Below are 57,671 nucleotides of genomic sequence, written 5' to 3'. Positions count from 1 at the left end.
TGTGATGTATACCCTTTGTTTCAAGTGCTGCCATTGTAGCAATTGTTGCATATACATCTTCATTAATCTTAATTTTACCCGACTCTAGTTCAGTATTTTTTTTCGTCATACTGGCCTCTTTCAAAAAAAGCACTTGTCCCTATATATAATTACATAGACGACAAGTGCTTACAGTGCAAATGTTACGATATATGGGAATAAGATTCCATGAAAAGATCTAGTCCCAATACATATCAATGAGTATTAGGCACGTTCGATGTATTGACCTGTACGAGTATCAATACGAAGTACATCGTCAACTTCAATGAAGAGAGGTACTTTTACAGTGTAGCCTGTTTCTAATACAGCTGGTTTGTTGCCACCAGTTGCAGTATCGCCACGGATACCAGGATCTGTTTCAACTACGCGAAGCTCTACAGCTACAGGCAAGTCAAGACCGATTACGATACCTTGGAAGAACATAATGGATACTTCCATATTTTCAAGAAGGAAGTTTTTAGCTTCGCCTAATTGTTCAAGGGTAAGTTCAACTTGATCATAAGTTTCGTTGTCCATGAATGTATAAGCGCCATCAGACTCATATAAGTATTGCATACGACGACGATCAACATGTGCTTTAGGCACTTTTTCACCTGCATTGAATGTACGCTCTACTACAGAACCAGTTTGCAAGTTTTTCATTTTAGTACGTACGAATGCAGCACCTTTACCTGGTTTAACGTGTTGGAAATCTACTACTTGCCATACATTACCGTCGATTTCAACGGTTACACCTGGGCGAAAATCATTACTGGAAATCATCTAACTCTTCTCCTTCTAAATACTTATTTCAATTAACTCTTTTGGACTATGTGTCAACACCTCATAGCCGTCAGATTTGACGATGACACTATCCTCTATTCTCAATCCGATAGTACCGGTAATATAAATACCTGGTTCCACCGTGATGATCATATTTTCTGTAAATACCGTATCGGATTTAGTATTGGCTACTGGTTCTTCGTGAATTTCAAGGCCTAACCCATGACCAGTACCGTGATTAAATTCCTTGGTATATCCATGCTCTTTAATATAATCACGACAAATTGCGTCTAATTCTTTACCAGTAATACCAGCTCGAACAGCAGCAACGCCGCGCTTTTGTGCTTCTAAAACTATACTATACAATTTCTTTTGTAAGTCAGAGGCAGGGCCCATTACAATGGTTCTTGTCATATCAGAATGATAACCTTTGTAAACAGAACCAAAATCGATGGTTACAAAATCGCCTGCTTCGATAACCTTATCACTAGCCACACCATGAGGCATACTAGAACGACTACCTGAAGCAATAATTGTGGCAAAGGAAGGCTCCTCAGAACCACGTTTTAACATTTCTGTTTCTAAAATAATACGGACTTCATTTTCCGTCATTCCCACTTTAAGTTGTGGTAACAATGCAGCAAAAGATTCATCACCAATATTAGCCGCGATGCGTAATAACTCTAATTCATCCTCTCGCTTTACTGCTCGAAGTTTGGCGAAATTAACAGATGTAAAGTCAAAGTTTTCATCTAATGTATCACATAAAGATTCATACGTATCTACAGGCATTTGTTTGCCCTCTATAGCGAATAAACCTTCGTGAATATGATGTTCATTGAATATATCTACAAGAGTATCCATAACAGTTGTTTCATATTGAATAACCGTATACCCTTCACATTGTTTTGTAGCTTGTTCAGTATATCTGAAGTCGGTAATCATAAAAGCTTTATCTTCTGTAATAATAGCAAAGCCTGTAGTACCAGTAAAACCAGCAAAATAATGTAAATTTATAGGGCTTAACAAAATAACGCCTGTTAATTCTTGCTCTTTAATATACTGTTGTAGCAGATTTAATCCATTCATAATCGTGCTCCTAGTCTATAAATTACAATTAATCTTACCATAAAATGCCTATATTGAATAGAATTTTATGCTATTTTTTAAAGCCCTCTACGTCATCAATAGTCAAGTCCATTACAGAGCCAACTTCTTCGATACCATTTAAATCTACATGGCCTATAGTAAGACGCTTTAAATACGATACGGTACCACCAGCAGCACCTATCATACGTTTTACCTGATGATATTTGCCTTCTTCAATAGTAATGGTGGCCGATTGATCTGATAATAATTCAATTAAAGCCGGTTTACATTGAGTTCCATCACCTAATACAATACCCTCTTTAATGCGCTGGATGCCCTCCTCAGAGAGTTCTCCTTCAAATTCTACGTAGTAAACTTTAGGTACATGTTTATGACCGTTGATGATTGAGTGTCCCCATACGCCATCATTCGTAAGCAGTAAAAGGCCTTCTGTATCTTTATCTAATCGCCCAACGGGAACTACGCCCATTTTTAAATACTCAGGCGGCAATAAATCCATAACGACGGGATGAGTAGAATCTTCTACAGCCGTAACATAGCCCTTAGGTTTGTGAAATTTAACGTAATATAGTTGTGTGGTATTAACAGTTTGACCATCTACGGCTACTGTATCAATGTCGATATCGATATGAATATCTTTTTTTGTAGTAATCTCATCGTTAATAGTAACTCTTCTATCCTTTATAATTTGATGAACTTCTTTCCGACTACCAAATGCTTTATTAGCTAATAATTTATCGAGTCGCATTATTCATGTCCTTGTAATACATCTACATGAGCAGTATCATTAAGCAAATTCAAAACATTATGATCAAATTCGCCCATTCCATTGTAGAAAATACGATTGATAGCCGTGTTGCCTTGACTAAAGTTCCAACAGTGACTAATAGAGATATCTAATAATTTACATAGTAATGTTCGTATTGTACCACCATGACAAGCAATGAGAAGTGTTTCTTCCTCATCATTAGCATTAATAAATTCCTCTAGGCCTGCCCACGCACGGTCTTGCAAATCTTTAAAGCTTTCACCATTAGGCACCTTAACTAGATGAGGCCTCAAATACATTTCATCGATTAAACCAGGCCAACGAGCTTCAATATCGGAGAATAGCATAGCCTCCCAATCACCAAAATTTAACTCTCGTAAACGTTCATCTACAGTAATCGGTGTTGTACGATCACCACGAATAGCTTCGGCAGTAACTAAAGCACGACTTAAATCACTAGATAATATACGATCAAACTTTACATCTTTAAGGGCTTGACCACATGCTTTTGCTTGGTTTAAACCATTTTCATTGAGTGGAACATCGGTAATACCTTGGTATTTCCCCATTTTATTCCAATCTGTTTCACCGTGGCGCACAATATATAATGTCTTCATGATCTACCTATACTTTCAAAATTTCTGTTAGTGTATCAACTAATCTAACATTATTATCATGGTCTTTAATAGCAATGCGAACCCATTGATTACTTAAGCCCATATAAGAATCACAATTGCGAACAATTATGTTATGTTTTTTTAGAGCTTCATTAATTGTATCTGCCGTCACTCCCTCTTGTTCGATATGGAACAAAATAAAGTTAGCTGAAGGCGGATAAACAGTAATACCTGCTATAGCATCTAATGCGTTATACATGTAGTGTTGTTCTTCGCACAATACTTGTTTTGTACGCTTTACATACTCTATATCGTTTAAAGCAGATTCTGTATATGCTTGGGCCAATGTATTAACAGACCATGTCGGGATAAATTTATTTAATTGGTCAATGATTTGAGGATTGCTGAAGGCAGCTCCAATTCGTAGACCTGGAACAGCATAAAATTTTGTAAAGGAATGAACGACGATGATATTATTGAATTCATTTATTAAGGAACGCATAGAGTATTCATTATCTTGTAATGTATCATTTCCCACAAAGTCGATAAAGGACTCATCAATAACAAGTAAGCTATTAGCATCTTTAAGCATACTTGCAACGGTGCGGATGTGATTTTTATCAAGTAATGTACCATCCGGATTATTTGGATTCCCTAAAAATACGATGATACGACCATCTTGCCCTTTTAGTTCAGCAGCAAAGGTTTCGAGCGCTAAATAAGGAACCTCAAAATATGGTTTTCCATTGTCATCCTCTCGTGGTCGATAATAAATATCGCGCACAGCAATTCGACTAGCCTCTAATGCCTCTTTATATTCGGAGAAGCCTGGCGCTGGTACAAAAGCACCTGTATACCCAGGTAAACGGCATATAGCATATAATAGCTCTGCCGCCCCATTACCAACTGTAATTTGATGTTTATTCATACCATAGGTATCTGCAATGGCATTTAACACATCATCATTGGTAGCATCTGGATAATGTGAAATATAACGTAATTGAGCCTCTAATGAAGACAAACCTTGTTGACTAGGACCTAGTGGATTGATATTAGCACTAAAATCAATAACCTCGTACGGTTCAATTCGTTGTTCATGGGCAAATTGAAAAATATTGCCCCCATGTATGTTAGACATTCTATTCTCTTTCTATAAAATACGTTACCGTTTAATATAAGTTAATCCTTCATTTGTAGTTTCTACTGTGTCTACGTAGGATAATTGTGGCAACTTACGTATAATTTCATTTTTACAATCATCAATTCGTCCATAATCAACAGGAAATAATAATCCCATTATGGTACCGCTATGAGCGATGATTGTACCAACACTGTTATAGTAATTACCTATATCGTGAAAGTCATATAAATTCGGTTTATACAAGATCCTTTGATTACCAAAGGCACTTAATGTAGCCGCTTGGCCTATGAGCTTAATATCATGAGTAATAAGACCATGTTTAAATAACTCTAGAGACTCTCGTATAATCGATTCTTTTTCTAATATTTTATTTTGTAAATCCACTTGTTTATTAAAGCTTACAGTATCAATACTGCCACCTTCATCAAATACGAGTATTTTTAATGGAGGGCACATACCTAGCGGTTGAGATATGGTTCCCTTAATATAATCGAACTGCGTAACACCTTGATAAAAAGAAGCATCTGTAGGCTCTACAGACAAACAGATTTGTTCTAGCTCTTTAAATGATAATTCGTAATCCATTGCTAAAGCGGTAGCCATAGCCGTTACAGAAATATCAGCTGAACTAGATGCCATGCCCTTCCCCTGTATAATATCAGACCGAACATATACAGGAGGACATATACTAGTATTTTTTTTAGAATTTACTAATTGTTTGACTAGCTTTCTAGCTTGAGCTGACTTAGGTTGTAGCGCACAATAAGTTTGTGAAAAGGGATGCACTACATTACTTAATGCGTAGGAGTATCGATTGATCGGACATGTGACTAAAAATGATTGTCCATCAATAGAACCTTGTAGAAATTCCCCACATGTTCCTGGGGCTCTTACATAATAGGTCACATTAAACTCCTTTCACATTAAACTAAATGAAGTATTAAATAACTCTTATTGGTAAATAACTAGATAAAATTATGAGTCAATTAGAACATAGTTGGATTTGCCACAACTGTAGCAGATAATATGGATAGAATAATAAGGTATACTAAAATCAATAATACTTCGGTTACCTCTACAACAAATCCATATGTATCACCAGTAGTGCCACCTAATTCTTTTACAATATAACGGTTTAAGAAACGGTTGATAATATAAGTAATTATCATACTAATAATATTAATTTGGAAAACTCCTATTGTGGCATATACTAATACGCCTAAACCTACAACATACCCTACATCAGGAACCGCAAAAATTGCAAAAGCACCGTATAACAAGGTGTATAATAAAATGCCAATTAATAGTAATACAAAAGGCATAAAGAATGTAGAAATGGTATTGTAGGATATAACATGTTTAGGTGCTAAATTAGCAAATGCTGCCCCCATTCCTTGCTCTCTAGCGTAAGGATAGGAACGAATGCTAAATACCATAGACCAACGACTCATTAAAGGCATCATAATAAGTGCCATAGGAATAAATTCAGCAGTAGGAATAGCAGCTAATAATTGCCATTTTAAAAGCGTAACAAATACGAAAGCTACAACCCCAAAAGAACCTATACGGCTATCTTTCATGATTTCTAGTTTTCGTTCTCTTTCACGACCAGAAAACAAACCATCACTAGTATCCATTAGCCCATCCGCATGAAGACCACCGGTCAGTAAAAACTCGGACACAACGATGATTAACATCAACGGCATGATAGGAATAAATGGAGATAATACGCCATAGAGTAATGCTAAAATGAGGCCGATAATAAGGCCTACATAAGGAAAGGCTACTACAGATTTACCAAAGTCTTCTACGGTCCACTCTGTTTGGTTTACAAGTTTTAAACGTGTTAAAAATTGTAAGGCTATAAAAAAAGGTGTCATTATACATTCATCCCATAGGTAATAACTGTACTAATGATAACCATTAGTATAGTCGTAAAATACATCATATAAATTGTTCGCGTAATATGATTACGATTTAGTTTTTCAATAGGATCTCCCATATATTCACGGAAGGTCATTTTTTTGAAATACTGATTGTAACCACCTAAACGAATATGCAAAGCTCCTGCAACAGGTGCTTCAGCATAGCCCCCATTTGGACTAGGATGTTTTTTTGCATCACGCAAGCCAATTTGTACTGCTTTTTTAGCATCAAAGCGTAAAAAGAACGCAGAAATAACAAATAATATAAAGGTAATGCGTGCAGGAATCCAGTTTAATGCATCGTCAAAGCGAGCTGCGACACGGCCAAAATATAAGTACTTTTGATTTTTATAGCCTAACATAGAGTCCATAGTATTGGCAGTCCTATATAGAATAGCTCCCATAGGACCACCTAAGATAAAGAAAAATAAAGGTGCAATAATACCATCCACAGTATTTTCAGCAATCGTTTCTACTGTAGCACGAGTAATTTCACTTTCATCTAAATCTTCTGTATCACGGCCTACAATCCAAGATAATTTTTGACGAGCTTCTATAATGTTATCTTGTTTGATGAGTTGGCTAATAGTAAAACCTGCTCCAGCCAATGATCTTGGAGAAATTGCAATGTACAGTATGATGACCTCTAGAGCATACGCCACCCACTCATTAACAACGGCACCAAGCCATAATATTAGAGATACTATAATATATACTGATACAAGTATTAAACCAACAGCAATACCACCGTACCATAATTTTTTTGTATCATTGTCAGTATCCTTATAAAGAACAGCTTCAAAAAAGGATATAATGCGACCAATTATGGCAACTGGATGATACTTACTATTGGGATCACCAATAATTAAATCCAGTAATAATGCTAAAACTGGAATACATACAAAGCTATACTTTGAAAACCAGTGCAAAATATCTAAATGTTCCATATATCTCCCCTACTAACCCAAGGTAGACATAATATAATCCATATCTAAATGTTCCTCCACAATGTCAGCTAAACGATCATATGCTGCATTTTTATGGTCAAAATAATGGAATACTACATCTAATGGTTCTAACCCCTTACGTTCACGCAATTGATTGATAATAAAGCGTCTAAACTCATCATTATCAAATACACCATGAATATATGTGCCCATTACTTGATGATTGCCATCGATAAAACCATCGATAACATTAACAGCCTCTTCGCTACGGCTTGTAATAGTAAAGCAACGCGTTACTGTATCCACTAATGGTGTAGTATCGCCCATATGGATTTCATAGCCTACTAAATTTTCACCTGTGAAAGTACCATTTAAGAATTTCAAATTAGACACATTAAATTGTACTTGATGCGTCGTTTTTTGATCCTTCATAGTCGTTGAAGATTCTACAAGACCAAGTCCTTCTATCTCTTCAATATCCCCTTCCATATGATGCGGATCATAAATGGTTTTACCCAACATTTGGTTGCCTCCACAAACACCAATAACTGGAGTTCCTTGAGCAGCCAATTTTTTTATTTCCTCAGCAAAACCTGTCTCGCGTAAATATGTTAAATCTGCCAATGTATTTTTTGAACCTGGTAGAATAATTAAATCTGGTTTACCAATAACATCGCCAGGGCCTACAAAGCGAACAGATACATCTGGCTCGTAATTAAGAGCATCAAAGTCGGTAAAATTGGAAATTTTAGGTGTTTGCATTACTACAACTTGAATTTCTTTAGAACCACTATTGCGTTTATTTTCTAATGCCACAGAATCTTCTTCATCAATATCAAGATTTTCAATAGCAGGAATAACGCCTACCACTTTTTTACCTGTTTTTTCTTCAATGAAAGTAAGGGCTGGTTCTAATAATTTAATATCTCCACGGAATTTATTGATAACAATACCTTTAATGAGGTCACGTTCTTCTGGCTCTAGTAGTTCTAATGTACCTACGATAGACGCAATGGCACCACCACGATCGATGTCAGCAATTAAATATACAGGAGCTTTCGTCATTTTAGCAATGCGCATGTTAACAATATCATTAGCTTTAAGGTTAACTTCTGCAGGGCTACCTGCACCTTCGATAACCATAACATCAAAATTAGAATCTAAGAAATCGATAGATTCTTTTACTTTATCAAGAGCAGTTAAAGAGTATTTTGTATGGTATTCTTTCGCGCTATAGACACCAACAGGTTTACCCATTAAAACAACTTGAGATGATTGATTCCCTGTTGGTTTTAATAAAACAGGATTCATTTGTACAATTGGATCAATGCCAGCTGCTTCCGCTTGTGCTACTTGAGCACGACCAATTTCATCACCCCATTTTGTAACGTATGAATTGAGGGCCATATTCTGCGCTTTGAAAGGAACCGTTTTAAACCCTTTTCTGTAAAAGATACGGCATAATGCAGTACAAAGGATACTTTTACCTACATTAGAACTTGTTCCTTGGAACATGATTTTCTTAGCCATTTATATGAACCTCCTGTGATTTTAATTCAATGGTAACACCGCTAATTGTTAAGTATAGTTTATCTGCAGCCGTTGCTACAGTACGATTTACTCGACCAGCAATGTCTCTAAAATATCTAGCAAGTTTATTGTCAGGCACAATGCCTAAACCAATTTCGTTAGTTACAAATATAACTGTTTTACCTTCACATGATTTTATAGCAGCCAGCAATGTTTCTAATTCAGTAAGAACAGTTGCCTCTAATTGATTGGCATCTTGTTGTCCTTGTATAGAACCATGGGCCATCATGTGATTAGTAGTAAACATAGTCAAACAATCTATAAGAATTACATCAGCAGTTTGGCTAATATTTTGCCATTCTTTAGCTAAATGTAATGGTACTTCAAAATTATTCCATATCTCACCACGTCGCTCTTGATGTTTTTTAATGCGATCAATCATTTCTTCATCAAAAGCTTGCCCTGTTGCTACATACGCTTTTCGGCCTGCTGTAGCAAGTGCTAAACGTTCAGCAAATTCACTTTTTCCACTACGTGCTCCACCGGAACACAATATAATTTGGGATTTCATAATGCACCTATACAAGAATTTATAATTTCAGTATCATTATAAGTATAACAAAGGAGCGATACTATGGAAATTATGAATATGAAACTAAAAATGATGGCTACGTTATGGGATAATACATATCGTGTTGCCATTGATGATGGACAAGGAAAATATATTGGTACTGCACGCGTAGTAGTGAATGTTCCACTACCCCCTGAAGCATTACCTGAAAATGCACCACAAGTAGAACCTCAACTATTAGTACTAGTAGAAGATTTTGATTTTGGTGCTGATAAAATTATAAACTTCGAAGCTACACTAGCCGATTTATTAAGAGAAAAATTTCGCTACGTAATTCCTCATATCTTCTTCTACTATCCAAGCCCTCAAGATGTGTTAAATCAAACGATTTCACAATAAGGTCTATAACGAGCAAAAAGCTATGTAAAATACATAGCTTTTTTTTATTTTATTCAGCTCCAAGTTCCTCTTCTACACGACACATGATGAAGCATAGGTCGGATAGACGATTTAAGTATTTTAAATTAGATTCGTGAACACTTTCACCGGCATCTAATACACGCCACAAATCGCGTTCAGCACGTCTAGTAATCGTTCTAGCTACGTGCAAATAAGAAGAAGATTGTTTTTCACCTGGTATAACAAAACTAGATAATGGTTCTAGCTTTTCATCGAAGCGATCGATGACTTTTTCCAAATGTTTTACATGTTGCTCGGTAATTACTGGAGCCGCATTTAGACTAGCAATATCGGCCATTAATGTCCATAAATTGCGCTCAATATCATATAATTCCGCTGCAACACGAGGGTTTTCAGCATAGGAGCGAGCCAAGCCTAAGAAAGCTTGTAATTCATCGATTGTACCATAAGCTTCTACGCGTAAAGATGACTTCTGTACACGTTCACCTGTGTATAAACCAGTTGTACCAGCATCACCTGTTTTTGTATAAACACTACTTGCCATATTATTACCTCCTATAGATATACATGGATGTAGAAATAAAAGCTAAATGATCTCAACCTAGAGATTATTTGTATTCTGGAAACCAAAGGCTAACTTCACGAGCAGCAGCTTCTGGAGAATCAGAAGCATGTACTACGTTAGCATCCATTGTTAAGGCATAGTCACCACGAATACTACCAGGGGCAGCATCTACAGGATTTGTTGCCCCGTTTAAAGCACGTACGGATACAATTGCATTCTCACCAGCTAATACAAAAGCAAGAACTGGACCAGATGTAATAAAGTCAACTAATTCACCAAAGAACGGTTTTTCTTTGTGCTCAGCATAGTGCTCTTCAGCGAGTTCACGAGGTACTTGTAATAATTTTAGTGCTTTAATAACAAGACCTTTGCGTTCATAGCGACTAAGAATTTCACCACTTAATTGACGCTTAACAGCATCTGGTTTAATTAAAACTAATGTTTCTTGCATGATATCCTCCTGTAGATATTAATTAGAATTTTGCCTTTTCTTTATATTTAGGATTCATGGCTTGTTTTTTTAGCTTTTCAATACGTTCTTCTGTACGAGGATGTGTACTAAAAAGATTACTCAAGCTTTCACCAATCCCCATCATAGGGTTAATAATAAACATATGGGCAGTTGCATTACTAGCATTAGGCAATGCACCATGTTTAGAATAGTAATCGATCTTAGCAAGAGCAGAAGCCAAGGCTAGTGGATTACGACACATGTCTCCACCACCTTCATCAGCTAAGAATTCTCTGGCACGAGAAATGCTCATCTGAATAAGACCTGCTGCGATAGGAGCAATAATTATGGCACCTATTAATGCTAAAGGATTAGAACCTTCTCGATCATCGGAGCGACCAAAGATTGCAGAAAATTGAAGGACGTGAGCAATCATAGAAATAGCCCCCGCCATCATCGCAGCAATGGTACTAATTAAAGTATCTCGATTCTTAACATGTGTTAATTCGTGTCCTAATACACCTTCTAATTCATCATCAGTTAATAACCGTTGAATACCTTCAGTAACTGCAACCGCAGCATTACTTGGATTTCTACCTGTTGCAAATGCATTAGGTACTTCACTAGGAATGATATATACCTTTGGCATCGGTAAATTACCATTTTTAGCCAATTGTTCTACCATACCATATAGTTTTGGATTAGATTGTGCAGTAACTTGTTGAGCATTATATTGAGCTAATACGATTTTATCGCTAAACCAATAGGACATAAAATTCATGCCCATAGATACAACGAACATAGCCATCATGCCTGTTCTACCGCCAATCATATCACCTAAGACCACTAAAATGGCCGTTAGAGTCGCTAATAAAAGCGTTGTTTTCATACTGTTCATAGTTTCCTCCAATTATAGTTATGGACTATGCCTAACACTATAATTATATCATAAACTATATAATGGACGCTCCTATTGTATCCGCTTCTAAACAATAGGTTCTATTATCAATGCCATTAGCAGTAAATACGGCCCCCATTGCATCTGCGACATCTTGTACATGTGCTTTATCTACATAAGCAATTAGTGTAGAACCAGAACCACTAATAGTGGCACCATAAGCACCAGCAGTTTTTGCAGCCTCAAATACTTTATCACAATGTGGAATCAAGGTCTTACGGTAAGGTACATGTAAATTATCATCTAATGCGACAGATAAATTACCTAATTGATGCGTAATAAGGCTTGTAACAAATAAAGATGCATGACTTACGTTTTGTGCGGCCTCTTTAAATGGCACATGATTAGGTAAAACAGAACGAGCATATTCAGTAGATACCATGACTTCAGGTACTACAACAGCAAAATGTAACTCAGAGGGTACAGAAATAACTGTGTTAAGTACTTTTGTTTTTAACCCAGTTGCACAGCATAAATTGCCATAAATAGCAGGTGCTACATTATCTGGATGCCCTTCCATGCGATTTGCAATAACAAGTAACTCTTCCTTTGAAAGAGGATGTTTTACTAATGCATTCGCTAGTAAAAGCCCCCCTACAATAGCCGTACTACTACTACCTAAACCACGAGATGGTGGAATTAAGGTTTCAGACGTAATCTGACCGTATTGAATTGGTTCTTGAGCTGTAGCAAAAACTTGATCCATTGCAAAACCAATAAGGTTCTTTTTTGGATCTTCGGCGCGTAAAATATCTGCACCGAAGCCCTCAAAAGTATATGTATATTCTGTAGCATTAACATCGGGTGTAAAGCTAAAAATATTATAAAGGTTTAAGGCTAAACCTAAGCAATCAAAACCAGGGCCACAGTTTGCACTAGTGGCAGGTACTTGTACGCGAACAGTGTTCATAGTTTAAACTTCCATAATACGAATTACACTATTAACAGACTTAACAGAACGCAAGCTATTAAAGGAATCGATAAGATTTGAAATATAAGAACTAGGACATTTAGATGTTACAATAGCCAGTACTGCAGTTTCTGGATCCATATTACGTTGAACGATAGATAGAACAGAAATCTTTTGTTCTGCTAATTTTGCAGAAATTTTTGCCAATACACCTGTTTTATTATCCACAGCTAAACGTAAATAGTAGCTAGATTGAATTTTACCTGGAGAGTAAATATCTTTTTGATCGTAATAGAATGGTTTCAAACGACCTGTTTCATTATAAGAAACATTTTTAGATACTTCCATAATGTCAGATACTACTGAGCTACCTGTTGGTAAGCTACCTGCACCACGACCATAAAGCATTACATCGTCAATACCATTACCTTTAACATAAATAGCGTTATAGGAGCCACGTACAGATGCCAATGGATGTGTGGTAGGAATAAATGCAGGATACACATTTAGGGACAAACCTTGAGAAGTTTCTTTAGCAATACCTAATAATTTGATATTGTAACCAAACTCTTTACCGAATTTAATATCCTCTGTATCAATACTTGTAATGCCTTCTACCGTTACATCCTCAAAGAAAATGCGACGGTTAAAACTAATAGATGCAAGAATAGCTAACTTACGAGCTGCATCAAGACCTTCTACGTCAGCAGTAGGATCAGCTTCAGCATAACCTAAATCTTGTGCTTCTTTTAAAACATCTTGATAACTTAAACCTTCTTCGGACATTTTAGTCAAAATAAAGTTTGTCGTACCATTCATAATACCGATAAGTTCAGTAATACGGTTACCTGCTAAAGACTCATACAATGTACGAATAATAGGAATACCGCCCAATACAGAAGCTTCAAAACGTAAATCTACTCCATTCTTACTAGCTAAATCTAATAAATATGGACCAGATTCAGCCAATAAATCTTTATTAGCTGTCACAACATTTTTCTTTGCTTTTAGAGCTCCCTCAACACATTCCTTAGCAAAGGTTGTACCGCCCATTAGTTCGACAACCATTTGAATATTTTCATCTTGTAATACATCATCAATATTTGTTACATATTGAGCTGTTTCAGGCAAAGTAATATGGCTATATTTTTCTGGATTACGCACATAAATTTTAGAAATTTCAACATTTACTCCAGTACGATTTTTAATAAGTTCAGCATTATCTTGCAATAAATTGAAAGTGCCTTGTGCAACAGTACCGAAACCTAATAAAGCAATTTTTATAGTGGTCATAATAGTCCTACTCTCTTAACTAGCCTATGCTTGGCCTAAAATCTCTACTTTAATAATGCCCTTCATGGAGCGAATATCCAATAATAAGTCTTCTAATGAGCCTTGTAAGTCCTTTGTTTCAAAAGAAATACTGCTGTTTGCAATACCTTGTAAGGGAATATCTTGATTGATTGTCAAAATACTGCCATTACGCTCAGCTATAGCTTTTAAAACACTGGATAACATGCCCGATTCGTTAGACATAGAAACATAAATACTAACTATTTTCCCTTGAGCAATTTCAAAGAATGGAAATACATAGTCTTTGTATTTGTAATACGCAGAGCGACTTAAATCCATTTTTTCAACAGCTTCATTGATTGTTTTAACTTCACCTAATTTAAGAATTTCTTTTACTTTGATTGTCTTTTTAATCGCTTCTGGCAAAATATCTTCTTGCACCAGATAAAACTTATCTTTTTTTGGTTTAGACATAGAGTACACTCCCTTATTGTTCTCTTGAAGTTTCTTGGGCCACAAATTGACGCCCATATAATGTTAATACTGCGTACATACCGATAAAGAATGGCAAATATTCAGCCACAACACGCCATGCTACAGCAACAATACCAACTGTTCCATTTGGGACAAAGGCACTAAACAATACTACAAATAGTCCTTCTGCAATCCCTGTTCCCCCTGGAGTTGGTGCAAAATACAAAATAAGATTTAATAAAATCATGCGATCTAGTATGTCGATGATCGGAATATGTGGTGTAAAAGCATACATTAATGCTGGTGCAATACAATACAAGCATAATAAGCTTAAACCAGATTCAATAAATACTATGAAAGATTGAAATGGCTCTTTATAGAGTAAACCAAGGCCTTGATTTAATGTTTCTAACTTAGAAAGCCAATCCTTTGTTTTATGAGCCTTAAAACGCTGAGCTAGATTATAGACAAACTGTCTCATATATTTAGTCTGTAATATATATGTTCCCAGTAGTGTAGCTATAACGGCAAGCACCGCAAACAACAACAACATATCTCGTGAAATATAGGGAATCTCAATAGCATCACGTAAAAATACTAAAGGCAACATAATGACTAAAAACATAATGGAAAATACAGTTCGTATTAATACGATTGGTGTACCTTTAGATATGGGTACACCATAACTTTTTAGTACTAGTACTTGTGCTACGGCCCCCCCACTAGCACCAGGTGTTAACATGGCCATAAAATAGTTACTAAAGATAACACGCAGTACTGCTTGGATAGATAGCTTGTAGCCACCGATTTTAACAAGACGTTGCAAGCGGAGTCCATCAAAATACATACCAGCCGCTAGTGCTACGATTGCCAACAATAAAGATACACTATTAAAAGACGATATAGTTTTTAATGATTCTAAATCGATGGTATAGTAAATGATTCCTATAGATACGGCTAATAACAAGAGAAACATAAAAATGCCTCTCTTCATCATTTTGCTCATATCAAGTCTCCATAATTAATTAGCTCTATACCATGTTGTCTTATATACAATCGGGTATGACTAGAACATAGTGCATGCAACTCATCTTCCCAGTGATATCCCCAATTATAACGCTTACCTAGAATTGTATTATTAATACCAGGATGAACCATCAATTCATGGGTACCAGAATTATTATTTACCTTTTTCAAAATACCCATTAATGATTTTTGATCTATATTTCCGCCATTCACCATTCCCCAGAAGTATTGGGTGGTCAACATATTGTTATTGCGTACTATTGGCCTTGCATTAGCAGCAACAGTTGATAAACCAACTTTACCTAAAAAACGAGTTGGAGAATATATGTAGTTCATAAAGCTTGTAGGTTCATCAGGTACTCTAATAGCATTTATACCAAAGGATTTTGCCTGTTCCATGACAATAGGTAAAACCGTAGGTAACACATGCATATGTTGATGACCGTCAATATGAGTAACCTTTAATCCAGTGTCTGCAATTTGTGTGATCTGTGCATTAATCTCTTTACGTAGTTCACTATAATTGATTTTGCCAGAGTAAATGAGTTTTATAAAATCAACATAACTTTCTGGAAAAACACCTTCTGCTGTTACGAGTGAAGGAACTTCAGCTGGATCACATACTGGTTTTAGTCCACCAACTAAAGCAATATGAATACCAATGCCCAACTTAGGGTTTTCTTTTGCCATGCTTACGGCTTCTGTAAAAGCATCTCCTCCTGCTAATAAAGAGGTACTAGTAATAATACCTGTACGATGACCATCAATAATACCAGCATTAACCGCACTATGAAGGCCAAAATCGTCTGCATTTACTATTAATTTGGACATAGTTATCTTCCTTTTCATTAAAAAAAGGGAGAACTTTGTTCTCCCACAAAGGATATATGTTATTGTATCAAATACACAACTAATAAATCAATACAAAAGCCCTCTACTTGTATACTAGTAGAGGACTTTTTATAATGTTATAAATTTTTATCATAAATATAAAATTAAATACATTTTACGAAGCATAAATTATAGGTGTTATGTTCTATATAAATTAATACTACATAAAAAATACAGTAGTATTTATTAGTATGAATTTAACTCATCAATTGCTCTTGAACCTTATACATACATAATGCAGCTGCTACACTTACATTTAATGATTCCATATCTCCATACATAGGAATCATGATGCGATTAGTGCAAAGATTCATCACCTCTGGTGTCACACCATTACCTTCGTTACCTAATACTAACATAGTTCGTTTAGCATACGTCACAGAATGATAAGGCTCTGAATCTTCTAAAGCTGTAACATAAGTAGTCATAGTTGATTCAGACACAATATCATGTAACATAGATAAAGTAACATCCTCGTATAAAGGTATTTTATGTAAAGCACTCATTGTACTGCGTACCGTTTTATCATTAAAAGGATCTACAGTACCTTTCATTAAGAAAACACCTTTTACACCTGCTGCAACTGCGGTACGAATAATAGTACCTAGGTTACCAGGATCTTGAACACCATCTAATGTAATATATAACCCATCCTCGATAGAAATACTTTCAATATTGTGTTTAGGTTTTGATACTATGGCCACAACACCTTGGCCATTTACAGTATTATCTATTTTATCAAACACAGGATCTTGAACTATATACGTATGTGCAGATTGAACAGAATCTAATGCTAATAAATCTAATACATTTTTATCTTGTCCTTTAGACTCACGAATAACAACTGTTTTGACTGCACCCATAGCTGCAATATCACGTATAGATCGGATGCCTTCAACAATATACTCCCCACTTTTTTGACGATTCTTACGCTGACCTAAAGCGATAATGTGCTTTATAGTTTTATTATCTTTCGATTGGATAAATTCCATACTAACTCCCGCTTTGTTGATTACTCCAGAGATTATAAAAGGCACCTTTTGAACTGATAAGTTCTTCAAAAGATCCTTTTTCTATTATTTTACCATATTCCATATACACTATTTTATTAGCATCCTGTACCGTAGAAAGTCGATGAGCAATGCTTACAATAGTTTTGCTACCACGAATATTTTCAATACTAGCTTGAATTTGCTTCTCCGTATGACTATCAATATTGGCTGTAGCCTCATCTAGCAATAAAATAGGTGTTTTTCTAATTAGAGTGCGCCCAAATGCCAATAATTGCTTTTGTCCATCAGATAACAAGGAACCTAAATAACCTACAGGTGTATGATAACCCTCTGGCAATTGTTCAATCATACTATCCAAATTTACTTGTTTTGCTGCATCTACCATATCATCATATGAAATAGACGTATCAAAAAGTGTTAAGTTATCCTTTATAGAACCTTTAAATAGATACGCTTGCTGGAAAACATACCCCATCAAATGACGCAGTACGGAACTATCGTAATTTGCAATATCAATGCCATTAATATAGATTGATCCCTTAGTAGGCTTATAAAGACCCATTAACAAGGATAATAGCGTTGATTTACCACTACCTGAAGGGCCTACGATGCCTACAAATTCACCTGCCTTAATGCTTAACGTAAAGTCCTCCAATGCGTATACATCGTTATTGTCATAAGAAAACCATACATGTTCAAAGTCAATAGATTCTATATGTTTAAATTCACTAGGAACTTCATTGGCGATTTGACGATCCTTTTCCTCTAATAAAGGAACTAATCTTTCAGCCCCAGCTAATGCACTTTGTAGAGAATTATATTTATCAGCAATTTCTTTTAATGGTTGGAAGAATCGATCCATATATTGAATGAAAGCAAAAACAGTACCAGCATCGGCCACCGAATCTATTACGTTTGTAGTAGTAAAAATAACGATTAGTGCCACAAAGAATAAACCATCTACGAGAGGTCTAAAAATAGAAAACGTAGTAACTTCAAAAAGGCCTGCTTCTAAGAAACCTTTATTAACCGTATTGTAACGTTCTTCGATGTCTTTTTCACCGCCATAAGATTTGACAATGACTATGTAGTTTAATAGCTCTTTAATGCTCGCATTAGAGGCCGCTACAGATCGGCGAACTTGACGGAATGCTTTACGAGAAAACTTTTGGAATACCCAAATAATTACGCCCATTATTGGTAATAAAATCGTCATGATAATTGCTAAAGGTACATTAATAGCATACATGAATCCTAAAATACCGATGATCATTAAACCGCTACTCGCTAAATTCAGTAATACATCTGTATATAAAGTGCGCAATGACTCTACATCATTTGTGATACGAGTCACCCAATTACCAATGGGTAATTTATAAAACTCATCATGGGACTTATGAAGTATCTTTTGAAATATAATGGCACGTATATTATAAATAATTTTTTGTCCAAAGCTTTTCAAAAAATAATTTTCTACAAATATACATAACACACTACCAATAATAGTAAGACCGTATATTACAGCATAATATTCGATAACATTAATATCATTAGTAGCAAAGCCGAGATCAATAACTTGCTTAGTTAAATAAGGTCTTAAAAGCAAAAGTACTAAATTGCCAGCTAGCGCAATGGTTGCTAACAATAATATACCCAAATAAGGCTTAATATACGCACTTATGTAGGAGAATAAAGCCCAATCATTTTTTAAATTACGCTTTTTCATGATGAGCCCCTCCTTTCTGTGCTTCATATAAGGTGAAATATAAGCCTTTATTAGCTAATAATTCTTCATGAGTACCTTCTTCTACAATACGACCCTCATCAAATACAAGGATTTTATCTGCTTTCTCTATAACCTCTAAACGTTGAGAAATACACAGAATAGTCTGTTCTTTTACATTATTTAAAGTATCTAATATGGTTGTAACTGTTACAGCATCTAAAGCAGAGAAACAGTCATCTAGTAATAAATATGGTGCATTTTTGTAGAAACCACGTGCCATATTAATACGTTGCTTTTGTCCACCTGATAAATCTTGACCTTCTTCAGCTAACCTATGTAAATCATTGTTTAGCAAATCGCCCAAATCTCTGTATAAATCGGCCTTTTTCGCTGCTAATTCCACAGTTTCATGCATGGGTAACTCTTTACCGAATTTTATATTATCAGATATGGTAGTACTTAATAAGTAAGATTGAGTTGGTACATAGGCAATGGAATTCCGAAGTTTTGCTAAGGGTATATTCGTCAAATCTTGATTGCCAAAATAGATAGATTTTTCAGGACATTCTTGTAATCCAATCAACAATTTAAATAAAGTACTTTTACCAGAACCAGGCTTACCCACAAGGCCGATAAAAGATCCTTTAGGTATAGTGGTGGTCACTTGAGATAATGCATGACCTTTAGAGTTTTCATAATTAAAATCTAAATAACGAACGTGAATATCTTCAAGGGATAATACGTCTACACTATCCTCTATTGTTTCAGTGGGCAACTGCATAAAATCAATAATGCGATCTAAGGAGGCTAAACCTTTTTGAACAATTGAAATAAGACCACCAAAACCAATCAAAGGGCCTACAATCAACATGATAAACGAATTGATGGTTACAAACTCACCTATAGTCATTTTGCCTTCTACAGCTAAGTGCCCACAAATAAAGATGCTTATACTAATACAAATGAACGGAGCGATTCTTGTTAATGGTGTTAATATAGCATCTAACAAGGCAACATCCATATTTTTCTTATAGTTAAGTTTATTGATTTTTTCAAAGGACTTTGAAATGATGCTTTCACGATTAAATGCGCGAATTACATCCATTCCCTGAAATAGTTCTTGCCCAAACTCTGTCATATCACTATATGTAGCTTGAGCACTGCGTTGTTTAGCTCTTAATTTTCTACCTAATACAAATATTGCGACGATAATAAAAAATATAGGTGTCATGATTTTAAACGCTAACACCCCATTTATCTTTTGAATTAAAATTATGGATCCTACAATGGAATAGAAAATAATATCTACTATTATCATTACACCTAAACCAAGTGCAACGCGTAATGATGTAACATCATTGGTCATAAGCGCCATAACCTTACCTGGCCCATTAGATTCATAATAAGTTGTTTTTACTTGTAATGCTTGGCTACATAGAATTTCACGAAAAAGATATTCCATACGTCGAATAGAACCCAATAAGGTTCTACGAGAGATTACCTTTAAAATAGTAATAATGATCAATAACAAAATAAAATAAAAAATATAATTCACTAAACCTTCTTTATTATTGCTCAATGTATCTATGGCATTGCCGATAAATTGAGGTACAAATAAAAAAGCTACATCTATAGCCATCAGCATTATTAAACCAATGACATATATCCACCCCTCACGGCGGAAAAATTGCATAAATAAATCTATAGGTTTCATAGGCCCTCTCAAATACACTATGTTTTTATAAATATTAGATACATTAAAACTAATAGAATATAATGAAAAACCGATTTCTAAATCAGTTCATATAAATTAAAGTAATATTGATGTAAATGTACTCTTTATAGTATACACATTTTTCTGCTATTCATTAATACACCTATACGTATAATTACACTATATCGAATTTTTTAGTTTACTTATAGTAATGTAAGTGTTATACTATGCATAGATACAAAACGTATCTTTAATAAATTGGAATTAAAACTCTTAGGAGGAATACAACATGGAAAAACGTACTGGCGTAGTAACATTTGCAGGTGGCCCTATCACATTGGTTGGTCCAGAAGTTAAAGTAGGTCAACAAGCTCCAGACTTCACAGTAATTGGCAATGACTTACAACCTAAAACATTAAAAGATTTCGAAGGTAAAGTAAAAGTTATCTCCGTTGTTCCTTCCCTTGATACAGGCGTTTGTGACGCTCAAACTCGTTGGTTCAACCAAGATGCAACTTCTCTTTCCGAAGACGTTGTAGTATTGACAGTATCTATGGACTTACCATTCGCTCAAAAACGTTGGTGTGGTGCTGCTGGCGTAGATAAAGTTATTACTTTATCCGACCACAGAGATGCTTCTTTCGGTGAAAACTATGGTTTCTTGATCGAAGAACTTCGTCTTTTAACTCGTGGTGTTGTAGTAATCAACAAAGATAACAAAGTAACTTATGTTGAATACGTACCAGAAGTAACTCAAGCAGTTAACTTCGACGCTGCATTAGAAGCTATTAAAGCTGATATCTAATCGTTAGATAATCAATTCGTATTATATAGACGTTAAAAAGACCGTACGGTGTACGGTCTTTTTTATGTGTTGTGTTGTTATTATATTTTAATTGGAGTATTTATGTGGATTCGTATTTCTCGTCTTTTATTAACCATTAAAAATATTGCTCTTATAGGTGTTGGCATTGGTCTATGCATTGCAATGATTAATAGTTTAATAAACTTTGGTTTCATTGCGTGGGCTAATATTCAAGGCTATAGCACATATGATTTATTGATTGAAGAATTAATTACCTTCTTCCTCTACTTTGAGTTTATTGCACTCATCGTAAAGTATTTTAAGAACAACTTCCATTTCCCTCTTGATTTCTTCTTATATATTGGCATTACTGCATTAGTTCGGTTACTCATTATAGATCATGAATCGGCTTTAGATATGTTATTATGGTCTATTTCTATTTTTGTATTAGTATGTTGTTTAGTATTAGTAGAAAGATTCCTTAATAATAAAGAATAATATTATATATTTGTTCATCTATATATAAAGACCATATTATAGTACTAATGAAATAGAGACTTTACCTATTGGTAGAGTCTCTTTTTCATTTTCATGTTATGTGATTGAAATATGTCCTACTATCTTAGAATATATTTTTAGCGTAATTAGCGTATTTAGCCTCTAGTTCTTCCATTTTATCATTCATTTCAATTTGTAATTTAGATGCTAAATCATATTCACCAGCATTTAAAGCTTCTGTTAAACGAGTGAATAAAGATTTGCGATCATCACTATCTTTAGCAAGGTAGAAACGTAAATCGTTAACTTCAGCAAAACGTTTATCATCTACGCTATTACGACTATCTGTGTGAATAGCAACCATATTACGAACTGCATCGAGATTATTTGGGATCAAACGATTAGCTAGAACAAGTTCCCAACGTTTTAAAATAGATGCGATGAAGGATTCCATTAAATCTTTAGCAAAAGCATCACCTTGAGATAATGTTTCTACTAATTCAGGATTGTTATAATAACCTTGTACATTTTCCCATACAGTAGCAGGTGCTACGCCGAACATTTGATTACGTTCTTCTTGTGTGAAATCATCAAATACATCTTTTTCTGTACGGTAAGCGCGATTAGTATCAAGATAATCTGCTGATTCGCCAACTTCTTTAGAAATTTCTGCTAATAATTGAGCTTGAGTTTTACCACAAGTAATAGCATATTTCATACCATCAAAAGCAGAAACGAAAATCAATGATAATGCAGTATATGTATTAGTGTATGGATTTGGAGAACGCAATTCAAAACGTGTAGCCATTGGATTGTCGATATCACGAATTAAACCGCAAAGAATTGTACGGTTACGATTTGGTTCGGATGGATCGGTACCAAAGGATGTTACAATACATACTGGTGCTTCGAAACCTGGTTTTAAGCGGTTTAAAGCATCTGTTGTGGAGCTAATGAATGGATTAATAGCCTCATAATGTTTTAAGAGACCCATAATTGCACCAATACCCAAAGAGCTACAAGCCTCTTTACGCATATCTTCTGGGCTGAATAAGTTAACTAATTTACCAGATTTAAGTTTTGCCATTACACCAAAGTGAGTATGTTCACCAGAACCAGCAACGCCGATAATTGGTTTAGCATTAAAGGTTACATCAAGACCATTTTCACGGAACACTTCACGCACGATAATTCTGGCTTGCAATTCATTGTCTGCAGTTTGTAATGGATTATTACAGAATTTCCAGTCAATTTCTAATTGTTCAAGTACAACAGCTTCATGGCCGAACTCGTCAAGTTTAGCTTTAACGCCGCCTACCTCTTTATGGCCCATTTCAGCAACCATGCCATATTTATCAAGACGTTCAACAGCTTGTTCTAAAGCAGTACGAACGGTGCCATGTGTACGTTGCCAATATTGTTCTTGTAATTTTTGAGATACAGATAATTCTTTCTTAGTAACTGTTCTAGCAGGCGTTTTAACCCAGAACTCTAACTCTGTGGCGGATGTAAAAATAATATCTACTACATCATCAGATTTAACATGTGGCATACCTGGCAAGCCATGTTCTTTAATTAAATTTAATAATTCAGTTTTTACATAGTCACAGCTGCGTTTCAAAATAGAACGAGAATCTACGTAACGGTAATTGTGCATCAAGAAGGCAGGAATACGTAGTGTACCAGTTGGTAAGCCTGTTGCAGGATCAATATTTTCATAGTTGTAATCTACGAACCAGTTTACACTTGGGTCACCCCACATATCAACACGAGCATTATTCAATGTAGCAATATTTGTTAATACTACAGAAGAACCATCTGTTTGAACTGCACGACCTTCAAAGAAGGATTCATAGTCATCAAAGAAGGCAGACATAGGAATTTTTTCATCTGTATCATTACCTGCTAAATCAATACCTACTAGAGATACGAATTTAATTTCTGGATGCTGTTCTAATAATGCGAGTACACCTTCTTTACCGTATTGGCCGGCAGGAATATAATACAATAATTCATGATTAGTAGTAGCCATATCTGTTCCTCCTAAAATAAAAAGACTCCAACAAATAGATATACGATTACATATATCTAAAGTGGAGTCATCGTTGACTAATTATTTTGTTGAGTTCATATTATCATATGTTGAAAATATATGTCAATAAACTTCTATAGAATTTTTATCTTTTAAAAGCTATATTAGAATCAATGTATTTTCAATACAATTAGTTAGTCATATAAAGTTTAACAATATCATTAACCAAGCAATTCTTTAACAATATTATTAACTACTTTACCATCTGCACGGCCTTTAGTTTTAGGCATAACATGTTTCATAACATTACCCATATTTACGATATCACCACACGCAGCTATTGCTTCTTTTACAACTGTGCGAATTTCATCTTCAGAAAGCTGTTCTGGTAAGTATTTTTGTAATACTGCCATTTCTTCTTTAACATGACTAATTAAATCTTCACGGCCAGCTTTTTCAAACTCAGCTAAAGAGTCTTGGCGAGTCTTCATTTCTTTAGCTAAAATACCAAGAATGCCATTATCATCAAGTTCTACTTTGTCGTTAATTTCTGTATTTTTAATAGCACTGTTAACCATACGAATTACAGATAAAGCAGTTTTTCCTTCTTCGCGAGCTTTCATAGCCGCTTTCATATCTTCTTTTAATTGATCTTTTAAGCTCATAGTTCCTCCTTGTTTATAAAATAAAGAAACCCCAATTCTGGATTTCATGAAGCCATGAAAAGGCAGAATTAGGGTAATCATCTTATGCTCTGAATTTGCGTTTTCTTGCTGCTTCAGATTTTTTCTTTCTTTTTACGCTTGGTTTTTCGTAGTGTTCACGTTTTCTTACTTCAGACAAAACACCCGCTTTTTGGCAGGAGCGTTTGAATCGACGAAGAGCACTTTCAAGCGTTTCGTTTTTACCGACTTTGATTTCAGACATCTATATCCCTCCCTCCAAAATAATCTCGGGAAGTGCTGATAATTTACATACGCACATATAATATTATATGTATAGGTATATATGTTGTCAATATTTTCCAGTATATTTTATAGGAATTTTAATAAGTATTATAAAAATAATACATTATACACAATATTAAGCTTCTGGCCAGCCCATTTCCTCGCCACCTAATAGATGGGCATGCATATGGAATACAGTTTGACCAGCTTTACCGCCAGTGTTAAAAATCAAGCGATAACCATCTTTAGAAATACCTAATTCTTTAGCTACATCACGAACAAATGGTAGCAAACCTTCTACATAGTCAGCATTCTTTTCTGTAAGATGTGCAATATTAGATACATGGTTTTTAGGCACGATTAAAACATGGACCTTTTTCACCGGTTGAATATCATGGAATGCATAGAATTTATCGTTTTCTAATACTTTATTGGAAGGAATTTCACCATTAATAATTTTACAGAAAATGCAATCGCTCATAATTAGACTCCTTATTCAATAATTAAATAATTATCTTCTAAACCTATAACAGTACCTCCGATTAGATCACCAATCTTATGTAATCCATCAGACTTTACTTTACCATTTACATACTCATTTGTTAAGCCCATATAGTATCCATTCTCTTCCTTTTCGATGAGAATCTCACCAGGCTTACCAATGCGAGATTTAGCGTATGCTTCATAACCTGCTTGACTAAGACCATTTAACAGTGCAACACGAGTCTTTTTAACGGCTTCAGGTACTTGATCAGGCATAGTTGCAGCCGGTGTACCTTCACGAATAGAATATGGGAAAGCATGAATATGGGTAAACCCAATTTCACGTACTGTATTCAATGTTTCTTCAAAATCTTCATCTGTTTCTTGTGGAAAACCTGCAATGATATCAGTCGTAATAGATAAATCTTTAATGCGAGAACGCAACTTGGCAATGAGATCTTTATACTCTTGTAATGTATAATGACGTCTCATCAATTGTAATACATGGTCTGAACCCGCTTGTAATGGTAAGTGAAGATTTGGACATACTCGTTTATCTGTAGCCATTAATTCTACTAGCTCATCAGAAACCTCAACAGATTCAATAGATCCAAAACGAATACGATATAACTCAGGTATTTCTAATAAGGCTTTTACTACATCAGCCAAGGTAGGTCTACCCGGTAATTCCACACCGTAATTACCTAAATGAATACCTGTTAGTACGATTTCGTGGAAGCCATGGTCTACTAAACGCTTAGCTTCTTCTACGATATCTTCAATCTTACGAGATTTCAATTTACCACGAGTATATGGAATGATGCAGAAAGAGCAATAGTTATTACAGCCTTCTTGAATTTTCATGAAAGCTCGAGCCTTATCTGATTCATTACCAAATAATGGCATTTCCTCAAAATTGGACTCTTTCATAATATCTCTAACAGCATTGATTTGACGTTCTGTAGATTCTAGTTGCTCTACTAGCTCAACGATTTTTGATCGATTGTTTGTACCTATCACAAGGTTAACACCATCAATAGCAGCAATCGCATCTGGATCAAGCTGAGCATAACAACCGGTAACGATTACATAAGCATCTTCATTTTGACGTTTTGCTTTCCTTATCAATTGACGGGATTTCTTTTCCCCCATATTGGTTACAGAACATGTATTAATTACATATATATCAGCTTTTTCATCGAAGTCTACAGCTTCGTAATTATTTTGTAAAAATAAACCTTTCATAGCATCTGTGTCATACTGATTGACACGACAGCCTAAGGTTGTGAAAGCAACGGTTTTCATTGCACCTCTCTATTCTTATTTAATTTATAGTTCTAATTCATATTGAATCATCGCTAATGATCCAATGGCAGCAGTTTCTGCTCGTAAAATAGTATTACCAAGAGAAACTGATTTTCCACCACTCTCTATAATAGCATTGATTTCCTTCTCTTGATAGCCCCCTTCAGGACCAATACAGATAAGAATGTCAGTTATATTTTGATTGCTATGTATTGATTCAAGTGCAGTCTTAATAGTATGACCCTCTTCATTTTCATAGGCTACTAGTTTTAATGCGTCATCCTCTATTTCAAGCACTTGTGAAAGCTTTTCGCCTACTACAAGTGTGGGCAGTTGATTACGCCCACATTGTTGAGCTGCTTCTAGCATAATTTTTTCCCAACGACTAACTTTTGATTGTAGTTTCTTATCATCATATTTAGCTACACAGTTTGCGGTAGATACAAGATAAATGGTATCTACATTTAACTCCGTCGCCTTTTGTAATACCCATTCTAGCTTTTCACCTTTCAATAAGGCTTGAACAAGAATAGTTCGATACGACGACACATCAGTCGCTACATATTCAATAAGTTTAGCTTCTGCTATACCATCAACTTCTTCGGTAATCTGATAGATACCACAACGATTATCACTGCCCGTTACAGTAATGGGTTTATCCATATTATGACGAAATACATGTAACACATGATGTGTCACATCTTTTGGTAATTGTATTTTTTCATTTAATGGTGTAGGGATAAATATTTTCTTCATATCTTTTTTAACGCAAAGGTATGCCAAGGGCCTGCCACGCGTTCCTCTATAATATGCCAATGTTCAGTGATATACGGCAAGATTTCATCATACCGATCATCAATAATACCACTAATGATTAAAATGCCATTATCTTCAAGTTTCTTACCTATTTGTGGTAACAATATCTTCAAAGGGTCTACTGTTAAATTAGCTAAAATTAATTGAGCAGTACCTTCAAAATCCGTATCTAAATTACCACAAATAATTTCGACATGTACTTCATTATTTTCACAGTTAATTTTTGCTTGATTAGCTGCATATTCCTCAATATCAATGCCTACTAAATGTTTTATACCTAATTGGGCGGCTACTAATAAAAGTATCCCTGTACCTGTACCGATATCTAAACATGTAACCTTATCAAGATCCATAGATTCACTATAAACTTTTAACAGCTCAGCACACGTTCTAGTCGTTTCATGGGAACCAGTGCCAAAAGAAATATCTGAATCGATTTCTATAATCGTTTTATTATCGACGTTATCATATTCTTGCCAAGCAGGTTTTATTACGATATTTGGTAATATTTCTGTAGGCTCAATGTATTGTTGCCATGAATTTAACCACGTAGATTCGTCTAGTATATGTGCATCTATTGATTTCACCGTAATATTTGCCTCTGTAAGACGTTTTTCTAAGTCTTCTTTAATCACATCAGCATCAAGTGTTGGATCAGCGTAGAGCGTTAATTTTATTAAATTAGGTTCTTCTTCAATATCTTCTTCTATAATTCCATTGCCTGCGTAATCGTCAAAAAGAGTAGTCACCTCATCGGTGGCTACTCTTTCACAGACAATGGATACTTCTATCCACTGCATATATGCTCCTTTATAGGGAATGTGATGGAACAAACCATTCCTTCACATGAGCTGTTCATTTAGTCAAACAGTCCTTAATTTTTTCAAAGAGACTTTTGCTCACTTGCAAGTTATTTACATCTTCATTGCTTTCATTAGCAAAGCGTAATAACAACTCACGTTGAGTATCGGTCAATTTTTTAGGCGTTTGGACAGTTACTACAATATGTTGGTCCCCTCGTTGGTTAGGGTTACGCAAATATGGAATACCTTTGCCCTTTACGCGGAATGCCGTTCCCGTTTGAGTACCTTCCGGAATCTTTAACTCTACTTTACCATCTAAGGTGTTAACTTGTATAGTCGCACCAAGAGCAGCTTGAGCAAAGCTAATATTCACACGACTAATAACGTCATTACCATTTCGCTCAAATTCCTTGTGAGGACGAACAAAGATATATACGTAAAGGTCACCCTTAGGACCGCCCAAAATACCTGGTTCCCCTTCATTAGCTACACGTAAGCGAGAACCGCTGTCTACGCCAGCTGGAATCTTGATAGAAATCTTGCGCTTAGCAAGCATTTCACCAGTACCACGGCATTTAGAACAAGGTTTTTCAATGCTTTTACCAGTACCATGACAGCGAGAACAAGTGCGAACGGATTGCATACGCCCAAATGGAGTATTTTGAATAACCGCTTCTTGACCAGAACCATGACAGTTTGGACAAGTATCGACACGAGATCCTGGTTCACCACCAGTACCATGACAGTGATCACATTCTTCATGACGATGCACTTCTATTTCCATAGATTTACCAAAGGCCGCATCTTCAAAGGAAATATCAATATCTTCGCGCAAATCATTACCTTTTTGAGGGCCTTGTTGTTGGCGACCGCCGCCAAACATGCCACCAAAAATATCGCCAAAGATATCACCAAAGCCCCCAGCTTGACCTCCGAAACCGCCAAAGCCACCTTGGAAACCACCGGCCCCAGCGCCGCCTCCTTGTTTGAAGGCGTCGTGGCCGAATTGGTCATATTGAGCTTTTTTAGTTTCATCAGACAATACTTCGTAAGCTTCGTTCGCTTCTTTAAATTTTGCTTCCGCTTCCTTTGGATTATCTTTATTTACATCTGGATGGTATTGGCGTGCCTTTTTACGGAAGGCCTTTTTGATTTCATCTTGAGAGGCATTTTTACTGACCCCTAAGATGTCATAATAATCACGTGCCATTAGTTACCAACCCTTCTTATTTCTTATCGTCATCCACTACTGTGTAATCAGCATCAACTACATTGTCATCAGATTTTGTTTGTTGTTGACCTTGCTCTGCACCACCAGCTGCTTGTTGAGCTTGTTGTGCTGCTGCATACATTTGTTCAGCTAATTTGTGCAATGGTTGTTCCAAAGCTTCACTGTCTTTTTTGATATCTTCGATGTTGCCTGCTTCGATAGATTTTTTCAATTTATCTTTTGCTTCTTCAACTTCTTTCAACAAAGCTGTGTCGCCTTTACCATCAAGTTCTTTCAATGCTTTTTCAGCTTGGTATACCAAGGAGTCTGCATTATTTTTAATATCTAATTCTTCTTTTCTAGCTTTATCTTCTGCTGCATGTGCTTCAGCTTCTTTAACCATGCGTTCGATTTCGTCATCTTTCAAGCCGCTAGAAGAAGTAATAGTAATTTTTTGTTCTTTTTGAGTACCCAAGTCTTTTGCTTTTACGTGTACGATACCGTTAGCATCGATGTCGAAAGTTACTTCGATTTGAGGAACCCCACGAGGAGCTGCTGGGATACCATCCAAGTTAAAACGACCCAATGTTTTATTATCTGCTGCGAACTCACGTTCACCTTGTAATACATGGATATCTACAGATGGTTGATTATCTGCAGCAGTGGAGAATACTTGGGATTTAGATGTAGGAATTGTAGTGTTGCGATCGATAATACGTGTGAATACACCACCCATTGTTTCGATACCAAGGGATAATGGAGTTACGTCAAGCAACAATACGTCTTTAACTTCACCTACTAATACACCACCTTGAATTGCTGCACCGATAGCAACACATTCATCAGGGTTAACATTTTTAGTTGGCTCTTTACCTAATACTTTTTTAATAGCATCTTGTACAGCTGGAATACGGCTAGAACCACCAACTAACAAAACTTTATCGATATCAGAAGCGGAAAGACCAGCGTCTTGCATAGCTTTACGAGTAGGTTCGATTGTTGCTTGTACCAAGTCAGCAGTCAATTCTTCAAATTTAGCACGAGTTAATGTTACGTCTAAGTGTTTAGGACCTGTAGCATCAGCTGTGATGAATGGCAAGTTGATGTTTGTGCTAGCTACGCCAGACAATTCAATTTTTGCTTTTTCAGCAGCTTCTTTTAAACGTTGATCAGCTAATTTATCATTGGATAAATCGATACCTGTTTCTTTTTTGAACTCTTCAATAAGGTAGTTCATAATGCGTTGGTCAAAGTCATCACCACCAAGGTGGTTATTACCAGATGTTGCCAATACTTCGAATACGCCATCGCCAAGTTCAAGGATGGAAACGTCAAATGTACCACCACCAAGGTCGAATACAAGAACTTTGCCGTCTTCTTCTTTATCTACACCATAAGCAAGAGCAGCTGCTGTAGGTTCGTTAATGATACGAAGAACTTCAAGACCAGCAATTGCACCAGCATCTTTAGTAGCTTGACGTTGGGAGTCTGTAAAGTAAGCTGGAACTGTAATAACAGCTTGTTTTACAGGTTCGCCCAAGTAAGCTTCTGCATCAGCTTTGATTTTTTGAAGAATCATTGCAGAAATTTCTTGAGGAGTATAGTCTTTACCTTCTACAGTTACTTTATAGTTAGTACCCATGTGACGTTTAATAGAAATAATTGTGTTTTCTGGATTGGATACTGCTTGACGTTTAGCCAATTGACCAACTAAGCGTTCACCATTTTTAGCGAAACCAACAACGGAAGGAGTTGTACGAGCGCCTTCTTGGTTAGTAATAACCGTAGGCTCGCCGCCTTCCATAACCGCAACACAAGAGTTTGTAGTACCTAAGTCAATACCAATTACCTTTGCCATAATATATGCCTCCTAAAACTTTATAATCTATTCAACAACTTTTACCATTGCTGGACGAATACAACGACCATCAACAGTGTAGCCAGTTTGTAATACTTCACATACCGTATCAGATTCAAATTCATCTGAAGGTACTCGCATGATTGCTTGATGGAAATTTGGATCAAATGGTTGACCTACTGCTTCAATAACAGCTAATCCATGTTTAGATAACATTGCCATCAAGTTTTGATGAATCATAATAAATCCATCGAGGAATAACTTTGCTTCCCCTTCTGCTGGACTTTGAACAGCCCGTTCAAAGTTATCCAATACAGGAAGAAGGTCTGTTAATACATCCCCTTTAACATATCCAGCAAGTTGCTCTTTTTCTTGGTTAGTACGACGCTTGAAGTTTTCAAAGTCCGCTTGTAAACGCTTATAGCGATTATCAAAGTCGGCTTTAAGTTCTTCTAATACTTGAGCAGCATCAGCCACAACTTCTTCAGTTGCTTCCACAGTTGTTTCCTCTACATTTGTAGCATCTACTGTTTCATCAACTGGTTCTTGTTTAATGTCTTGTTCTTCAGCCATTATATGCCCTTTCTATTTTGTTCTTTTACCATAGTTTCCATTATATGTTTCATATGAGATAGCATACCGATAATTCGGCCGTATTCCATTCGTGTTGGTCCTAGAATAGCAAGAGTTCCTATAGGCTGATCTTGATTAGTAAAATCAGCTTGTACCACACTCATCGATTGCAGTGCTTCTGTTTCATTCTCTATACCAATCTTAACCTTAACTGGTGTTGGTGAATCATCTTTTAATAACTGTCCCAATTGATTTTGTTCTTCCACTAATGAAAGCAAGGGTTGTACCTTCTCAACAGACTTAAACTCTGGTTGATTTAACAACTCTGTGGTACCTACCGAATAGAACAACTTACGTTTATTAATAGCTCGTAATAATGTTTCCGAAAGGATTAATAAAATCCCCTGCGGACCTTCCATATGAATCAATAAGTTTCCCAGTGCTTCAGCCGTTACATGACCAATACTTACATTCTGTAATGCATTGCTAAATTGCATAGCTAGACTTTGTAAAAGCTCTGGTGAAATACTTTCACCAAAGTACATCAACTCATTATCGAGCGCACCTGTTTCGGTAATAACTACCATAATGGCTTGATGACTATCTAGTGGTAATACATGAATGTATTTAATTAATGCTCTATCATGGGCTGGAGCTAGGAATAAACTCATACTATGGCTCACTTGTGAAAGTAGTTTAGCCATATTTAAGAAGAGCTCACTCGTCGATCCATTGGAATGTTTCCATAACATTTCAATTTTTTCAGCATCCTGTAATGGAACAGGTTGTTGACTCAACATGGAGTCAACATATAAGCGATAGCCCTTAGCTGAAGGAATACGTCCAGCCGATGTATGAGGTTGCTCTAAATAGCCTAATTCCTCTAAATCGGACATTTCATTCCGTACTGTAGCAGGACTAATGCCAAGATTATAGTTCTTAGCAATCGTTCGAGACCCTACAGGTTCTGCGGATTTAACGTAGTCTTCAATTATGGCTCGCAAGATGCGCTGTTTTCTTTCATCCATAATGACACCTCTTGTTAGCACTCATAAACTTTGAGTGCTAATCGCATGTATAATATTATCACATTGGTAAAAATTGTCAAGCGAAAAATACCGAAAAAGTCAAATAATATCTATTTAGTCAAAAAGACAATTATATATTTTCAAGTAATTGGTCAAAAAATCAAAGTATAACAATAAGAAAACACTTATACTATCTCACTTTATGTGATCTTCTAAATTTATTAATTAAATTGATTTATTCTAATTAATTAATTTAGTAAACCTATAAAATAGTATAAGTGTTTTAATATATTGGATTAAATTGTTATCTTTACGGAAAAATTTGGGACTATTCGATTATGATATTTTATTACTAATACAACTAAATAATTATAGCTCTATACCTTCCAGTGGATTGCCTAATCTAGCTAATAATTTACCCATACGCTCACGAGGTTCACCGTGTTCAGCGTACCAATCAACTAAAATATCGACAGCTTTTTTAGCTTGTTCTACTGTTAGATTTCTAGCTAATATAGTCCCTGCTTCAGGCTTAATACCTGTATTACCACCAACTGCAAGCATATAACCTTTAGAGGTTCCAATAAAGGCAATATCTTTTACCATTGCATCTGGGCAATTACGACCACATCCACTGATGCCAATTTTGCATTTGTGTGATGTTTTTCGTCCATAATGTTTTCTCTCTACATAATCAGCCAATTCTTTAGTTTCCATTTGGCCATTTTTACAATAGCCTTTACCTACGCAAGCAATTAAAGAATTTACTCCTCTATGAACAACTGTAGTTACGCCTTCTGGCAATTCAGAGATAAGTTTTTCCTTATCGTCTTTTTCAATACCTGTAATTTGTAAACCAGTTACTACATGGCGGAAAGATCCACCATATTTTTCAGCTAATTCTATGCATGCCTTCATTTGATCTAAAGTAAATTCATTATGTAAACCGTGTATTATAACAGATGTCTTCATCGTTCCTCCTCAAATCTAGCATGCTTATTCATCATCATCCTATTTATACTAACATATTAGATTTTGAGAAACTGTGAGAAATTACTCTCGAATAAATTGACTAAATACATAGTTACCATGCTTGGCCCCTTCAGAACTTAAATGATAACTACCATTTTGATACTCTAATAAGCCTTTAGTAACTAAATCTTCTAATATATTACCAAATAAATTATGAACAGATACGCCAAATCTATCCTCAAATTTTTTCTCATCAAGGCCCCACTTAGTGCGAAGCGCTAAGAAGCAAAAGTCCTCTTGCGCTCGCTCTACAGTAATAGTCTCTGTATCGATAGTAGGCATAGTATATCGATCAACAGCTTGTATATAAGGCATTACATTTCGGTTGTTGCTACGGCGAACACCATCATAGAAGGAATGAGCACCAGCACCAAATCCTAAGTAGTCTACATAGTGCCAATATTTTAAATTATGACGACTATAAGAACTATCTTTAGCAAAATTAGAAATTTCATATCGTTCAAAACCTAACTCTTTTAATCCTTCCATCATCATATCATACATCAATTCATCAATGCTTTCACTAGGAATAGAAATAAGATTCTTTTGAACTAAATGATATAAATAGGTTCCTACCTCTACTTGTAATCCATACGTAGAAATATGATTAATTGGTAAATCTTTCACGATATGTAAATTATGTTGAATATCTTCTAAGGATTGTCGTGGCAATCCATAAATCAAATCAATGTTGATATCGGTAAAGCCTGCCTCTTTAGCATCATAAACAGCTTGTTTAGCCTTTTCCCCATTATGACTGCGATGCAGCATGGTAAGCGCCTTATCATCAAAGGTTTGAACACCAAAACTAATGCGATTAAAACCTAGTTTAACTAACTTAGTTAGATACTGTAGATCTACTTCACCAGGATTAGACTCTATAGTCATATGACAATCGTCAGTAATAGTAAAAATACTTTTGATTTTATCTACAATCATCTTTAACTGTTGAATTGATAATTCAGTAGGTGTACCACCACCAAAATAAATAGTATCAATAGGTTTAGCTTTAGACTCGGGGTGTTCCGAAACCCACAAATCCATTTCTTGTACTAATGCATAGACATAAGTTTCGTAATAATCTTGTAAATTTTGATAGGCTGGGAAATCACAATACATACATTTCTGTTTACAAAAAGGGATATGGACATACAAGCCCATATCCCCAAGTGTAGACAGATTCAGGATATTAGAATCTGTTTTCATTATATTAGTCCTCAACCTTGAGAATAGCCATAAATGCTTCTTGTGGAATCTCTACAGAGCCCACAGACTTCATACGTTTCTTACCAGCTTTTTGTTTTTCTAAGAGTTTACGTTTACGAGAAATATCACCGCCGTAACACTTCGCCAAAACGTCTTTACGCCACGCTTTTACAGTCTCACGAGCCACAATTTTCGTACCTACTGCTGCTTGAATAGGAATTTCAAACATTTGACGAGGAATGAGTTCTTTTAATTTTTCTGCTAATGCACGACCACGTGTTGCAGCACGATCCTTATGTACGATAATAGACAATGCATCCACAGGATCACCATTTAACAGAATATCCATCTTAACCATTGGAGACTGTTTATAGCCAATCAATTCATAGTCAAGAGAAGCATAACCCTTGGTAGCAGATTTCAATTTATCAAAGTAGTCGTAAATAATTTCACTCAATGGCAAGTGATATACAACAGATACACGTGTTTCATCCAAATATTCCATAGATTGATATTCACCACGTTTATCTTGAGATAACTCCATAATAGTACCAACAAAGTCTTTAGGTACAATTGTAGTAGCTTTTACATAAGGTTCTTCAATGTAGTCGATTTCTGTAGGAGGTGGCAATTTAGCCGGATTATCTACTTCAAACATTTCTCCATTTGTTTTATATACCTTGTAGTTTACAGATGGAGCGGTCGTAATGAGCGTTAAATTATATTCTCGCTCTAACCGTTCTTGAATAACGTCCATATGTAAAAGTCCAAGGAAGCCACAACGGAAACCAAAACCTAACGCCAAGGATGTTTCAGCTTCATATTCTAAGGCAGCATCGTTAAGCTGTAATTTTTCTAATGCATCACGAAGATTTTCATAGTCTTTAGACTCTGTCGGATAGAGACCACAGTATACCATAGATACAGCCTTGCGATAGCCTGGCAATGGTTCTGGTGCAGGATTATTAGCCAATGTTACCGTATCACCTACGTGACAATCTTTTACATTTTTGATACTAGCTGCAATACAACCTACAGATCCACAAGGTAATTCTTGTACCGGCACAAGATTTGGTGTAAAGATTCCAAGCTCAGTAACATCAAAATCCTTATTATCATGCATCATGCGAATGGTATCTTTTGCTTTAATAGTACCTTCTTTTACGCGCACATAAGCAATAGCACCTTTATAGGAATCAAAGCGGCTATCAAAAATCAAAGCTCTCGTAGGTTGATCGGATTTATCTGGTGGTGCAGGCACCTTATTTACAATAGCTTCTAAAATATCTGGAATGCCAATGCCAGATTTAGCAGAACATAATACAGCATCTGATGCGTCTAAACCGATAATATCTTCAATTTCATGTTTAACCCGATCCGGATCAGCAGAAGGCAAATCTATTTTGTTGATAACAGGAATAATTTCAAGATCATGTTCTAAAGCGAGATACACATTTGCCAACGTTTGAGCCTCTACACCTTGTGCAGCATCTACTACTAGTAATGCACCTTCACAAGCTGCAAGAGAACGAGATACTTCATAGCTGAAATCCACATGGCCCGGAGTATCGATGAGATTCAAAATATACTCTTCACCATCTTGGGCTTTATACAAAATACGAACGGATTGCGCTTTAATAGTAATACCGCGTTCTCGTTCTAAATCCATGGAGTCCAAAACTTGAGCCTCCATTTCACGCTTTTGTAATGTGCCAGTATATTCAATTAATCTATCGGCAATGGTAGATTTACCATGGTCAATATGAGCTATAATACAGAAGTTTCGAATCTTTTTCGTTGACATACTATGTGAACAAGTTCAAGGAACTTGTATTCTCCTTTCTAACATACGCGATCGATAACAGCACCTCCTAATAATTGAGTGCCATTATAAAAGGCTACGGACTGACCTGGGGTTATAGCCCGTTGTGGTTCTTCGAAGATAACTTCCATCGTATCATCATCTAAGATACGTGCAGTACAAGGTGAAGGATTTGCTGCATAGCGAATTTTACCTTCTGCTTTTAATTCTTTATGAATTGTATCATCCAGGAAATTATAGAACTTACAAATCATACGATTTGTAAAGAGTCGTTCATTAGGACCTACGATAACCTCGTTGCGATCACCGTTAAAGCCAATTACATATAATGGATGCTTATATGCAATACCAAGACCTTTACGTTGGCCTATAGTGTAGTTAAATAAACCATTGTGTTTACCTAATACCTCACCATCTTCAGTAACGATATTACCAGACTTTGGTTTATCTTTCATTTCTTCTACTACCAGCTTTTGATAGTTCCCATGAGGCAAGAAGCAAATATCAACACTATCTGGTTTTTTAGCTACTGGCAAATCATATTCAGCAGCTAATTTACGTGTTTCAGTCTTACATTGGCCACCTAGTGGGAACATGAGGTGACTCAAAATGCGTTGGTTCATATTGTACATAACATAGCTTTGGTCTTTAGTAGGATCAACGCCTTTATGTAATTCATATAAACCTGTTTCTTCATTATAATTAACCTGTGCATAATGGCCAGTAACCATATGTGTGGCACCAAGTTCAAGAGCTCGATTGAGCATCAAATCAAATTTGATATTTTTATTACAGAATACACAAGGATTTGGTGTACGACCATAGGCATATTCTTTTACGAAGTAATCTACTACATTATCGTAGAATACATCACGAGCATCAATAACATGATGCTCAATACCAAGAAAATCACACATCTTCTTAGCATCTGTTACAGCGAGAGGTACTGAATCATAAGGTGTACCACTCACCCACAACCATAGGGTAATACCAAATACTTTATAGCCTTGTTTTAGTAGCATTGCAGCAGTTAAAGAACTATCTACGCCGCCACTCATAGCTACAGCGATAACTTTTTCCATACTTTCTCCTTTTAATGATCTCTTGATCATAAAACTAATCAGGGTGAAAGCCTGACGTGTAAAACACTAGTTCGGTGTAAAAGTCCGAGTAGTATTGCTATGAAATTATAGCAACTTATATTATAGCCTAGAATTAGGTACATTGAAAAGATTTGAAATAAAAAGAATCCCTTTCATCAAAAGAAAGAGATTCTAATTATTATCTATGTTTTAGTAATTCTTCTGCAGCACCTAAAATACCTAGCATAGAATGTTCAAATACAAGTCCACCTTGCATGAAAATCGTATACGGAGGACGAACAGGACCATCTGCACTCAATTCAATAGAAGAGCCTTGTACAAAGGTACCACCGGCCATGATGATTTTATCTTCGTACCCAGGCATATCACCAGGAATTGGATGTACGTGAGCATCTACAGGAGAATATGCTTGCATACCTACACAGAAGTGCTCCATTTCTTCTCCATTTTTTAGATTAATAGCTTGGATTAAATCGTAGCGTTTAACATTTACCTTAGGGAATACATCATACCCTAACAATTCACCTACTGCAGCTGTATATACAGCCCCTTTAAGCGCTTGTAATACTACGTGAGGAGCCATAAATAAACCTTGGAAGAATAATCGGTAACCAGGCGCATAAGAGCCCATATGATCACCAAGTCCTGGAGCAGTCAGTTGGTACGCTGCATCTTCAACTAAGTCTTCACGACCTACGATGTAGCCACCTGTTGGTGCTAAGCCGCCCCCTGCATTTTTAATGAGCGAACCAGCCATAATATCTGCACCAGCTTCTAAAGGTTCTTGCAGTTCTGTAAACTCACCATAACAATTATCTACAAAACAAATAGTATTCGAGTTTTTAGCTTTTACAGCATCTACAATAATCTTAATATCTGCAATAGATAACGGTTCACGCGTACTATAACCACGAGAGCGTTGAATCACTACTACTCGCGTATTATCATTAACAGCATTAGCGATGGCTTCTACATCATACGTATTATCCTTTAACGGTACCTCAGTATAGGTAAACCCCTTTTCTACGAGAGATCCACGCACTTCACGAGATGCACCGATAACAAATTGCATCGTATCGTAAGGAGCCCCTACTGCATAGATAAACTCAGTGCCCTTAGATCCATTACCCATTAATGCAATAAGAGTTGTTGCTAGTGCATGAGTACCAGATACAAAATGAGGACGAACAATAGCTTTTTCACCTTTAAATACATAAGCGAATACTTCGTCTAACTTCTCACGGCCCACATCGTTATAACCATAACCCGTAGTACCTGTAAAATGATAGTCAGATACTTGGCACTCTTTAAAGGCTTCTAATACCTTTTTTGTATTGGCTAATGCAATAGGTTCAAACTTTTTAAATTCAGGTTCAGCCATCTCAAGGGCTTTACTACGTATTTCTTCTAATGTCATGCTAATCCTTCTCTACGGATTAAATCCATAGCTTTATTAAATATAAAATCTTTAGATGTATTGCTATCAATATGAATCCATTCAATATATGGCATTCGTTTATACCAAGTGATTTGGCGTTTTGCAAAATGACGCGTGTTCTTCTTAATTAAATCGCGGCATTCATCGAGGCTAATACTGCCATTCATATATTCTACAACCTCTTTATAACCAATCCCCTTAAACGCTTGGCAATCTGGATTTACTCCAGACTTAATGAGTTGTTCTACTTCTTCAATCAAACCTGCATCAAACATCATATCAACGCGTAAATTAATGCGCTCATATAACTGATCACGATCTCTCATAAGACCGATAACAGACCCTTTATAAGATACACCATCTTTGGTCTGATTACGTAACGAATCTACATCACCATGATGCAATATTTCAATAGCTCGATACAAACGATGCTTATCACTATATTGAATTTCTATATTATGTTCTTTTCCTAAGGTGAAAGCATATTCTCGTAAACCATCAATACCTTTAGCATTAAATAGCTCATCTAGCTCTAATCGTAAACTTTCATCAGGCTTAACGTCATTAAAGTTATAGTTCTCTAATAACGATTGAACATATAACCCTGTACCACCAGACAGAATAGGTAGAGTATTCCTATCATTTAATCTACCAATTATCTCTTTAGCTTGATTCTGAAAAATAGACACTGAATATGAATCATTTGGTTCTAATATATCGATAAGATGATGTTTTACCCGCTTAAGTTCATCCGCCGATGGTTTAGCGGTACCAATATTGAGTTGTTTATATACTTGGTAAGCATCACCAGAAATAACCTCAGCATGTAGCTGTTCTGCTAAGTCCAAGGTTAGATCTGTTTTGCCTACCGCCGTTGGTCCAACAATGGTAATTAAGGGATTCACATTAACTCCTTCATATATACACCATAGCCTATACGACTATATTTTCCGCCCACCCATTGATGCGGTGGATAGTTTTGAAAGACCGAACTAAATGGTCGTTCTTTAATAATAACACCATACGTGGCAACACGCATAGCCTGTGCCATGATTTTATCATCTATATGACTTTCCACAGTATGACCTCGAAGAGGTTTGAATTGAGGGCTTTCCTCTATAGGAACTTCAAACATAGGATCAAAATAAATAATATCAATACTATTGTCAGGTAGGTTTGGTAAATAGTGCTCAAAGGTATCATGATTTACTTTAATACGTCGCAATACATTCGTTACACTATCCTCACTATGAATATAATGAGCTAAACCATGACTAGTGGCAAGCCATATAGGTAAAGACCCTTCTAGGCCAGTTATTTGAGCCTGTGGGTAACCATAACTCACTACAATACTGTCACTACCAAGGCCAATTGTACAGTCTAAAAACGTAAATTTATCTCTATTAGATAATCCTTTTTTATCTAATATGACATGTACCGCATTAACGAGATGATCGCCTTCACCGCGTTGTAAACGTAATATACGTAATTGAGCCATAGACAAATGAAAGGTATGTTGTTGATTTTCTGGGAAATGAATAGTTAATCCAGAACCAGCAAGAACCGCAATATATTCGCATTGATACTTACCGAATAAGGCTGGTATCGATGTTTTACCTCGTTTAATATATGTCATATGCATAGAGGAAGCCAGTGCTTTGGCTTCCTCCTGAATGACCTCATTAGATTTTTGAGATGTGGTTAGTATATTCATATTAAGACCGTAAGAATAATTTACCTAATTCATCAGGTGTAAACTTGATTATCGTTGGACGGCCATGAGGACATACGTACGGTTTCTCAGTACTAAAGAGATCCTCAATTAAGGTAGTCATTTGATACATATTTAAATTATGACCTGCCTTAATGGCCCCTCTACAAGATGCATACGCTAGCATTTCATGACGTAACTGAGCCTTAGTAGGCTGTTGATGTTCGTGTAAGTAAGAGAATACATATTGGAGAATTTCAAAAGCCTTTGACTCTACTAAATCTACAGGCGCCCCTACTAATTTTATTTTCGTAGGACCACCTAACTCTACATCAAAGCCAAGATCTAGTAAGGTTTCTCGCTCTTCCTCTACCAAATTCATTTCATCATCTGTAGCCTCACTATATTGAGGCACAAGGATAGATTGCATAGGAATGGATTCAGAAGACTTACAAAGTTTATCATAACGTACACGTTCATGAGCTGCGTGTTGGTCTATTATGTAGAGATCATCACCCTTTTTAGCCAAAATATAACAAGAAGCGACTTGCCCCATAGGTAAGAATCCAGAGTTTTGTATAGTTCGTTCTTCACTATCTTGTTCACGTATATCCTGAGATAAAGATTTAAAACGATCTATATCCTCTTTAGTATAACTAGTGAATTCCTTAGGAACAGCATCAAAACTTTCGTCAATAAAGGATGATTGTTCATAAGTAGCCTTTTGTGCAGGAGGTGTATATCCCTTAGCTTTAAGGTTCTCCACAAACTGTGTAGTTTCACCACGCATAACTTCGTACCCTTTTGTACGGCGACCACCAAAGACTTTATCATAATCTACTGCTGTAGCTATATGTTCTGCAGATTGCATATCGTCGTGAACAACAGGAGATGTTCTATAAGAATCATACGTACTATTGCCATGAGAGATATTAGTATTGTCATCTCCTTGGTTGATAGCTGTATTTGGAGTATTACTACTATCTTTTGACAATGACTCACTTATGCCCATATAAACAGATGACTCCCGTTCATATCGCTCATGAAGTGGATTATTTAGAGCATTTAAAATTCCGTGGTAAACTGCTTTAAATATAATCTTATCATCAGAGAATTTAACTTCACTCTTACGAGGATGTACGTTAATATCAACCATTCCAGCAGGCACTGTAATATTTAGAACTACTAAAGGATGCCCATTTTTAGGCAATAGTGCATGGTATGCATTATCGATAGCCTTCATTATAGTTTTATCGGAAATAACGCGGTTATTAACGATAATAGTTTGCCAAATTCTAGTACTTTTAAGAAGGGTAGGTTTACTCACTACACCATCGATATAAATAGAGTCACTTTCATAAGCAACAGTGAAAATGTCATCCTTTGTTTTATATCCATATAATGCAGCTACCGTATCACCAATATTACCATTGCCAGGTGTAATTATAGCTACCCGATCATCTACGATGAGTTTAAAAGAAATATGTGGATTGCTTAGCGCAAGTTTGCCTACAATATCTTGAATTTTAGAAGCTTCTGTACGCTCTGATTTCAAGAATTTGCGACGGGCTGGCGTATTGTAGAACAAATCTCTTATTTCAATAGTCGTACCCGGTGCAGCACCATAAGGAATACAATCGGTAAATGTACCACCGTCAACAGTAATGCGAGTTCCTAAATCGGAGTCTGCTTTTCGTGTAGTTAAAGAGAAATGAGATACAGAGGCAATACTAGCCAATGCCTCCCCACGAAAGCCTAGAGAAGCAATATCAAATAAATCTTCTACCTGTTGTATTTTAGAGGTGGCATGACGCAAAATTGCTAAACGTGCATCTTCCTCTGTCATACCGATACCATTATCGGTAATCCGCATATAAGCTACGCCGCCATCGCCGATTTCAACCTCAATATTAGTGGCGGACGCATCAATGGAGTTTTCAATGAGCTCTTTAATAACTGATGCGGGACGTTCCACAACTTCGCCAGCAGCTATTTTATTGATTGTGGTTTCATCCAATACATGAATGGTTGCCATTATTTCCCGCCTCCTTTACGAGCCTCCTCTTGTAGTTCATATAATTTATTTAATGCTTCAATCGGTGTCATACTCATTACATCTACTTCTAGCAGACTATCGACTACTGAATGAGTAAATAAGTTACCTAGTGGAGAATCACTCACTTGTTTAATAACTGGCTTCACTACATTATTAGGGTGAGATCCCATAACACGATTATTTAAATCACTAGTATCATGACTTTGGTCTTCCAAAGATTCCAAAATGACTTCTGCCCGTTTTAATACAGAATTCGGTAAGCCTGCCAATCTAGCAACATGAATACCATAGCTTCGATCTGCGCCACCTTTGATAATACGGCGCAAGAATGCAACATCCTTACCTTTTTCTTTAACAGCAACAGTATAGTTTTTTAGTTTACTATAGCTATCTTCTAAACAAATCAGTTCATGGTAATGAGTAGCGAATAATGTCTTGCCATGAATATGCTTACAAATATGCTCTACTACAGCTTGGGCGATACTTAAACCATCAAAGGTACTCGTACCGCGACCAATTTCATCTAAGATGATTAAGCTGTTATGTGTAGCATTCTCTAAAATATAGGCTACCTCTTTCATTTCTACCATGAATGTACTTTGACCAGTAGAAATATCATCACTAGCGCCTACGCGCGTAAAGATACGATCTACTGGAGAAATAGATGCTTCACGGGCAGGAATAAAGGAACCAATTTGAGCCATAATCATCAAAATAGCAGCTTGACGCATATATGTTGATTTGCCGGCCATATTAGGACCTGTAATGAGCAAGAATTCCTCATCATCATGATTTAGAACTATATCATTTGGTACAAAAACTTCACGCTTCAAGAATTTTTCAATAACAGGATGACGACCATCTCGAATATTGATTTGACCATTCATTACAATGGTAGGGCAAATATAATTTTCTTCATAACCTACTAAAGCAAGTGAACATAATACATCAAGGTCCGCAAGGGCACGAGCCGTTTCTTGCACCACTTTAATGACGAGTTTAATATCATTTCGTAACTGTTGATATAACTCATGCTCTAAGGCGATAATTTTATCCTTAGCACTGAGAATTTTAATTTCAAATTCCTTTAACTCAGGCGTAATATATCGCTCTGCATTAGCTAAGGTTTGTTTACGAATGAAATAATCAGGTACTTGTTCAGATTTACTATGGGATACTTCAAAGTAATATCCAAATACCTTATTATAACCAGTTTTAATTTTAGATAAACCTGTAGCCTCTCTAATATCAGCTTCCATCTTAGCCAGCCATTGCTCACTATTAGTCGCTAAAGAACGCAGTTCATCTAAATCTGGATTGAAACCATCTTTAATAACGCGGCCTTCTTTTAATGTCAATGCTGGTTGGTCAGCAATAGCACGGCATAATAAATCATAAATGTCTTTATGATCTTGGATGCGGTCATTAATGGATGTTAATGCTAAACTTAAGCATGTACCTAATACATCTTTAATATCTGGTAATACCGCCAAAGATTCACGAAGAGCCGTTAAATCTCTAGGCGATACAGAACCTGTTTCTACACGACCTACGATGCGCTCAAAATCATAAATACAATCTAATAAACTACGCATATGAGACCGTTCAGCACCACGTGTAATAAGTTCTGCCACGGCCGCTTGACGTCGTTGAATTTGATTTATATCAGTCAACGGACTTTCAAGCCATTGCTTTAATAGACGCGCTCCCATAGGTGTCAATGTACGATCTAGCACATCGAGTAATGTCCCTTTTTGACCACCATCACGTAGATTATGGGTAATTTCTAAATGTCGTAAAGAAGATGTATCTAAGATCAGACGATTACCTACACTCAATTGATGTACATAGTTAATATGAGAAATTTCAGACTTAATAATTTCTTCTAAATATAGAAGCATATATCCTAATGCTTCCCATACATCCTCTTCCATAAGGCCTAGGTCACCAAAGTGATTCACAGCCTTCTCAGCTACTTCACGCTGTGTATAGTATGTAGTGAATGGTGATAAAACAACATTACTAAATTGATTTTCAATGAAATCCTTAATATCTTGCGGTAAAGTTGTCCCTTCAGGCAATATGATTTCACTTGGCCTATACATACTAAGTGCATCATACATATCACTTCGTTTTTCACAGTTAGTAATACGATGCCAAATAACCTCCCCTGTAGATACATCAGAAAATACGAGTATCCATGCGTCTTTTACCATATAAAACAATGATAAAAAGTTATTAGATCTTGCATCATTACCATTTTCAGTCATTACTGTCCCTGGTGTAATGACCTTTACAACATCGCGTTTAACGATGCCCTTAACAGCTTTAGGATCTTCTAATTGCTCACAAATAGCAACCTTATGGCCCTTTTTAACAAGCGTTTCAATATAACTTTCAGCAGCATGAAAAGGAACGCCACACATCGGTGTGCGTTCCTCATCTCCTGTAGGGCGTCCTGTTAAGGTAATATTTAGTTCACGAGATGCAACCAAAGCATCATCATTAAATAGTTCATAAAAGTCACCTAAACGAAAGAACAGTAATTCATCAGGATATCTAGCTTTAATATCTAAATACTGCTCCATCATAGGTGTTTGCTTTTTTGCCATACTTACCCCTTTTGTATTGTACCGTAGCAAACCCAAGTTTGTGCTTTATCAATATAGGCTGGTACTGTTTCACCAATTGATAAGGAATCGTCTTTTGGGAATAACACCATTTTATTCCCCGAAGTACGACCAAACCACATATCTTCATCGCGAGGACTTGGCCCCTCAACAATAATATCAAACACTTGTCCTTCCATAGGTTTGTTCAATTCATAAGAGATTTCGTTTTGTACATCCATCAATGTTTGCAATCGCACACGCTTAACCTCTTCAGGAATTTGATCATCCATAGTCGCTGCTGGCGTACCAGAGCGTTTGGAATAGATGAAAGTATACGCCATATCATAACGTACGTCTTTCAATAATTGTAGTGTAGCTTGAAAATCTTCCTCTGTTTCCCCTGGGAAGCCGACAATAATATCTGTGGTAACCACTACATCTTTGATTTTCTCACGACAGTACGACAGTAATTCTTTATAATGCTCTACTGTATAGTGTCGATTCATCTTTTTAAGAATACGATCTGATCCTGATTGAATTGGTAAATGTAAATGTGTAACAATGTTGGAAGAACGACCAAGAGCATCAATCATAGATTTGGTCATATCTTGAGGATGACTCGTCATATAACGGATCCGTTCTATGCCAGGAATGCCATCCAAAGCATCAACAAGTGTCCCAAAATCAGTGCCATCTTTAAAATCTAATCCATAAGAGTTAACATTTTGGCCTAATAAGGTAATTTCTTTAAACCCTTTTGCACCTAATTCAGTCACCTCTTTTACGATGGCCTCTACAGGACGGCTGATTTCTCTACCACGAACGTGCGGAACGATACAATACGTACAAAACTTGTTACAACCATTCATAATAGGTACCCAAGCATAGAATGTACCATTTGGTTTAGCTTCTAATTCAGGAAGTACTGTATTATCCATATCTACACTAATTTGATGTGTATGTCCCCGTTGTACTTCTTCAATCATTTCATTAATATGTTGAATATTATGAGTACCTAAGACAATATCGATATGGGGAGCGCGCTTAAACATTTCTGCTTGATTCTTTTGTGCCATACAGCCAGTAACAGCAAGAATCAAGTTTTTATTTTTACGCTTTAGTCTCATTAGCTCACCTATGCGGCCATAGACTTTAGTTTCTGCATTCTCACGCACTGCACAAGTATTTAATAAAATTAAATCTGCAGTTTCCACGTCCTCTGTTGACGTATACCCAACAGATTCCAGCTGATGCGATAAGCGCTCAGAATCGGCAGTATTCATTTGACAACCATAGGTGTAAATATAATAAGACTTCATTCTAACTCCTACACTTTAACAATCTTACGTTTAGTTTCAATAATATTTTTAACTTTAATAGACATGCGCTCAATCGACATACCTGTAATGTATTCAATTTCATTACGTACAGATTTTTGTACTTGCTGCATCAATGTTTTTACAGGATAACCATGTTCAATAACAACAGCCATGTCTACAATGAGACCATTTTGGCCTTTATCACCTTTTTTAAAGGAAATAACACTAGAATCATCAACACCAGCTACTTTTTTAAGGCCATTGCGGATTAATTTGATAATTACATCATCATCAAAGGTAAGTCGTCCATAATAACTGAAAGCAGGACGTACTACAGAACGTTCAAAGCCTTCAGAACCAATTTGACCCAATGTATCTTGGTCTTGTTTTTTCAAAGTACGACGACGCCACATAGTTTTGATTGGATCAATCAAATAACCTCTGAAATGTGGCTTTAATTCCATAGTTGGAACAGGAATAATATGCTTACCTTCTTTAAGGCGAGCATGCTGCGCCTTTTCTATTTCTTTAGGCGTAGCAACATCTTCAATACGAATATATCGATCTGGATTTTGTAAGCCTAATGCTTTTGTTATTTTCTTAACCATGTTATCGGATGTACCAATAATCATGAGTTTATTAGGATTAATTTTATCAAGTTGTTCACGAACTGATTTTACTTGTACTTCATCTTGGAAAATAGCACGGCGAACAGCTTTTAAGCGACTAGACTCTTTTTTAGCAGAAAAACCAGCAACAATTTTATTATCATGGATCAAAATGCCATCATCGATGATGCATTCAATTTTATTTTCGTGAGCCAGTACGAGCGCACGATGACTTTTACCAGTGCCACTACTACCAACAAATGCAATGACTTCCATAGTCTACCTCATTATTTATAACAAACTAATAAATTCTGATACATCATTACCAGATACTAAGTAATCACCAAAATTATCTGGTTCCTTTCCTGGAATTCCATGATAATCAGAACCACCAGTAATAAACAATTTATGTTTTTTAGCTAATGCTTTATATCTCTCCACATCTATATCATTATGTTTGGAATGATATACCTCTATACCATCAAAATCAAAATCTAACATTTCTAATACATATTCATCACTAGATACTAATTTAGGATGTGCCATAACAGCAAAACCACCAGCTTTATGAATAATGTCAATAATATATTGAACCTCAACTTTTACCTTAGGCACATAGCAACGACTGTCCTTGCGAAGAATCCCTCTAAAGACTTCATTAACATCCTTAGCATATCCACCATCAATTAAAAGCTTAGCAATATGTGGACGTCCATAAGCTTTCGTATCAGGAAATTGTTTGATTAAATCTTCTTTTGTAATGTGATAACCTTCGATATTACAGCGTCTTATCATTTCATCGACGCGTTCTTCACGTTTTCTTTTAAAGAACGAAATAAATTCATTTAACTCATTATTATTTTCATCAAAACAATATCCTAAAATGTGGATAGACTTATCTTTATAATCAGCACTAAATTCACAGCCGTTTATAATTTTAATCGTTTCATTAGGATCTAATTCTTGCTGAGCGGTACGCAATGCTTTAATTCCATCAATTTCATCATGATCAGTTAAAGCCATCATAGATACATTGCAATCTAAGGCATGACGCAATAATTCCTTTGGAGTTTTAATACCATCGGAATAAACGGAATGCATGTGAAAATCTACAAGCATAGAGCACCTCCCATTACAAATATCCTATCTTTTAATTATGACCGATTTAGTCTTTTAATTCAAGTTTAGAAAGAAAAATTGCGACCCTAATGAGTATTCACTAGAATCGCAATTTATTATAAATCTTGAAGTAATTCAGTAACCTTAGTTGCTACAGAATCAATGGCACATGGAAGTGCCTCTCCAGACTTACGAATTTGAATTTCTACTTCATTATTTTCAAGCGTATTTTTACTTACTGTAATGCGAAGAGGATAGCCAATTAAATCAGCATCCTTAAACTTAACGCCTGCACGATCTTTACGATCATCGAGCAATACATCTACACCAGCCTCTTGTAATGCAGTGTAGATAGTTTCACTTGTAGACATCAAAGCTTCATCTTTTGCATTAATCGGTACGATAACGGCTTCAAATGGAGCAATAGAACGTGGCCAGATGATACCATTTTCATCATGATATTGCTCAATAGCAGCAGCTAATGTACGAGATACACCGATACCATAGCACCCCATAATCATTGGATTAGGACGACCATTTTGATCTAAGAATGTAGCTTGCAATGCTTCAGAATATTTAGTACCCAATTTAAATACTTGACCTACTTCAATACCTTTAGCATGTTCTAAAGAACCACCACATGTAGGACACACATCATCCTTCGTGATCAAGCGTATAGGAGCAACAATAATATCTTCTACATTAAAGTCACGTTTAGGATTAATGTTTACGTAGTGAGCATCTTTTTTGTTAGCCCCACCACAAACATTGTATGTTTCCATAACAGATTCATCTACAACAATAGCAAATTCTTCTGTTTGTTGTAAGCCCACAGGACTGATAAATCCAGCTGTTAAACCTACTTTTTCCAATTCTTCAGGTGTAGCCATTTCTGGTTCTACAGAACCAAGTACGGCATGTTGTACAGCAACCTCATTAACTTCATGATCGCCACGAACGATAGCTAATACTACTTTACCATCGATAGAGAACACTACAGCTTTAATAGTTTTATGTAGTGGTAAGTTTAACATTTCCCCGACAGCTTCAATAGAGCTAGCATTAGGCGTATCTACAACGGATAACTCTTGAAGAGCTTCTTCTGCTTGTTTCATGATGCCAGGCTTTCCGATTTCGATATTGGCAGCGTAGTCGCATTTAGTGCAATATACGATATCAGCTTCACCGGCTTCAGCGATAGCCATAAACTCATGAGTACCGCTACCACCGATAGCACCACTATCAGCCTCTACGGGACGGAATGTAAGACCACAACGATTAAAGATACGCGTATAAGCATCATACATAGATTTGTAAGATTCTTCTAAGCCTGCTTCATCAACATCAAAGGAGTAAGCATCTTTCATGATAAATTCGCGGCTACGCATCAAGCCATAACGAGGGCGACGTTCATCACGGAATTTACTTTGAATTTGATATAAATTTACCGGCAATTGACGGTAGGAATTAATTTCATTTTTTACGAGGGTCGTAATCATTTCTTCATGAGTTGGTCCTAAGCAGAACTCATTGTCATGACGATCATTAATACGCATCATTTCTGCGCCATATGCATTCCAACGGCCAGACTCTTTCCAAATCTCTGCAGGTTGTAAAATAGGCATCATAATTTCTTGAGCACTAGCACGATCCATTTCTTCACGTACGATAGCTTCAATTTTTTTAATACTTCTCCAACCTAATGGTAAAAAGCTATATAAACCATTTGCAGTTTTACGCATAAAACCAGCGCGAAGCATGAGCTGTTGGCTTACTACATCAGCGTCAGATGGAACCTCACGCAATGTAGGTGCATATAATTTAGTGGCTAACATAAAGACTCCTCATCTAAACTTTCTAAATATTGATCAATTTCTCTAAATAATGTATCTACTAATTCGGCTTCTGGCACAGTCTTAATAACTTCTCCTTTACGGAATACGATACCTTGACCATCGCCACCAGCGATACCAAAGTCAGCTTCGCGAGCCTCCCCTGGTCCATTTACGACACAGCCCATTACGGCAACCTTAATCGGTGCTTTAATAGATGCTAATCGTTCCTCTACAATGCCTGCCATATCAAATAAATTTACTTGGCAACGACCACAGGTAGGACAAGATATCATAGTGGCACCAAAGTTTCGTAAGCCTAAGCTACTTAGAATACTACGACCTACTTCGATTTCATGAATTGGATCTCCTGTTAAAGATACCCGTAACGTATCGCCAATGCCATCAAGAAGTAAAGCACCAATACCCATAGCAGATTTAATAGTACCTTGTTTAATAGTACCTGCTTCGGTAACACCTAAATGCAATGGATAAGGAATTTTATCGGATAATTTACGATAAGCTTCAACCATTAAAGGTACTTCAGTAGCCTTGATAGATAATTTCATTTGACGGTAGTCTAATTTTTCTAGAATTCTTACGTGTTCTAAAGCGGTTTCAACCATTCCGTCAGCTGTAGGATGACCTCCATGAGCATCGAGAATATGCTTTGGTAAAGAACCTGCATTAACACCGATACGAATTGGGATTTGTTTAGGTTTAGCCTTTTCAATAACAGCTAATACCTTATCTTCGCCCCCAATATTACCAGGATTTATTCGCAAGCCATCTACATTATTTTCAATAGCCTCTAACGCTAATCTATAATCAAAATGTATGTCCGCAATCAGTGGAATAGAAATACCAGCTCTAACGGCTTTTAAAGCCTTTGCAGATTCCATTGTTGGAACAGCAACGCGAACTAATTCACAACCAGCCTCTGCTAAACGGTTAATTTCAGCAATCGCCTTTTCCGTATGAACCGGATCTGTTGTAATCATTGATTGAATACTTACCGGTGCATAATCACCAATTTTAACTGTACCTACATAGATACCATTTGTTGGTTTACGTACAATCATTGTAATCTCCCATCTGTCTTATAGTAATCGGAAAATATCCTGAGTCGTTACATATAAGAACAATGCTACCATTAAGGCAACACCAACCATTTGAATATACATGAGAGCTTTAGCAGGTAATCTACGGCCTGTTATAGCTTCAGCTAAAATAATAATCAAATGACCACCATCTAATACAGGTAATGGTAATAGATTAATAACCCCTAAATTAATACTAAGGAATGCAGCAAAGCTCAATAATGGTGCAAAGCCTGATTGAGCAATGGTGCCAGCCATTTGAGAAATCCCAACTGGTCCAGACAATTCAGCAGCTTGAGTGCCACGAATCATATCATATAGGCCACTAAGCATCGCAACAATAGTTTGACCTGTACGGCTAACAGCAAGGCTTAATGATTCACCAATACTATAAGTTTCACGAGTAAAACTAGGATAGATACCAATTTTAACACTATCTTGTTCAAGCTTAGGTATTACTGTAGTTTCAACAGATTGTCCATCCCGTTCTACAACGACAGTTACACCATGATTGGCTGTACCTTGTAAGCTAGGACGAATTTCATCCCAAGTAGTAATTTTTTTTCCATCAATAGTAATAATTCTATCGTTAGCTTTTAAATGAGCCTGTTCCGCAGCACTACCAGAAATGATATTGCCAATAACAGGTTCATTTGTGTAGGTAAGGTTACCTACAGTCACATTAAGGCCAAAGAAAATAACAATGGCCAATAAAAAGTTAAATACAGCACCTGCAGAAATAACAATAAATTTCTTCCACGCAGGTTTATTATAGAAGGAGCGCTCATTAAGAGGCTCATCAGGACTCATGCCCGCAATACGGTTGAAGCCACCAAGAGGAATGATACGAATAGAGTATAATGTCTCCCCTTTTTGTATCTTAAATATGGCAGGACCAAAACCTATAGCAAATTCGTCAACTTGCATACCTGACATCTTAGCTGTAATAAAATGGCCTAATTCATGAATAAACACGATCAAACCAAATACAAATATTGTGGCTAATGCCGTTGTCATATATTCTCCTATAACATCAATGATGTAGCCTTTTCACGGGCCCATCTATCGATGGATAATAAATTATCTAACGTAAAGTCATCTTCTGGCCCCATAGATTCAAGAACAGAAGTTACAACTTTATAAATATCGCCAAAAGCGATTTTATCTTCTAAAAATGCATAAACTGCAGTTTCATTAGCTGCGTTAAATACAGCAGGCTTAAAACCACTGGCACGACCGACTTCATAAGCTAAACGAAGTGCAGGAAAATCATCGTACCGTGGTGGTAAAAATTCCAATTGTAAGGATTTCGTAAAATCAAGATGATTCATACTTAAAACTTCACGTTTGGGATATGTCAAAGCATATTGAATAGGCTCGCGCATATCTGGATTACCCATTTGCGCTAAAATAGCACCATCCTTCATACGGATCATAGAATGAACAATACTTTGTGGATGAACTACTACATCAATATGATCAAAATCAAAACCAAATAGCCAATGAGCTTCAATTACCTCTAAGCCTTTATTAAATAAAGAGGCAGAATCAATAGTAATCTTATTACCCATATTCCAAGTTGGATGTCGTAAGCAGTCTGCAGCTGTAGCAGTTTTAATTTTATCGGAATCCCAGGTGCGTAAAGGACCACCAGAAGCTGTAACGATCAAGGAATCAACATTCTTGCGATCTTGACCTTCTAAGCATTGGAATATAGCACTATGTTCACTATCAATAGGTAAAATTTGTACGCTATACTCCTTAGCTAAAGATGTAATCAACGGACCACCAGCAACAAGGGTTTCCTTATTAGCAAGGCCAATTGTTTTACCCTTTTTAATAGCCTCCACCGTTGGCTCAATACCTGCAGCACCAACAATAGCAGTGACAACCATAGTAGCTTCTTGAATCGTTGCAGCTGCTATGAGGGCTTCCTTACCGCCTACAAGTTTTGTAGGACCTGTATAACGTCCTTGTAGCTCTTTAAAAGCACTTTCATCAACTAGACCAGCTACTAATGGCTGATATTCTTTAATTTGTTTTTCTAAGAGGTCAATATTATGATGTGCCACTAAGGCAACCACCTTGAATTGATCTGGATGTTGAGACACTACATCAAGTGTCTGTGTACCGATTGAGCCAGTACTGCCAATAATACTTAGGTATTTCATAAGTTTCCCTCTATTCGATTAGTACGCGAATAGCAATATATAGACTAATGTGATAGGTGCCGCAAATAGTAAGCTATCGAAGCGATCCAATACACCACCATGACCTGGTAATAAAGTACCAGAATCTTTTACATTACATAATCGCTTAATCTTTGATTCAAATAAATCACCTAATGGTGCTAATATACCACTGATCATCCCTACATGGATACCCATCCACCAAGGAATACCAACGATATACGAAAATACTGCGCCTGTAATGATACAACCTACAAAACCACCAATAAAACCTTCTAATGTTTTATTAGGACTAATTGATGGTACAATCTTACGTTTACCAAATGCACGACCTGCAAAGTAAGCAAAGGTATCACTAGCCCACGTAGTAAACAATAATAACCAAAGTGTAATTGTTCCCCAGTTATGTAGTTCAAAAGGCATTGTTAAAGACATGTATATAGAGTCATGACGAATCATGAGCAAAGAAATCATACCAATACCAACGTATAGCAAACCAAATACGCTAAAGGAGACGCTAGCCATAGAGTATTTATTTTCGCCAAACGTACATAACATGTAATTAGCAAATAAACTTAATACTAAAATAGCTATAGCAAGAATATATTGATAACATGCGAAAGCAATCATCAATAATAACATACTGATGTAACCCCATATAATGGACATGCGTACATGTTTAGCCTTGCCGAGCAAAACAAATTCACGCCACCCTAATAGGGCCAACAGCGTAATAAGAACATCATACACTGGTCCGCCTAACGTAATGGCCCCTAAGGCAATAATAAAACCTATAACAGCGGTAATAACACGTGTTTTTAACATTCTTTATTCCTCATCACGTAAGCCACCAAATCGGCGTTCTCGTTTCTGATATGCCGCAATAGCTTCTAACAAAGTTTCCTTTGTGAAATCTGGCCAATGTAAATCAGTAAACCAGAATTCAGCATAAGCTAATTGCCATAACAAAAAGTTACTAATTCTAAAATCACTACTCGGACGAATCAATAAGTCTACATCGCTAAACTCTTTAGTAAATAATTGAGAGCTTACATAGTCTTCAGTAATATCGTCCGTTGTAATAGTACCCGCTTTTACAGAACTTGCAATATCGCGGATAGTTCTTACTATCTCATCACGTCCACCATAGTTAATAGCTAACTGTAAAGTAAGACCTGTATTATTCTGAGTTAACAGTTCTGCATCCCGAATGATTTGTTGTAACTCCTCTGAAAGAGCGCCAATATATCCAATAAATCGAATGCGAACATTATGTTCATGCATATACTTAACATTATTGTTTAAGTATTCTTTGATGAGAGCCATAAGTAAAGAAACTTCCTGTTCAGGTCGTTTCCAGTTCTCTGTGGAGAAACCATATACCGTAAGAGCTCTAATTCCAATATCGTCAGCAGCGATAACGATCTGCTTTAATACGTCTGCCCCTGCACGGTGACCCATGGAACGTGGCATTCCTCTACGTTTAGCCCAACGTCCATTACCATCCATAATAATAGCAACATGTTTAGGAATAGCATTGCTATCAATAGCAGGCGTATCCGATTGTTTACGGTTAAATAATTTCTTTAGCATAGTCTACCTCGATAGAATGTCCGAAGTCGCTGGCAATCATTGGTCTATATACTAGTATATGTAAACACTCATCTACCTTAGTAATACGTGCTACATAAAATCCTTCGTCTGCAATCTCAAAAAAGCGATTAAAGGATGCCCCAATCATTACCTTAAAAGGAATATGGGCAGCCTGCAAACGAGACTTTGCAAGCTGCCATGGCATTCCAATAAGGCTATTAGAATCTAACATTATACTTCTAATACGTCCTTTTCTTTTACTGCTTTTAACTCATCAATATGCTTAACTTTAGCATCTGTAAGTTTTTGGATTTCATCTAAACCGTCTTTAGCATCATCTTCAGTAATTGTTTTAGCTTTTTCTTCTTTTTTCAATGCATCATTTACGTCACGACGAATGTTACGCACTGCAACTTTAGCATCTTCAGCTTTTTTATGAACTACTTTAACGATTTCTTTACGGCGTTCCTCAGTTAATTGAGGAATAGTTAAGCGAATTTGAGCACCATCATTACCAGGATTTAAACCAAGGTCAGATTGTAAAATCGCTTTTTCAATTGCACCGATCATAGTTTTATCCCAAGGAGCAATCACGATCATACGAGGCTCAGGCACGGAGATATTCGCAACTTGATTAATTGGAGATGGACTGCCATAGTAATCAACCATTACCTTATCAAGCAATGCTACACTAGCACGACCAGTACGAATAGATGCAAATTCATGTTTTAAAGCCTCAATAGACTTATTCATGCGTTCTTCTGCTTGTTGTAACAATTCTTTAATTTCCATTTGAATTATTCTCCTCGAACAATGGTACCAATCTCTTCGCCCTTAGCGGCTTTTGTAATGTTACCAGGAATGTCCATGCTAAATACAATAATAGGAATATTGTTATCTTTACATAAAGTTGTAGATGTAGCATCCATAACTTTTAATTCTTTTGTGATGATATCGTTATATGTTAACTCATCAAACTTAATGGCATTAGGATTCGTCTTAGGATCGGAATCATATACGCCATCAGCAAATTTCTTCGCCATCAAAATCGCATCAGCTTCGATTTCAGCAGCCCGTAATGCAGCTGTTGTATCGGTAGAGAAGTAAGGTTTACCTAGACCAGCACCGAAAATTACGATACGTTTTTTCTCTAAGTGACGAATAGCGCGACGACGAATATAAGGTTCTGCAATTTCTTGCATTTCGATAGCTGTTTGTACACGAGTATCTACGCCAGCTTGCTCTAATGCATCTTGCAATGCTAAGGAGTTCATTACTGTTGCTAGCATACCCATATAGTCAGCAGTAGCACGATCCATACCTTGGTTACTACCAGCCAACCCTCTCCATAGGTTACCGCCACCAACAACAATTGCGATTTCTAAATCAGTGGATATTGCTAAAGCCGCAATCTCTTGCGCGAATTCTTCAACAACATCAGGGTTAATACCAAATCCTTGGTCACCTGCTAATGCTTCACCACTCAACTTCAAAACAATACGTTGAAAGTTTCTCTTTGCCATGTTTTTACTCCTCTATTGCAAAATAAGAGAACACTGTACGGTGTTCTCTTATTGTTTCTTAATTATTTACCAACAGATGCCATTACTTCAGCTACGAAGTCATCTTGGCGTTTTTCAATGCCTTCACCTAAACCGTAGCGAACAAAACGACGTACGTTGATGTTTTCACCGATTTTTGCAATACTTTCATTAATTACA

At 36.3% G+C, this 57,671-nt stretch carries 58 protein-coding genes (2 of these 58 cut by a window edge); 3 read left to right on the top strand and 55 right to left on the bottom strand.

Annotated elements, in window-relative coordinates:
• The 11 genes from VEHSUH06_RS05100 to cobU all read right to left on the bottom strand — a co-directional run.
• Positions 1 to 109 carry the beginning of an Asp23/Gls24 family envelope stress response protein gene (locus VEHSUH06_RS05100; RefSeq protein WP_105098006.1) on the bottom strand. The gene continues 272 nt to the left of window position 1, outside the view, so only the first 109 of its 381 coding nucleotides appear in the window; its start codon is at positions 107 to 109; its stop codon lies beyond the left edge, outside the window.
• A gap of 134 nt (positions 110 to 243) precedes the next feature.
• Entirely contained in the window at positions 244 to 801 is a 558-nt protein-coding gene (efp, locus tag VEHSUH06_RS05095; protein ID WP_009352604.1) for an elongation factor P, read from the bottom strand.
• A 15-nt stretch (positions 802 to 816) separates the two neighbouring features.
• Complete coding sequence (locus VEHSUH06_RS05090) at positions 817 to 1,890, bottom strand: Xaa-Pro peptidase family protein (RefSeq protein WP_105098005.1); 1,074 nt, start codon at positions 1,888 to 1,890, stop codon at positions 817 to 819.
• A 70-nt stretch (positions 1,891 to 1,960) separates the two neighbouring features.
• Positions 1,961 to 2,659, bottom strand: a complete 699-nt coding sequence (locus tag VEHSUH06_RS05085) for a pseudouridine synthase (protein WP_105098004.1) — start codon at positions 2,657 to 2,659, stop codon at positions 1,961 to 1,963.
• Positions 2,659 to 3,297: an alpha-ribazole phosphatase gene (cobC, locus tag VEHSUH06_RS05080; RefSeq protein WP_105081158.1), complete on the bottom strand. Its 639-nt coding sequence runs from the start codon at positions 3,295 to 3,297 to the stop codon at positions 2,659 to 2,661. Before cobC ends, VEHSUH06_RS05085 begins: the two co-directional genes overlap by 1 nt.
• Positions 3,298 to 3,304: 7 nt before the next feature.
• Positions 3,305 to 4,435: a histidinol-phosphate transaminase gene (locus tag VEHSUH06_RS05075; protein ID WP_105098003.1), complete on the bottom strand. Its 1,131-nt coding sequence runs from the start codon at positions 4,433 to 4,435 to the stop codon at positions 3,305 to 3,307.
• A gap of 24 nt (positions 4,436 to 4,459) precedes the next feature.
• Positions 4,460 to 5,344 carry a GHMP kinase gene (locus VEHSUH06_RS05070; protein ID WP_105081156.1) on the bottom strand — a complete coding sequence of 295 codons (885 nt, stop codon included), beginning with the start codon at positions 5,342 to 5,344 and terminating at the stop codon, positions 4,460 to 4,462.
• An 80-nt stretch (positions 5,345 to 5,424) separates the two neighbouring features.
• A complete protein-coding gene (cobS, locus tag VEHSUH06_RS05065) occupies positions 5,425 to 6,318 on the bottom strand; it encodes an adenosylcobinamide-GDP ribazoletransferase (protein WP_105098002.1) in 894 nt (297 codons plus the stop codon).
• Positions 6,318 to 7,310: an adenosylcobinamide-phosphate synthase CbiB gene (gene cbiB / locus VEHSUH06_RS05060; RefSeq protein ID WP_105098001.1), complete on the bottom strand. Its 993-nt coding sequence runs from the start codon at positions 7,308 to 7,310 to the stop codon at positions 6,318 to 6,320. The genes cobS and cbiB overlap by 1 nt, the downstream gene beginning before the upstream one ends.
• Positions 7,311 to 7,322: 12 nt before the next feature.
• Complete coding sequence (locus VEHSUH06_RS05055) at positions 7,323 to 8,840, bottom strand: cobyric acid synthase (protein ID WP_105098000.1); 1,518 nt, start codon at positions 8,838 to 8,840, stop codon at positions 7,323 to 7,325.
• Positions 8,833 to 9,411: a bifunctional adenosylcobinamide kinase/adenosylcobinamide-phosphate guanylyltransferase gene (gene cobU / locus VEHSUH06_RS05050; protein WP_105097999.1), complete on the bottom strand. Its 579-nt coding sequence runs from the start codon at positions 9,409 to 9,411 to the stop codon at positions 8,833 to 8,835. The genes VEHSUH06_RS05055 and cobU overlap by 8 nt, the downstream gene beginning before the upstream one ends.
• 63 nt (positions 9,412 to 9,474) lie before the next feature.
• On the opposite strand from cobU, the gene VEHSUH06_RS05045 reads away from it, so the two are divergent.
• Positions 9,475 to 9,810: a hypothetical protein gene (locus VEHSUH06_RS05045; RefSeq protein ID WP_105097998.1), complete on the top strand. Its 336-nt coding sequence runs from the start codon at positions 9,475 to 9,477 to the stop codon at positions 9,808 to 9,810.
• 49 nt (positions 9,811 to 9,859) lie between these two features.
• Here VEHSUH06_RS05045 and VEHSUH06_RS05040 read toward each other — a convergent pair whose 3' ends face one another.
• From VEHSUH06_RS05040 to VEHSUH06_RS04990, 11 genes are all read right to left on the bottom strand, one after another.
• Positions 9,860 to 10,375 carry a cob(I)yrinic acid a,c-diamide adenosyltransferase gene (locus VEHSUH06_RS05040; protein WP_105097997.1) on the bottom strand — a complete coding sequence of 172 codons (516 nt, stop codon included), beginning with the start codon at positions 10,373 to 10,375 and terminating at the stop codon, positions 9,860 to 9,862.
• A gap of 64 nt (positions 10,376 to 10,439) precedes the next feature.
• Positions 10,440 to 10,847, bottom strand: a complete 408-nt coding sequence (ndk, locus tag VEHSUH06_RS05035; protein ID WP_054747500.1) for a nucleoside-diphosphate kinase — start codon at positions 10,845 to 10,847, stop codon at positions 10,440 to 10,442.
• A gap of 22 nt (positions 10,848 to 10,869) precedes the next feature.
• A complete protein-coding gene (gene htpX / locus VEHSUH06_RS05030; RefSeq protein WP_105097996.1) occupies positions 10,870 to 11,745 on the bottom strand; it encodes a zinc metalloprotease HtpX in 876 nt (291 codons plus the stop codon).
• Between the two features lie 55 nt (positions 11,746 to 11,800).
• Positions 11,801 to 12,715 carry a homoserine kinase gene (gene thrB, locus VEHSUH06_RS05025; RefSeq protein ID WP_105097995.1) on the bottom strand — a complete coding sequence of 305 codons (915 nt, stop codon included), beginning with the start codon at positions 12,713 to 12,715 and terminating at the stop codon, positions 11,801 to 11,803.
• 3 nt (positions 12,716 to 12,718) lie between these two features.
• Positions 12,719 to 14,008, bottom strand: a complete 1,290-nt coding sequence (locus tag VEHSUH06_RS05020) for a homoserine dehydrogenase (RefSeq protein WP_105097994.1) — start codon at positions 14,006 to 14,008, stop codon at positions 12,719 to 12,721.
• 24 nt (positions 14,009 to 14,032) lie between these two features.
• Positions 14,033 to 14,482 (bottom strand): ACT domain-containing protein, encoded by a 450-nt coding sequence (locus VEHSUH06_RS05015; protein ID WP_004695770.1) that lies wholly within the window; start codon positions 14,480 to 14,482, stop codon positions 14,033 to 14,035.
• A 13-nt stretch (positions 14,483 to 14,495) separates the two neighbouring features.
• The gene (locus tag VEHSUH06_RS05010) at positions 14,496 to 15,488 is read right to left on the bottom strand and encodes a lysylphosphatidylglycerol synthase transmembrane domain-containing protein (protein ID WP_105097993.1); all 993 of its coding nucleotides are present in this window, start codon (positions 15,486 to 15,488) and stop codon (positions 14,496 to 14,498) included.
• Positions 15,485 to 16,339, bottom strand: coding sequence for a ChbG/HpnK family deacetylase (locus tag VEHSUH06_RS05005; RefSeq protein WP_105097992.1), 855 nt, complete (start codon positions 16,337 to 16,339; stop codon positions 15,485 to 15,487). The genes VEHSUH06_RS05010 and VEHSUH06_RS05005 overlap by 4 nt, the downstream gene beginning before the upstream one ends.
• Before the next feature lie 257 nt (positions 16,340 to 16,596).
• Positions 16,597 to 17,391 (bottom strand): RNA methyltransferase, encoded by a 795-nt coding sequence (locus tag VEHSUH06_RS05000; RefSeq protein WP_105097991.1) that lies wholly within the window; start codon positions 17,389 to 17,391, stop codon positions 16,597 to 16,599.
• 1 nt (position 17,392) lies between these two features.
• Positions 17,393 to 19,138: an ABC transporter ATP-binding protein gene (locus VEHSUH06_RS04995; RefSeq protein WP_105097990.1), complete on the bottom strand. Its 1,746-nt coding sequence runs from the start codon at positions 19,136 to 19,138 to the stop codon at positions 17,393 to 17,395.
• A complete protein-coding gene (locus VEHSUH06_RS04990) occupies positions 19,125 to 20,852 on the bottom strand; it encodes an ABC transporter ATP-binding protein (protein WP_105097989.1) in 1,728 nt (575 codons plus the stop codon). The genes VEHSUH06_RS04995 and VEHSUH06_RS04990 overlap by 14 nt, the downstream gene beginning before the upstream one ends.
• A gap of 289 nt (positions 20,853 to 21,141) precedes the next feature.
• Between VEHSUH06_RS04990 and tpx the strand changes: the two genes are divergently transcribed.
• Positions 21,142 to 21,657, top strand: coding sequence for a thiol peroxidase (gene tpx / locus VEHSUH06_RS04985; RefSeq protein WP_105097988.1), 516 nt, complete (start codon positions 21,142 to 21,144; stop codon positions 21,655 to 21,657).
• Between the two features lie 102 nt (positions 21,658 to 21,759).
• Complete coding sequence (locus tag VEHSUH06_RS04980; protein ID WP_105097987.1) at positions 21,760 to 22,155, top strand: phosphate-starvation-inducible protein PsiE; 396 nt, start codon at positions 21,760 to 21,762, stop codon at positions 22,153 to 22,155.
• A gap of 124 nt (positions 22,156 to 22,279) precedes the next feature.
• On the opposite strand, the gene VEHSUH06_RS04975 is transcribed toward VEHSUH06_RS04980, so the two are convergent.
• The 33 genes from VEHSUH06_RS04975 to tsf form a co-directional block, all read right to left on the bottom strand.
• Positions 22,280 to 24,187 (bottom strand): glutamine synthetase, encoded by a 1,908-nt coding sequence (locus tag VEHSUH06_RS04975; protein WP_105097986.1) that lies wholly within the window; start codon positions 24,185 to 24,187, stop codon positions 22,280 to 22,282.
• A gap of 221 nt (positions 24,188 to 24,408) precedes the next feature.
• Complete coding sequence (locus VEHSUH06_RS04970; protein WP_105097985.1) at positions 24,409 to 24,852, bottom strand: GatB/YqeY domain-containing protein; 444 nt, start codon at positions 24,850 to 24,852, stop codon at positions 24,409 to 24,411.
• Positions 24,853 to 24,934: 82 nt separating this feature from the next.
• Entirely contained in the window at positions 24,935 to 25,114 is a 180-nt protein-coding gene (gene rpsU, locus VEHSUH06_RS04965) for a 30S ribosomal protein S21 (protein WP_004695751.1), read from the bottom strand.
• A gap of 156 nt (positions 25,115 to 25,270) precedes the next feature.
• A complete protein-coding gene (locus VEHSUH06_RS04960; protein ID WP_009351489.1) occupies positions 25,271 to 25,615 on the bottom strand; it encodes a histidine triad nucleotide-binding protein in 345 nt (114 codons plus the stop codon).
• Positions 25,616 to 25,626: 11 nt separating this feature from the next.
• Complete coding sequence (gene mtaB / locus VEHSUH06_RS04955; protein ID WP_105097984.1) at positions 25,627 to 26,922, bottom strand: tRNA (N(6)-L-threonylcarbamoyladenosine(37)-C(2))-methylthiotransferase MtaB; 1,296 nt, start codon at positions 26,920 to 26,922, stop codon at positions 25,627 to 25,629.
• Between the two features lie 24 nt (positions 26,923 to 26,946).
• Positions 26,947 to 27,678 carry a 16S rRNA (uracil(1498)-N(3))-methyltransferase gene (locus VEHSUH06_RS04950; RefSeq protein ID WP_105098061.1) on the bottom strand — a complete coding sequence of 244 codons (732 nt, stop codon included), beginning with the start codon at positions 27,676 to 27,678 and terminating at the stop codon, positions 26,947 to 26,949.
• Positions 27,675 to 28,538 (bottom strand): 50S ribosomal protein L11 methyltransferase, encoded by an 864-nt coding sequence (locus VEHSUH06_RS04945; protein WP_105097983.1) that lies wholly within the window; start codon positions 28,536 to 28,538, stop codon positions 27,675 to 27,677. Before VEHSUH06_RS04945 ends, VEHSUH06_RS04950 begins: the two co-directional genes overlap by 4 nt.
• A 55-nt stretch (positions 28,539 to 28,593) precedes the next feature.
• Positions 28,594 to 29,751, bottom strand: coding sequence for a molecular chaperone DnaJ (dnaJ, locus tag VEHSUH06_RS04940; protein ID WP_004695739.1), 1,158 nt, complete (start codon positions 29,749 to 29,751; stop codon positions 28,594 to 28,596).
• Positions 29,752 to 29,767: 16 nt separating this feature from the next.
• Positions 29,768 to 31,609: a molecular chaperone DnaK gene (gene dnaK, locus VEHSUH06_RS04935; RefSeq protein ID WP_105097982.1), complete on the bottom strand. Its 1,842-nt coding sequence runs from the start codon at positions 31,607 to 31,609 to the stop codon at positions 29,768 to 29,770.
• A 27-nt stretch (positions 31,610 to 31,636) separates the two neighbouring features.
• Positions 31,637 to 32,182, bottom strand: coding sequence for a nucleotide exchange factor GrpE (gene grpE / locus VEHSUH06_RS04930; RefSeq protein WP_054747519.1), 546 nt, complete (start codon positions 32,180 to 32,182; stop codon positions 31,637 to 31,639).
• Positions 32,182 to 33,210 (bottom strand): heat-inducible transcriptional repressor HrcA, encoded by a 1,029-nt coding sequence (gene hrcA / locus VEHSUH06_RS04925; protein ID WP_105097981.1) that lies wholly within the window; start codon positions 33,208 to 33,210, stop codon positions 32,182 to 32,184. Before hrcA ends, grpE begins: the two co-directional genes overlap by 1 nt.
• Before the next feature lie 369 nt (positions 33,211 to 33,579).
• Entirely contained in the window at positions 33,580 to 34,182 is a 603-nt protein-coding gene (locus VEHSUH06_RS04920) for a nitrite and sulphite reductase 4Fe-4S domain protein (RefSeq protein ID WP_009351445.1), read from the bottom strand.
• An 81-nt stretch (positions 34,183 to 34,263) separates the two neighbouring features.
• On the bottom strand, positions 34,264 to 35,448 hold the full coding sequence (hemW, locus tag VEHSUH06_RS04915) for a radical SAM family heme chaperone HemW (RefSeq protein WP_105097980.1): 1,185 nt from the start codon (positions 35,446 to 35,448) through the stop codon (positions 34,264 to 34,266).
• A 4-nt stretch (positions 35,449 to 35,452) separates the two neighbouring features.
• A complete protein-coding gene (gene lepA, locus VEHSUH06_RS04910) occupies positions 35,453 to 37,252 on the bottom strand; it encodes a translation elongation factor 4 (protein ID WP_105097979.1) in 1,800 nt (599 codons plus the stop codon).
• A 38-nt stretch (positions 37,253 to 37,290) separates the two neighbouring features.
• A complete protein-coding gene (gene mnmA, locus VEHSUH06_RS04905) occupies positions 37,291 to 38,352 on the bottom strand; it encodes a tRNA 2-thiouridine(34) synthase MnmA (protein WP_105097978.1) in 1,062 nt (353 codons plus the stop codon).
• A 199-nt stretch (positions 38,353 to 38,551) separates the two neighbouring features.
• Positions 38,552 to 39,790: a methionine gamma-lyase family protein gene (locus VEHSUH06_RS04900; RefSeq protein ID WP_105097977.1), complete on the bottom strand. Its 1,239-nt coding sequence runs from the start codon at positions 39,788 to 39,790 to the stop codon at positions 38,552 to 38,554.
• Positions 39,787 to 40,716, bottom strand: a complete 930-nt coding sequence (gene miaA / locus VEHSUH06_RS04895; protein ID WP_105097976.1) for a tRNA (adenosine(37)-N6)-dimethylallyltransferase MiaA — start codon at positions 40,714 to 40,716, stop codon at positions 39,787 to 39,789. The genes VEHSUH06_RS04900 and miaA overlap by 4 nt, the downstream gene beginning before the upstream one ends.
• Positions 40,713 to 41,525 (bottom strand): class I SAM-dependent methyltransferase, encoded by an 813-nt coding sequence (locus VEHSUH06_RS04890; protein ID WP_105097975.1) that lies wholly within the window; start codon positions 41,523 to 41,525, stop codon positions 40,713 to 40,715. Before VEHSUH06_RS04890 ends, miaA begins: the two co-directional genes overlap by 4 nt.
• A gap of 1 nt (position 41,526) precedes the next feature.
• On the bottom strand, positions 41,527 to 43,557 hold the full coding sequence (gene mutL / locus VEHSUH06_RS04885; protein WP_105097974.1) for a DNA mismatch repair endonuclease MutL: 2,031 nt from the start codon (positions 43,555 to 43,557) through the stop codon (positions 41,527 to 41,529).
• Positions 43,557 to 46,190: a DNA mismatch repair protein MutS gene (gene mutS, locus VEHSUH06_RS04880; RefSeq protein ID WP_105097973.1), complete on the bottom strand. Its 2,634-nt coding sequence runs from the start codon at positions 46,188 to 46,190 to the stop codon at positions 43,557 to 43,559. Before mutS ends, mutL begins: the two co-directional genes overlap by 1 nt.
• Positions 46,191 to 46,192: 2 nt before the next feature.
• The gene (miaB, locus tag VEHSUH06_RS04875) at positions 46,193 to 47,509 is read right to left on the bottom strand and encodes a tRNA (N6-isopentenyl adenosine(37)-C2)-methylthiotransferase MiaB (RefSeq protein WP_105097972.1); all 1,317 of its coding nucleotides are present in this window, start codon (positions 47,507 to 47,509) and stop codon (positions 46,193 to 46,195) included.
• A gap of 8 nt (positions 47,510 to 47,517) precedes the next feature.
• On the bottom strand, positions 47,518 to 48,393 hold the full coding sequence (locus VEHSUH06_RS04870) for an Asp23/Gls24 family envelope stress response protein (protein ID WP_054747531.1): 876 nt from the start codon (positions 48,391 to 48,393) through the stop codon (positions 47,518 to 47,520).
• Between the two features lie 15 nt (positions 48,394 to 48,408).
• Positions 48,409 to 49,236 carry a PHP domain-containing protein gene (locus VEHSUH06_RS04865; protein WP_105097971.1) on the bottom strand — a complete coding sequence of 276 codons (828 nt, stop codon included), beginning with the start codon at positions 49,234 to 49,236 and terminating at the stop codon, positions 48,409 to 48,411.
• Between the two features lie 116 nt (positions 49,237 to 49,352).
• A complete protein-coding gene (locus tag VEHSUH06_RS04860; protein WP_105097970.1) occupies positions 49,353 to 51,071 on the bottom strand; it encodes a proline--tRNA ligase in 1,719 nt (572 codons plus the stop codon).
• The gene (ispG, locus tag VEHSUH06_RS04855; protein ID WP_105097969.1) at positions 51,065 to 52,150 is read right to left on the bottom strand and encodes a flavodoxin-dependent (E)-4-hydroxy-3-methylbut-2-enyl-diphosphate synthase; all 1,086 of its coding nucleotides are present in this window, start codon (positions 52,148 to 52,150) and stop codon (positions 51,065 to 51,067) included. The genes VEHSUH06_RS04860 and ispG overlap by 7 nt, the downstream gene beginning before the upstream one ends.
• Positions 52,151 to 52,168: 18 nt before the next feature.
• Entirely contained in the window at positions 52,169 to 53,185 is a 1,017-nt protein-coding gene (rseP, locus tag VEHSUH06_RS04850; protein WP_105097968.1) for an RIP metalloprotease RseP, read from the bottom strand.
• Positions 53,186 to 53,193: 8 nt separating this feature from the next.
• Positions 53,194 to 54,339 (bottom strand): 1-deoxy-D-xylulose-5-phosphate reductoisomerase, encoded by a 1,146-nt coding sequence (locus VEHSUH06_RS04845; RefSeq protein ID WP_105097967.1) that lies wholly within the window; start codon positions 54,337 to 54,339, stop codon positions 53,194 to 53,196.
• A gap of 18 nt (positions 54,340 to 54,357) precedes the next feature.
• Positions 54,358 to 55,182, bottom strand: coding sequence for a phosphatidate cytidylyltransferase (locus VEHSUH06_RS04840; protein WP_105097966.1), 825 nt, complete (start codon positions 55,180 to 55,182; stop codon positions 54,358 to 54,360).
• A 3-nt stretch (positions 55,183 to 55,185) separates the two neighbouring features.
• The gene (locus tag VEHSUH06_RS04835; RefSeq protein ID WP_105097965.1) at positions 55,186 to 55,950 is read right to left on the bottom strand and encodes an isoprenyl transferase; all 765 of its coding nucleotides are present in this window, start codon (positions 55,948 to 55,950) and stop codon (positions 55,186 to 55,188) included.
• Complete coding sequence (locus VEHSUH06_RS04830) at positions 55,931 to 56,182, bottom strand: hypothetical protein (protein WP_009351441.1); 252 nt, start codon at positions 56,180 to 56,182, stop codon at positions 55,931 to 55,933. The genes VEHSUH06_RS04835 and VEHSUH06_RS04830 overlap by 20 nt, the downstream gene beginning before the upstream one ends.
• Positions 56,182 to 56,742: a ribosome recycling factor gene (gene frr, locus VEHSUH06_RS04825; RefSeq protein WP_009351464.1), complete on the bottom strand. Its 561-nt coding sequence runs from the start codon at positions 56,740 to 56,742 to the stop codon at positions 56,182 to 56,184. The genes VEHSUH06_RS04830 and frr overlap by 1 nt, the downstream gene beginning before the upstream one ends.
• A gap of 5 nt (positions 56,743 to 56,747) precedes the next feature.
• Entirely contained in the window at positions 56,748 to 57,473 is a 726-nt protein-coding gene (pyrH, locus tag VEHSUH06_RS04820; RefSeq protein WP_105097964.1) for a UMP kinase, read from the bottom strand.
• Between the two features lie 62 nt (positions 57,474 to 57,535).
• Positions 57,536 to 57,671, bottom strand: partial view of a translation elongation factor Ts gene (gene tsf, locus VEHSUH06_RS04815; protein WP_009351493.1) — the 3' portion only. 545 nt of this gene lie beyond the right edge of the window; only the last 136 of its 681 coding nucleotides appear in the window; its start codon lies beyond the right edge, outside the window; it ends in the stop codon at positions 57,536 to 57,538.

It is taken from the genome of Veillonella sp. S13053-19, from assembly GCF_002959835.1.
In the GTDB taxonomy this organism is placed as follows: domain Bacteria; phylum Bacillota; class Negativicutes; order Veillonellales; family Veillonellaceae; genus Veillonella; species Veillonella rogosae.
This window is presented reverse-complemented; position numbering and strand designations above follow the sequence as displayed.

Excerpts from the sequence above, each read along its gene's own strand:
- VEHSUH06_RS04995 (WP_105097990.1), bottom strand. The coding sequence starts at position 19,138 with ATGAAAAAGCGTAATTTAAAAAATGATTGGGCTTTATTCTCCTACATA.
- cobU (WP_105097999.1), bottom strand. The coding sequence starts at position 9,411 with ATGAAATCCCAAATTATATTGTGTTCCGGTGGAGCACGTAGTGGAAAA.
- VEHSUH06_RS05055 (WP_105098000.1), bottom strand. The coding sequence starts at position 8,840 with ATGGCTAAGAAAATCATGTTCCAAGGAACAAGTTCTAATGTAGGTAAA.
- mtaB (WP_105097984.1), bottom strand. The coding sequence starts at position 26,922 with ATGAAAACCGTTGCTTTCACAACCTTAGGCTGTCGTGTCAATCAGTAT.
- dnaJ (WP_004695739.1), bottom strand. The coding sequence starts at position 29,751 with ATGGCACGTGATTATTATGACATCTTAGGGGTCAGTAAAAATGCCTCT.
- VEHSUH06_RS05090 (WP_105098005.1), bottom strand. The coding sequence starts at position 1,890 with ATGAATGGATTAAATCTGCTACAACAGTATATTAAAGAGCAAGAATTA.
- rpsU (WP_004695751.1), bottom strand. The coding sequence starts at position 25,114 with ATGTCTGAAATCAAAGTCGGTAAAAACGAAACGCTTGAAAGTGCTCTT.
- VEHSUH06_RS05015 (WP_004695770.1), bottom strand. The coding sequence starts at position 14,482 with ATGTCTAAACCAAAAAAAGATAAGTTTTATCTGGTGCAAGAAGATATT.
- VEHSUH06_RS04835 (WP_105097965.1), bottom strand. The coding sequence starts at position 55,950 with ATGCTAAAGAAATTATTTAACCGTAAACAATCGGATACGCCTGCTATT.
- VEHSUH06_RS05005 (WP_105097992.1), bottom strand. The coding sequence starts at position 16,339 with ATGTCCAAATTAATAGTAAATGCAGACGATTTTGGCCTTCATAGTGCG.
- VEHSUH06_RS05020 (WP_105097994.1), bottom strand. The coding sequence starts at position 14,008 with ATGACCACTATAAAAATTGCTTTATTAGGTTTCGGTACTGTTGCACAA.
- VEHSUH06_RS04970 (WP_105097985.1), bottom strand. The coding sequence starts at position 24,852 with ATGAGCTTAAAAGATCAATTAAAAGAAGATATGAAAGCGGCTATGAAA.
- VEHSUH06_RS04950 (WP_105098061.1), bottom strand. The coding sequence starts at position 27,678 with ATGAAGAAAATATTTATCCCTACACCATTAAATGAAAAAATACAATTA.
- pyrH (WP_105097964.1), bottom strand. The coding sequence starts at position 57,473 with ATGGCAAAGAGAAACTTTCAACGTATTGTTTTGAAGTTGAGTGGTGAA.
- grpE (WP_054747519.1), bottom strand. The coding sequence starts at position 32,182 with ATGGCTGAAGAACAAGACATTAAACAAGAACCAGTTGATGAAACAGTA.
- VEHSUH06_RS05000 (WP_105097991.1), bottom strand. The coding sequence starts at position 17,391 with ATGGAATTTATCCAATCGAAAGATAATAAAACTATAAAGCACATTATC.
- mnmA (WP_105097978.1), bottom strand. The coding sequence starts at position 38,352 with ATGGAAAAAGTTATCGCTGTAGCTATGAGTGGCGGCGTAGATAGTTCT.
- VEHSUH06_RS04840 (WP_105097966.1), bottom strand. The coding sequence starts at position 55,182 with ATGTTAAAAACACGTGTTATTACCGCTGTTATAGGTTTTATTATTGCC.
- VEHSUH06_RS04870 (WP_054747531.1), bottom strand. The coding sequence starts at position 48,393 with ATGGAAGTCATTGCATTTGTTGGTAGTAGTGGCACTGGTAAAAGTCAT.
- mutS (WP_105097973.1), bottom strand. The coding sequence starts at position 46,190 with ATGGCAAAAAAGCAAACACCTATGATGGAGCAGTATTTAGATATTAAA.
- thrB (WP_105097995.1), bottom strand. The coding sequence starts at position 12,715 with ATGAACACTGTTCGCGTACAAGTACCTGCCACTAGTGCAAACTGTGGC.
- rseP (WP_105097968.1), bottom strand. The coding sequence starts at position 53,185 with ATGACAACGGCATTAGCCACAATATTTGTATTTGGTTTGATCGTGTTT.
- miaB (WP_105097972.1), bottom strand. The coding sequence starts at position 47,509 with ATGAAGTCTTATTATATTTACACCTATGGTTGTCAAATGAATACTGCC.
- ndk (WP_054747500.1), bottom strand. The coding sequence starts at position 10,847 with ATGCAAGAAACATTAGTTTTAATTAAACCAGATGCTGTTAAGCGTCAA.
- VEHSUH06_RS05045 (WP_105097998.1), top strand. The coding sequence starts at position 9,475 with ATGGAAATTATGAATATGAAACTAAAAATGATGGCTACGTTATGGGAT.
- VEHSUH06_RS04865 (WP_105097971.1), bottom strand. The coding sequence starts at position 49,236 with ATGCTTGTAGATTTTCACATGCATTCCGTTTATTCCGATGGTATTAAA.
- dnaK (WP_105097982.1), bottom strand. The coding sequence starts at position 31,609 with ATGGCAAAGGTAATTGGTATTGACTTAGGTACTACAAACTCTTGTGTT.
- VEHSUH06_RS05075 (WP_105098003.1), bottom strand. The coding sequence starts at position 4,435 with ATGTCTAACATACATGGGGGCAATATTTTTCAATTTGCCCATGAACAA.
- lepA (WP_105097979.1), bottom strand. The coding sequence starts at position 37,252 with ATGTCAACGAAAAAGATTCGAAACTTCTGTATTATAGCTCATATTGAC.
- ispG (WP_105097969.1), bottom strand. The coding sequence starts at position 52,150 with ATGATTGTACGTAAACCAACAAATGGTATCTATGTAGGTACAGTTAAA.
- hrcA (WP_105097981.1), bottom strand. The coding sequence starts at position 33,210 with ATGGATGAAAGAAAACAGCGCATCTTGCGAGCCATAATTGAAGACTAC.
- VEHSUH06_RS04845 (WP_105097967.1), bottom strand. The coding sequence starts at position 54,339 with ATGAAATACCTAAGTATTATTGGCAGTACTGGCTCAATCGGTACACAG.
- VEHSUH06_RS04890 (WP_105097975.1), bottom strand. The coding sequence starts at position 41,525 with ATGAATATACTAACCACATCTCAAAAATCTAATGAGGTCATTCAGGAG.
- VEHSUH06_RS04860 (WP_105097970.1), bottom strand. The coding sequence starts at position 51,071 with ATGTTAGCCACTAAATTATATGCACCTACATTGCGTGAGGTTCCATCT.
- hemW (WP_105097980.1), bottom strand. The coding sequence starts at position 35,448 with ATGAAAACAGATTCTAATATCCTGAATCTGTCTACACTTGGGGATATG.
- VEHSUH06_RS04990 (WP_105097989.1), bottom strand. The coding sequence starts at position 20,852 with ATGAAACCTATAGATTTATTTATGCAATTTTTCCGCCGTGAGGGGTGG.
- cobS (WP_105098002.1), bottom strand. The coding sequence starts at position 6,318 with ATGACACCTTTTTTTATAGCCTTACAATTTTTAACACGTTTAAAACTT.
- VEHSUH06_RS04830 (WP_009351441.1), bottom strand. The coding sequence starts at position 56,182 with ATGTTAGATTCTAATAGCCTTATTGGAATGCCATGGCAGCTTGCAAAG.
- mutL (WP_105097974.1), bottom strand. The coding sequence starts at position 43,557 with ATGGCAACCATTCATGTATTGGATGAAACCACAATCAATAAAATAGCT.
- VEHSUH06_RS05010 (WP_105097993.1), bottom strand. The coding sequence starts at position 15,488 with ATGAGCAAAATGATGAAGAGAGGCATTTTTATGTTTCTCTTGTTATTA.
- VEHSUH06_RS04900 (WP_105097977.1), bottom strand. The coding sequence starts at position 39,790 with ATGACATTAGAAGAAATACGTAGTAAAGCCCTTGAGATGGCTGAACCT.
- cbiB (WP_105098001.1), bottom strand. The coding sequence starts at position 7,310 with ATGGAACATTTAGATATTTTGCACTGGTTTTCAAAGTATAGCTTTGTA.
- VEHSUH06_RS04920 (WP_009351445.1), bottom strand. The coding sequence starts at position 34,182 with ATGAAGACATCTGTTATAATACACGGTTTACATAATGAATTTACTTTA.
- efp (WP_009352604.1), bottom strand. The coding sequence starts at position 801 with ATGATTTCCAGTAATGATTTTCGCCCAGGTGTAACCGTTGAAATCGAC.
- VEHSUH06_RS04960 (WP_009351489.1), bottom strand. The coding sequence starts at position 25,615 with ATGAGCGATTGCATTTTCTGTAAAATTATTAATGGTGAAATTCCTTCC.
- VEHSUH06_RS04980 (WP_105097987.1), top strand. The coding sequence starts at position 21,760 with ATGTGGATTCGTATTTCTCGTCTTTTATTAACCATTAAAAATATTGCT.
- VEHSUH06_RS05040 (WP_105097997.1), bottom strand. The coding sequence starts at position 10,375 with ATGGCAAGTAGTGTTTATACAAAAACAGGTGATGCTGGTACAACTGGT.
- frr (WP_009351464.1), bottom strand. The coding sequence starts at position 56,742 with ATGGAAATTAAAGAATTGTTACAACAAGCAGAAGAACGCATGAATAAG.
- cobC (WP_105081158.1), bottom strand. The coding sequence starts at position 3,297 with ATGAAGACATTATATATTGTGCGCCACGGTGAAACAGATTGGAATAAA.
- htpX (WP_105097996.1), bottom strand. The coding sequence starts at position 11,745 with ATGAACAGTATGAAAACAACGCTTTTATTAGCGACTCTAACGGCCATT.
- VEHSUH06_RS04975 (WP_105097986.1), bottom strand. The coding sequence starts at position 24,187 with ATGGCTACTACTAATCATGAATTATTGTATTATATTCCTGCCGGCCAA.
- tpx (WP_105097988.1), top strand. The coding sequence starts at position 21,142 with ATGGAAAAACGTACTGGCGTAGTAACATTTGCAGGTGGCCCTATCACA.
- VEHSUH06_RS05085 (WP_105098004.1), bottom strand. The coding sequence starts at position 2,659 with ATGCGACTCGATAAATTATTAGCTAATAAAGCATTTGGTAGTCGGAAA.
- VEHSUH06_RS04945 (WP_105097983.1), bottom strand. The coding sequence starts at position 28,538 with ATGCAGTGGATAGAAGTATCCATTGTCTGTGAAAGAGTAGCCACCGAT.